The organism is Acinetobacter sp. YH12208 (assembly GCF_013418055.1).
Lineage (GTDB): Bacteria > Pseudomonadota > Gammaproteobacteria > Pseudomonadales > Moraxellaceae > Acinetobacter > Acinetobacter pseudolwoffii.
The window spans coordinates 1-57,671 of sequence record NZ_VPCT01000013.1 but is presented as its reverse complement, the minus strand read 5'-3'; the positions used below and the strand labels follow the sequence as shown (position 1 = coordinate 57,671).

Sequence of the window (57,671 nt, the reverse complement as noted above, 5' to 3'; positions counted from 1 at the left end):
GAGTCATAAAAAGGCTTGGGAGAAAATTATATTATCTCAACAGCCTGCTCTGATTTTAGAAGATGATGCCGTAGTTGCTCAAACGATGGCATCAGTATTAGGCGAAATTGATGCTGCAAATTTTTTAGATATTGATCTAATTAATTTTGAAGTAAGAAGCCGTAAAAAAATTATTTCTAAGCAGCCAATGCAAGTGTTGAAGGATTGTCAAATAAAGCTGTTTGATTTATATCAAGACCGAACTGGGGCAGCAGGATATTTACTTTATCCATCGGGTGCTAAAAAGTTATTAAAAAGGCTTGAAAAAACTGCACCTGCAATTGCAGATGGATTTATTTTTAGTGCATATGAATTAAATGTATTACAAGCTGAGCCAGCACTGATTATTCAAGAAGATCAATTACAAGCATATGGTCTAATAGCAGAAAATCAGTTTGACTCTACAATTGGGCGTTCTGAACATTATAACCCCATTTACCGATCTGTCGCTGAGAAGAAAGTATTTAAACAGCGTAGGATTTTAGGGCAATGGCACATGGCTTGTCGTTATTTGCAAGTAATGTTTAAAGCACAAAAGCGGTTTATATTTTTAGACAAAAATCGATTTAAATAGGGTTGTGTAATGAAAAGATTGATTATGGACTTGGATGATACTATTTGCCAAACAGAAAATGGCGATTATATGAATTCGAAACCGATTTATGAAGTAGTAAAAAAAATGAAGGAATATAAAAATAAAGGTTTTGAAATCGTCATTAATACAAGTCGAAATATGAGAACATATCAGGGAAATACAGGAAAAATCACAGCTAATACATTACCTATAATTATAGAATGGCTAAATCAAAATGATGTGCCATATGACGAAATCTATATAGGAAAACCGTGGTGTGGTTTTGAAGGATTTTATGTGGATGATAAAGCTATCCGACCTGATGAGTTTGTAAATTTAGATTATGATGAAATTGAGAAATTAATAGGTTCGTTTAAATAACAAAGGATTGATATGTTTATAATTCCAATGGCAGGCTTAAGTTCTAGATTTTTTAAAGCAGGTTATGTAAAGCCAAAGTATCAGTTAGTGTTGCCTAATAATTTGAGTATGTTTGAGTGGTCTATGAGGTCATTTGAATATTATTTTAAGACAGATACCTTTTTATTTATAGTACGAGATTTATACGAAACACAAGAATTTGTTAAAGAGAAGTGTACTAAGCTTGGGATCTTAAACTTTATTATTGTAGTCTTAAGTGATGAAACAAGAGGTCAAGCCGAGACTGTATATTTAGGTTTAAAAAATATTATAGATAAAGTTGATGTTTTAACTGAAGAAGTATATGTATTTAATATTGATTCATATAGACATCATTTTAAAAAACCAAATATTTCAAAAAAATGTGACGGATATATTGAAGTTTTTCAAGGCGAAGGAGATCATTGGTCTTTTATAGAAATTAATGATAGCGGAAAAGTGATTAGAACGACTGAGAAAGAACGTATATCAAATTTATGTAGTGATGGACTCTATTTTTTCAAAAATGTAAAAAAATATTTGAATTTAGTTGAAAAGGGAATTGAGCATAACAAGTTTGTAAAAGGAGAGCTTTATATAGCACCACTGTATAACTTAATAATTCAGGAAGGTGGTGATATAAGATATGACTTAATTGATATAACTGACATAGAGTTTTGTGGAACTCCTACAGAATTTATGGATATCTCTAATAAAATGTTGGGTACTTAAGTAGTATGATTTTAATAAGTTCATCAGCATATGTTGTAAATGAATTCCAAACTGAGTTGGGCGAAATCCCCCCGTGCTTTTTACCTTTAGGTAATAAAAAATTAATTGAACACCAAGTTTTTCAATTAAGAGATTATTATCCTAACGAGAAAATAATTCTTTCCTTACCTGAATCTTATATTCTATCGTGTAGTGAATCGAAATTATTGGGAGAATTGGATTTAAATTATTTTAGTGTTCCAGATGAATTTACGCTATCAGAATCAATAAGTTATATTCTAAATGTTGTAGATTTTGAATTGGAAACCTTGAAGTTGATTTATGGAGATACATTAATAAGGGAGTTTCCAAGTTTAGAAAATAAAGATTTAATAGGTACGGCATTTACACAAGATGGTTACAAGTGGTTCATAGAAGATCATATTAATGAATTACCATTAGTTTGGTGTGGTTATTTTATATTTTCATCAAAACAAAAATTATTACAGTGTCTTGCTTTAAACAGGGCTGATTTTATTCAGGCTGTACAAATGTATCGTTCTATAGTTCCAATGAATATTTATATATGTGAACAGTGGTTGGATTTGGGACATATTAATACATATTTTCGATCAAGAGCACTCATAACGACTCAGAGATCTTTTAATGATCTAAGTATAAAGAATGGAATTCTTTTTAAATCAGGAGAGCCTAGTCAAAAAATTTTAGCAGAAAGTAATTGGTTTAAAAGTATTCCTACAGAGTTAAAGATTTTTGTACCACATTTAATTCATGAAGCGACCGAACAAAGTGGTAGAGTAACTTATGCACTTGAATATTTGCCTAATCTTCCCCTAAATGAATTATTTGTTCATGGTAAGAATGCCCCTATAGAGTGGAATACTATTTTTTTGCGTATTAGAGAATTCTTAAATATTTCTAGTTTAAGTAATGTGGATAATAATTTATCTGATGTTGTTGGGAAAGATTTTATACAATTAGTAAGAGATAAGACATTCTCAAGACTTTCAAGTATTAAAGAATATAATAGTGTTAATTTAGATACACACAATTTTTATGATGGTTTGGAATTACCCTCATTAAAATATATTTGTAATTATTGTATACAAAAAGTCTTAGAATTAAAGAGTTATCCTTCCATAATGCATGGGGATTTTTGCTTTAGTAATATTCTTTTTGATTCACGTTCTAATAGAATAAAATTAATTGATCCAAGAGGAATTAATGCTAATGGGGAAATTTCTATTTACGGTGATCAAAAATATGATTTGGCTAAATTAACGCATTCAATAATTGGTCTTTATGATCATATTATGGCTGGTCGGTATTTTATCCTTGGCTCTAAAACGAAAAATGTCAGAATTGATTTTGATATAGATCAAAGAATATATGAAATACAAAAAATATATTTAGATTTAATTTTAATTGAAGATTTGGAGACGGAGAAGATTTTACCTCTAGTTATCTTATTATTTGTCTCGATGGTACCTTTACATAGTGATCGTAAAGATAGACAAGAAGCTATGTTATTGAATGCTTTAAGGCTATACAAAGAATATTGCATTTAATTATGTATTTTGTGCTTGTTACTTCAATAAAGTAACAAGCATATTTTATTTAAAAAGAAGAAATAACTTTTGGATTTTTCGATAAGTTCTCTTTAAATTTAATATTCTTTTAAGTAAATATGGAGACCATTTATAAATTTTAGCTAAATTTTGACGAAATTTAATAGAATCTGGAAAGGAATATTTTGGATTCAAATTAATAATAATATTCCTTTTTTTTCTATACATTTCTAAAATATCATTTGTAGAATAACAGAAAAGATTGCAAAATTCAGAATCATAAGATTTTTGAAATTTAGGCATACTTAGGTCAATATCTTTAGGGTGACATATGAAAAAAGTATCAACTAGAATATTTTCAAAATTGCTAATTATTTCTTTATTATGATCATTGTGGAATGCTATTGGAAATTTTTCTTCTTTGAAAAGAAAGTTTAAACAGAGCCATTGTTCTACTGCATATCTAGACCTAAATTTTTTTTCTATCGTATTTGAAAAAATAGCATGAGGGTACCTTTCATACCAACTTGCATATTCTTCAGTATAATAAGGGCAGGAAAAATATCGTATTAAATCCTCTTTTAAGCCCAGTAAAAGAATGTCACTTATATGGTAAGGAAGTCTTTCATTAAAATTAGGATTAAGAGAGTATAATGAAATAGTGATAATTCTTTCAGAGGATTTTTTAATATCTCTTGTATCACTATAATTTAAAATTTGATTCCATATTTCTAAAATTTTATCTGATTTTAACGTTTGATCTGTTCTTAATTTTAATATTAACTCTCTATCTGATGCTTCAATCCCAGCATAAGTTGACTTTATTTGTCTATTGATATTGTTAACTCTAGAATCAAATTTGAGTGGTGAAAGTACACCTATATCTTCATTAATAATAACTTTATCGAAAATATTTTCTATATCTTCAAAAAACTCATTTGTTGATAAGATGATTTGACAATTTTTAAATTTCTCTCTTAAAATTTTGACATTTTTATTTATTGAGTATTCCTGATAAATAGGACCTTGAATTACTATAGAAAGTTGATCTGATTTCATGATTTATTACTTAATTTACAAGGAGGTTGGTAATTATTAGAACAAGAATTAATATGATAGCTAGACTAAATTTAAAGTATTTTTTATATTTTTCATTGTTATGACCCTTTATTTTATAGTAAAGATTCTTATTAGTAGGACGTACAATAATATTATTTTTCGAATCAAATCTCACTACATCATAGTTATATAAATAAAATTGATGGCTCATATTACGTCTAACAATACTTTCATGAAAAGACATTTCAGGATGAAAACTAAAAGTAGGAAATTGATTTGGATAATCTATATAAAATTTTTCAAAGAAGTTAAAGTCTTTAAAGTAGTTTTTAATAGAAGTCTCTGAAAATAATAAAAATATATCAGACGCTTTATATACTGATTGCATTTTTTGTTCGGTAATTAGCATTGAAGGATAATTACTAAAACTGATTACAGTATTTGCACTTATAATAAATTCTTTGATAAAATTATTTAAATTGAATTCAGTATTCAATTTTACATCAGGTCTAATAACTATTACATAATCATATTCTATGTTATGTATTTTTTGATAATTAGATTTTAGTAAGTATGCTTCATGCATACTATGTAGCATATACTTTAAACCATGTAAAGGAACACTATTTTTTTTTAATTTTGAGTCTTTATCTTTTGAGTACTCTCCTATATCTTCTATAAAGTTTTGATGTTCTACCTTAATGGATTTAGGTTTATAAATTCCCTCTACTTTATGTAGGTTTAGATTATCATTTTTATTTTTAAATCGACTGGTATCTGTTATATCCCATGTATGGATAAAAACATCGCAGTCATATTTTTCTAGTAGATTAGCTTTTAAAGATTGAGAACACTCTTGAAAAGTTCTCATATGTCCAAATAATAATACAGCTAATTTCATATATGATTCAGATAAAAACTATTTCATGAATTATAACGTTTTTCTGAATTAATAAGAAGATAGTTTTCTACAAACTAATTTTACTTGTAGAAGTCAAAAATATTTTTTAACCTCCTAAACCTTTTATATCCCCACAAATACTGTTCTGGAGCGACATTAATCATGCGCTCCATTTCTTTATTTAAGGTATCAACAGAAAGCTGTAAATCCTTCGATAAAATATCATTTGATAATTCAGTCACGTAAATATCATAACCCGATAAATCTTCACGTCTTAAACAACTGAGTCCAACCACAGAGCATTGTGTTTTAGCCGCAAGTTTGGAAAGAAGCGTAGAAGATAGCGCATTTTGACCATAAAAATAAGAATAGATTCCACCAGATTCTTTCGGGACATGATCCGGTAAAATCGCAGAAAAACCACCCTGTTTGAGATGCTTAAATAAAGCACGCACACCAGAATCATCGGTCGGAACCAGTGTCGCATTCAGACGTTGCCGAGCTTCCAGCATAAAGCGATCGACATCTTCATTTTTGCTGGGCTTATACATAATCACAGGAGAGGTATGTTGATTGACCCAGACATTCAACAGCTCCCACGTGCCAAAATGAGGCACTACCGCCAAGCAGCCATGCGGGTTTTTTAAAGCCTGAATAAATAAATCTGCACCATGCACATCTCGAATTAAAGACAGCGCATAATCTGGTGATGAACCCCAAATCTTGACCGATTCCGCATAGGTCATACACTGACTTTTCAGGCTGCGTTTGCTTAAATCAGCACGTTCAGATTTCGAAAGTTCTGGATAAGCAGAGGCCAGATTAATCTCAGTTACTCGGCGTGCAGAAGAATGGCTGAGATACAAAAGAGATCCAGCCAGTTGCGCAAGATTTTGAATAAATCTTAATGGAAATTTGGAGAAATTTTTCAGTAAGGTGTACATGCTATCCAGAGCGTCAGATTATAGGTCTTTATCTGGATTGCCCTTCAGCACCATATAAATCAAACCGACGAAAATCAGTAAGGCACCTAAAATACTGCTCAGGCAAAAATACACAATACGTTCATTGGTATCGAGGTTGAACAGGTTGTTGGCAAGGATATAACGCATGAACAGCCATTGAACCACTGAAAATACAATAAGCATAATGCTGCGATTACGAACTGCAGGACGCATAGCCATTGCGAATTACCTTAGATTAAAAACTATCGCTATTATGCCACTGTTCCAGAGTCGACTCAATCACACAAAAAAAGCCCCGCGCAAGGCAGGGCTTTTCACTTAAATCTTCAAGAATTATTCTTGAGATTCAGCTTTTGGTTTTTCACGTAAGCGAATACCAAGGTCACGCAGTTGGTTTGATTCAACTGGTGCCGGTGCTTGCGTCAATGGACATTCCGCAGTTTTGGTTTTCGGGAATGCGATCACGTCACGGATTGAAGATGCACCAGTCATCAACATTACCAGACGGTCAAGACCGAATGCCAAACCACCATGTGGAGGTGCGCCATAACGTAAAGCATTGAGCAAGAAGCTGAATTTCTCTTCCGCTTCTTCTTCATCAATGCCTAAAGCTTCAAAAATCGCTTTTTGCATTTCAAGGTTATGAATACGCAGCGAACCACCACCCACTTCAGTACCGTTCAATACCATATCGTAAGCAACAGAAAGTGCAGCACCCGGGTTGTTTTTCACCTCTTCAACGCTTGATTTCGGTAGCGTGAATGGGTGATGCACAGAGGTCCATTTGCCATCGTCAGTTTCTTCGAACATCGGGAAGTCAACGACCCAAAGCGGTGCCCACTCACATGTTGCCAATTTCATGTCATGGCCGACTTTAATACGTAAAGCACCCATCGCATCGTTTACGATTTTGGCTTTGTCCGCACCGAAGAATACGATGTCGCCATTTTCAGCGCCCACACGTTTCAACAGGTCCAGCACGATTGGCTCGATGAATTTCACGATTGGAGACTGAAGACCTTCGATGCCTTTTTCAAGTTCGTTGACTTTGATATAAGCCAAACCTTTTGCACCGTAGATACCGACAAATTTGGTGTATTCATCAATCTGGCTACGTGGCAATGAACCTGCGCCCGGTACGCGAAGCGCAACGATACGGCCTTTCGGGTCTTTAGCAGGACCTGCGAATACTTTGAATTCAACGTCTTGCATCATATCTGCAACGTCAACCAGTTTCAAAGGAATACGCATATCCGGTTTGTCAGATGCATAGTCACGCATTGCATCGGCATAAGTCATACGTGGGAATTTGTCGAATTCAACATTTAAAAGTTCTTTGAACATTTTAACTGTCAAGGTTTCCATCAAATCCATAATGTCATCGTCACTCATGAACGATGTTTCAACGTCAATCTGGGTAAATTCTGGCTGACGATCTGCACGCAGGTCTTCGTCACGGAAACATTTTGCGATTTGGTAGTAACGATCGATACCGCCGACCATCAACAACTGTTTGAATAGCTGTGGAGATTGTGGCAGTGCATAGAAGCTACCGTTTGATACACGGCTTGGTACCAGATAGTCACGCGCGCCTTCTGGGGTTGCACGGGTCAAAATCGGAGTTTCAACGTCTAGGAAACCATTGTCTTCGAAGTAGTTACGAATCAGGTTGGTCAATTTAGAACGGAAACGTAGGCGATCTAACATTTCTGGACGACGGATGTCCAAGAAACGGTATTTCAAACGAACTTCTTCAGAAATATTGGTGTTTTCGTCATTCAAAGGGAATGGCGGAGTGTCTGACTGAGCAAGAACTTCAATTTCTTTACCCAAGACTTCGATCTGACCGCTCACCATATTGGCATTTTCTGTGCCTTCATAACGGCGACGTACACGGCCTGTAATTTTTAATACGAATTCTGAACGTACTTTGTCCGCAGTTGCGAATGCTTCAGGGGTATCCGGGTCAATAACCACTTGAACAAGACCGTCACGGTCACGCATATCAAGGAAAATCACACCACCGTGGTCACGGCGACGGTGAACCCAACCGCATAATGTTACAGTCTGGTCAATTTGAGTTTCGGTTAAAGAACCGCAGTAATGAGTTCGCATCATAGCGTTAGAAATCCAACTATATGGGTTAAGGTCAGCGAATACGTAAACAGCGTACCGCTTTGAGTAGAGGTAGGATTATGCCTCTTTGGGCATGTTGTCACAAGAACTTGGGTCAAAAACAATATCATTTTAAAGTGAATGAGATAAAAGCCAGCACTTTGCTTAGCCCATCCGGCGATCGCGATCTAAAAATAAAAACAGCAAACAGCCCAGACTAAAGGTGATCAGAAAACCCTGACTGAATTGATTGATGGAACGGCCGGTAAAATAGTACAGATCGGATTGCCAGACTTCTGTAGAGATATAACGTGCATAATCCCAGACTGAAAATAGGCCAGTGAATATCGAAAACAGCAATAATCCGCAGGCATAAGCTTTGATTTTCAGGTTCACTGCCAGATATTGCTGATGTTTTTTATAGTAATGCACGCTCATCCACAGCATAAACGGTAAGGCCAGAAAGGAAGTGCCGATTTGTAAAATTCGATGCAGCGGATAACTGTGTCCAAAAAGCTGAAATGGTCGTGCTAGAAAATCATGAAAAGCAAAAGTACGAAAGTCTACATGAGTCAAACCATCCCAGATTAAATGCGTGGCAGTACCGATGATCACCGCCAGACAAACTGCCAGAAAAAACTTGAATGCTGAAATGAGAGTGTGAATATTTAGATCATGCTGAATTCCGACAAAGCGGTAAATGGCTGGCCGATATAGAGCATACCAGATTGCACAAAAGCCCAACCCGATCCACAGGTCTGGATGAATCAGCGAGGACCATAAATGCGTAACATTCGAATTGCTGGAACTAAACAGACGATGTAAATCGGGCACCATACAGCCAATCGCCAATGCAGCAATCGGAAGCCGGTTTCCGCTTAAACGTGAAAGAGGTGGCGCAAGTACAGCATGAGACAGGGTAAAGGGCATAAAAGTTTTTTTAAAGATGAAAATAACCAGAAAACACATTCTAATAAAATATGCGATGGATTATCGTAAAGGATTGCAAAAACAATGAAATGTTATATTATAACATTCATCCAAAATGGTGAATTTGAGCTTCAGTCATGTCCTTCCCTAAGAATCTAATAACACTTTCAATTTTTGCTGTAGCTGCCCCTACAGTTTTTGCAGAACAGACCTCATCTTCCATTCCCGTGCAGACCATGGACACCATTCAGGTGCAAGCTCATCCACTGGTGCAGACTGCAGCGGACTTTGCGGTAGCGGATCATGTTGTAGATCAGAAAGCCTTGTCTGAACGTGCAACCACCATTGGAGATGCATTGGCAGATGAACTGGGCGTATATTCTAACCAGTTTGGTACGGGGGCCAGCCGTCCGGTGATTCGTGGGCAAGATGGGCCACGTGTCAAAGTCTTGCAGCATGCTTCAGAGACAGCCGATGTTTCCACGTTATCTCCAGATCACGCCGTCACCGTCGATCCGATTTTGGCAAAACAGGTCGAAGTGATTCGTGGGCCATCGACGTTGCTCTATGCAGCAGGAACAGTGGGTGGTCTGGTCAATGTCACCGATCAAAAAATTCCAACGCAAATGCCTGAAGATGGTCTGGAAGGTACAGTCGGTCTGCGCTATAACACGGGCAGTGATGAGAAACTGGCGAGTGCAGGAATTACGGCTGGAATTGGTGAAAATTTTGCTTTGCGTGTAGAAGGCTCAAAACGTAAGGCCAATGATTATATTGCCCCTGGTTATTTTGATACGCATACCCACAAAGAAGAGCATGTTGAAGATAATGGTGAGATTCATATACATGAGCATGAACATAGTGTAAAAAAACGCCGTGTAGACAATACCTTTGCCGAAGGGCAAACGGTGAATATTGGTGGATCATGGATCCATGACCGTGGTTTTGTCGGCTTATCTTATAGCAACCGTCAGGATCAGTATGGTCTGCCAGGACACAGCCATGAATATCATGAGTGTCATCCGCATGGCAATGAGCTGCACTGTGGTGGACATGGTGCAAGTGCAGGACAAAATGTTGTTGATCAGCATGGACATGGTGGTCCTTGGGTTGACTTAAACTCTGAACGCTATGAGCTTCGTACTGAGCTTCTTGACCCAATTGCAGGTTTTGAAAAGCTTCGTGCGCATGCCAGTGTAACGGATTATGAACATGACGAGCTTGAAGAAGGACAAGTGGTCAGCAACTTTAAAAGTAAAGCGTATGATACACGTCTAGAGCTTGTACATACTCCTGTTGCAGGTTGGGAAGGGGTGATTGGTGCGCAATATAGCCAGCAAGATATTGATTTGTCAGGTATGGTAGAAAAGCACGGCAATCATTCGCATGAAACAGTAATGATGCCAGATACCAAAACCCAAAAGTACAGTCTTTTTGGTCTGGAACATAAACAATTGGGTGATGTGCATGTAGAGCTTGGCGCACGTATAGAACATCAGAAAATTGATGTGGACTCACATCAATTTTCTGATTATTCAGACACAGGCGTTTCAGCATCTGCTGCGGCAAATTGGGAATTTGCACCACAGTATAAATTATCGATTGTTGGTTCACATCAACAGCGTTTACCACTTGCACAAGAGTTATATGCGGATGGTGTTCACTTTGCGACTAGTACCTATGAACGTGGGAATGCTGCGCTTGATGTAGAAAAGTCAAATAACCTTGAGCTTGGTTTCCACTTTGAAGGTGAAAAGTTAGATTATCATGTGCATGTTTATCACAATTGGTTTGATAACTATATTTATGGCGCGATCACAGATGATGAAGATGACGGCGCATTTCGTTTAATTGATTACACGCAAGACCAAGCCAGATTCTATGGCACTGAGGCTCAAGCCGGTTATCAAATCAATGATATGTACAAGCTGAGTGTATTTGGCGATTATGTGCGTGGCAAAATTGAAGCTGAGAATGCACCACGTATTCCTGCCGGTCGCTTAGGCAGCAAAGTGGAAGCAGATTTTGCCGATGGCTGGTCAGGTCTGGCTGAATATTATCATGTCTTCAATCAGGACAAAATTGCCAGTTATGAAGAGGAAACCCAAGGCTACAACATGGTCAATCTGGGCTTAAGCTATACCAATACCCTTGCAGATAACAAGGCTTATCGGGTGTATTTCAAGGCCAATAACCTGCTCGATGATCAGGTCTATTCCCATACTTCATTCCTGTCGAATATTCCGCAAGTCGGTCGTAACTTTAGCGTCGGTGTGCAGTATGATTTCTAAAGCAGTGATGAAATAACTGACCAAATCAAAGAGATGTCACTGAAATTGACTTGAAAAATCATCTGATAAAACCTAGCCTGAGCATATTGGGTTAGGTTTTTTCTTATGCGTATCTTTCAACGAATTCACAATAAACTGAACTGGTCAAATCGCCGTTATGCGGCATTGATTATCAGTCTACTGGCGGTCAGTTATCTGGCATCTGCTGTTTATCATACTTATAAGCCTTTACCAGAAGGTCTGAATTACACCGGCAAGCTGCGCCATGCCGAAGTCAAGTTTCTGGCCGACCGGACTTATCTGGATGCCGAAGGAAAACAGCACTTAGATCATCGTATTTTTAATGAAATGCTGAAAATGATTGAAGAAGCCAAATCGCTGATTGTGCTGGACATGTTTTTATTTAATCAGCAAACCGGTGCATCTACGCAGCAACATCAGGCACTGAGTCAACAGTTGAGCGATGCCTTAATCAGTAAACGTCTGCTGCAACCGCAAGTTGAAATCAAGTTCATTACCGATCCGATCAATTCAGTCTATGGCGGAATTCAGTCCGAGCAGTATCGCAAGTTACGTCAGCATGGTATCGATGTAATTGAAACCAATCTGATCCCTTTGCGGGCGTCCAATCCGAGCTGGTCGGGGTTCTGGTATTTATGTTGTCAGGGCATTGGTAATAATCCGGAAAAAGGCTGGTTGCCGAATCCATTTGGCCCAGAAAAAATTACTCTGCGCAGTTATTTTGATTTATTTAACTTTAAAGCCAATCATCGTAAAACCTTGGTGGTAGACACCGATCAGGGCTGGAAAGCGCTGGTCACCTCCATGAATCCGCATGATGGGAGTTCGCGGCATTCCAATATCGGTTTATTGGTCTGGGGAACCACAGCCGTGGATATTCTGAGAACAGAACAATCGGTCGGCATCATGTCACAGGCCAATATGCCAGCCATTATCGCGGGCGATTTTCAGGCAGAAAATACCCAGCCACAAGTTCAGGTCCTGACGGAAAAAGCCATTTATAATGCGACTTTAAATCTGATTCAGACGGCGAAAGAAAATGAACAGATTGATCTGGCCATGTTTTATCTGTCCGAGCGCAAGATTATTAAAAGTCTGATCGCGGCGCATGAACGCAAGGTTAAGGTTCGGGTTTTACTCGATCCCAATAAAGATGCCTTTGGCCGTGAGAAAAACGGGATTCCAAACCGACAGGTGGCTTCGGAACTGCACAAGGCAGGCATTGATGTACGTTGGTGCAATACCCAGGGTGAGCAATGTCATAGCAAAATATTGATGAAGCGTAATGCTCAGCAGGCTGAAATGATTTTAGGCTCGGCCAATTTCACCGCACGCAATCTGAAAAACTATAATCTGGAAACCAATATGCGCGTGCTGGGTCAGCATCAGGCAGAAGTGTTTAAAGATGCCCAACAATATTTTGATGGTGCATGGTCAAATCTGAATGGCCGTGTGATGAGTGTGGACTATAGACAATATGAAGACAATTCATGGTCTAAATATTGGCTGTATCGCTTTATGGAATGGAGCGGCTGGTCGACGTTTTAGCATCTCTAATAATCTCCCTAAATCCCTCTTTTGAAAAGAGGGACTTTACCTCCCTTTTTTAAAGGGAGGGTAGGAGGGATTTTTTAAGGCCCCGGATTCGGTGGAACCAGTTCATCCAGTTCTTTATCGGACAATGCTTCAAGTTCAGCAAGATCCGTTTTAATTTTCCATTGCTCTTCATGGTCGACCGGATTGGGTAAACGTGCTTCTAGCCAGTCACATACGACATCTGGCGGGAAGTCGGCATGATTACATTGAATCACCCAAGACAAGAAATCTTTGGCGACACCATTCATATACGGTGGTGGCGATACTGGCAGGAACTGAGTCGGAAGACGTTCATTTTTAGAAATATAATTCAGGACATGACCTAGTTCCTGTACGGTCTGCCAAGCCAACGGATGATCTACATTGATCTGAAATTTAAACCACCATGCCTGTTTGCCATCTGAACCATAGCTATCAATCCGTTCTTTTTGAACACTCGGCACTTTAGAAAAATATTCATGTAAACGATCGAAATTTAAATCAGACACAGTATTCAACTCGAAACATTAAAAAAGTGATTTTAGCATAAAGCAGTCGCCTGCCGATGGGCCTGCTAGATTGAAAATACGCAGGCACATTACAAAAAATTGCAGGGTCAGTAAGCGTATTCATATTTTCTGCATTTATTTTGTTTAAAATATAGACGAGTGATTGAGAGGAAGCTCAAATGAAAATAGTGTTATTGAGTGCAATATTTGCTGCATTGCTATTGGGGGCTTCTGCACAGACGATGGCCGGAAACGCTTGGGGCGGATATACAGGGGTTGAACGTTCTAAGCCGAATTACCGCGCTGCACCATCACGCTCTTATGATCCACCACGGCACTCTTATCCGCAGCGTCCGATGCCACCTAGACCACATTACCCGCAACGACCGACCCATTGGGGTTATCCGCCTGCTCAAAGTCAAAGTGGTCTCAATATCCAGTATCAGGCACCGACCACGATTTATCAAAATTCCAATAGCTATAGCTGGGTGAATGGCGATCCGAATGTGGCTCGAATTGAAAGTTCAAGATATAGCGTTATCAGTGACTGGCAGCGTCTGGGCTTACCTGCACCACCGCGTGGCAGTTACTGGATTTATGAAAATGGACGTTATGTGCTGGTGCCGAATCGTTAAGTTAAAAATCCCCCTTTATTCAAGGGGGATTTTTTATATCAAGCCAACTCATCATCTTCCGGACGAGGCGTTTTGCCTTGTGGCACTGGTTTCTCGCTGTGTTTGTCACGAATCACCGATGGGTAGGTCCATGACGCATAGCGCACCACTAAAATGGCAAATGCCATAATCAGGATCGAACCGGTAATAATCACCAGATCCATACTGGCTTTATGCGTGTGCTGAATGTCCGCAATGAGCAAGCGGGTCAGTGCGGTAATGGCAATATAAATCAGGAAGCGTACCGGCATATGATTGGTTTTAAAATAGATCCCAACCATGGCACCGAGTTCGAGATAGATGAACAGTAAAAGAATATCGTCAATGGTGGCGAACTGTTTAACGGTTAGAATGTCGACGACGGTATGACCGGCAGACCAGATCACCATACAGCCAATAATAAACAGCGCAATATAATGAAAACTTTCTACAGCAAGATTACCAAAACGGTCGAGGAGGGCTTCAAGTTTTTCAACTTTGGGATGGGGTTTCGGCATAAGATCCTCCTGATTTTTATTTGATATAAACGATACTTAGAGAATAACCTGCAAAAATTATGCACAGAATGATTGGATGAAAAATAAAGATTAAATTATTTGAACTTTTGCGCTTTTTTTAGACTAAATTGCTATATTGTATGGGTGGTACATTGAATAAATAGGAGAAAAAAGTGTTAGATAAAATTCAAACAAAAATTGACCAATTAGAAGCCGGAAAAAAATTAATCCTCGGCGTAGGCATTAAGGCTGAAGATATGCAAAAGGTGGTGGAACTCTGCGAGTCTTTAGAGTCAGAGGGGAATATCAAAATTGTGAATAAACATCTGAATCCGAAAAGCAATAATCAACCGGATTCTTTAATGATTCAGAAAGTTTAAGTTTCGAATTGTAATAAAAACGCCTGCATCAAGCAGGCGTTTTTGATTATGGCTGTTTCAGCTTAAGCTTGAGTCGTGAAGTAATCTTCAGAGAAGTTCATGATCAGGTCAGAACCTGATTTTACTTTGGTGATGCGTAGAGCCAGCTCAGGCAGAATGCGTTGCACAAAATAATTCGCCAAAGCCAGTTTGTTTTGATAGAACTCGCCCTCTTTATTTTTCGCAGCATTGGCAATACGCGCGAACATATACGAGAAGCTGAGCAGACCGACAGCGTGCAGATAGTCGACCGCGGTCGAGTTCGGGAAATCATGACTTTCTCTTGCTGCTTCCAGAATAAACTGAGTCACCGATTCGACTTCAGTCGCTGCATCCAAAGTGGCGTCTTTAATGAAGTTTAGGTCTGCATCCAGACTGTTGGCAAAGTCACGGATTTCAGAGATATATTCAGAGATATATTCACCGCCACATTTAATGGTTTTACGACCGATTAAATCTTGTGACTGTACGCCGTTGGTGCCTTCATAGATCTGGGAAATACGCAGGTCACGGATACATTGTTCCACGCCCCATTCACGGATATAGCCATGACCACCAAACACCATTTGCGCATCTAATGTTGCCTGGAAGGCAGTATCGGTTAAATAGGCTTTTGCGATTGGCGTGAGTAGTGCCACGCGGTCATTGGCTTTTTTCACGGCTTCTGGATCGGTAGAGAACTTGGTAATGTCCAGTTGCTGACCGACATAGACTGCAAAGGCACGAGACGCTTCATTGTTGGCACGTACATTCAGCAGCATACGGCGTACATCACCATGCACCAGAATACTGTCCGCCGGTTTGCTTGGTGATTGAACACCAGCCGCACTGCGACCCTGTAAACGATCGGTCGCGTATTGTGCAGCATTTTGATAAGCAAATTCAGAAGCACCTAAGCCCTGAATCCCCATGGACAGGCGTTCGTAGTTCATCATCACGAACATCGCAGCCAGACCTTCGTTTTCTTTACCCACCAGATAACCTTTAGCGCCATCAAAATTCATGACACAGGTCGCAGAAGCTTTAATGCCCATTTTGTGTTCGATAGAACCTGGCCCTACAGGATTGCGTTCGCCAACAGAACCATCTTCATTGACCAGGAATTTCGGTACGATGAACAGGGAAATACCACGTGAACCCGCAGGTGCATCTGGTGTTTTGGCCAGAACTAAATGAATGATGTTTTCCGCCAGGTCGTGGTCACCACCAGTGATGAAAATCTTGGTGCCGGTGATGCTATAGCTACCATCCTCATTGCGTTCAGCTTTAGTCTTGATAATCCCCAGATCAGTACCGGCATGTGGTTCAGTTAAGCACATGGTGCCCGACCATTCACCCGAATAAATTTTAGGTAAATAGGTTTCTTTTTGCGCTTGTGAAGCATAGCTGTTTAAGGCCATACCTGCACCGACAGACAGCAGCGGATACAGCATGAAAGACGGGTTGGTGGCAAACAGCATTTCATCAGAAAGTACCGTTAGCATTTTCGGCATTTCCTGGCCGCCCCATTCGGTATCTGCGCCCAACCCGATCCAGCCGCCTTCGGCATATTGTTTAAAGGCTTCTTTAAAGCCAGCAGGGGTAGTCACATTGCCATTTTCATATTTTGCGCCTTCTTCATCACCGCTACGGTTGAGTGGCAGGGTCACGTTTTGCGCAAATTTCGCCATTTCTTCCAGAATAGCTTCTGCTGTTGCAGCATCGAGGTGCGCTAAATTTTCATTGGCTTGCCAGAATTGTTCTGCATTAAAGACATCGTTGAGGATGAATTTCATATCGGCAAGTGGCGCGTTATAAATTGGCATGGTGTGTCACCTGTTTATTGTTTGATTAAATAAGTTTTAATCAGTCTAAAACACTCAAAATCTGAATGTTAGACGACTAAAGGTTAATTCTGTAACTCGTTATAAAGAAAAAGGACTGTCTGTTCATTGACCGTCCTTTTTCTGTGATGCGATTAGTCTGATTCTAACTTAGAATGCGAAATGTTCTGCATCCAGGTTCATCAATGGCTCTACACCTGTTGCGATCACGTCAACATGTGAACGAACGCGTGGCAGGATTTTCTTGAAGTAGAAGCGTGCAGTGGTCACTTTGGCATTGTAGAAGTCAACTTCAGTGGTGCCAGCAGCCAGTTGCTCTTGAGCAACCAGTGCCATACGTGCCCATAGGTAAGCCAGGGTGACATAACCAGAGAAGTACAGGTAATCGACCGCAGCTGCACCGACTTCTTCAGGGTTTTGCATCGCACGCATACCAATTTGCATGGTCAGGTCGCCCCATTCCTTGTTCAAGGCAGCCAATGGCTCAACGAATTCTTTCATTGCAGCATTGTCTTTGTGCGCTTCAGCAAATTTGTGGATCATCTTGGTGAAGTCTTTCAACATCGCACCTTGAGTACCCAACACTTTACGACCTAACAAGTCCAGCGCCTGAATTTCAGTGGTACCTTCGTACAAACAGGCAATACGTGTATCACGTACGATTTGCTCCATGCCATGCTCAGAAATGAAGCCATGACCACCGAAGACCTGCACACCGTGTTTCGCAGCTTCAGAACCGGTTTCAGTCAGGAATGCTTTTGCGATTGGGGTAAGTAGAGACAGGATATTGTCTGCAAATTTACGATCGGCTTCTTCTACAGCATGTTCAACCACGTCCGCATATTGCGCCAACAGGTAAACCAGTGCACGACCTGCTTCTGCATATGCTTTTTGGGTTAGCAGCATGTTACGTACAGCTGGATGCACAATGATTGGATCTGCTTCTTTTTCCGGGTTTTTAGGGCCAGACAGTGAACGCATCGCCAGACGGTCTTTTGCGTAGGCAAGTGCACCCTGGAAAGAACCTTCAGACGCTGCCAGACCTTGTACTGCCGTACCGATACGTGCGGTGTTCATGAAGGTGAACATGCAGTTCAGACCACGGTTTTCAGGGCCAATCAGGAAGCCTTTCGCGTTATCGAAGTTGATCACACAGGTTGCGTTACCGTGGATCCCCATTTTATGTTCGATTGAACCACAACGTACGCCATTGCGATCGGCAATAGAGCCATCGGCATTCAGGTTGAACTTCGGTACGATGAATAATGAAATACCTTTGGTGCCTTTCGGTGCGCCCGGTAAACGTGCCAGTACGATATGGATGATGTTTTCAGCCATGTCGTGTTCACCCGCAGAGATGAAGATTTTCTCGCCAGAAATGGCGTAGCTGCCATCTGCTTGTGGCTCGGCTTTGGTACGGATAATACCCAGGTCAGAACCTGCATGCGATTCGGTCAGGCACATGGTACCCGTCCACTCACCTGAAACCAGTTTAGGCAGGTAAGCATCTTTTTGTTCAGCTGAACCGTGGTGTTCTAAAGTACGAACCGCACCGTGAGACAGGCCAGGGTACATGCCCCATGCCCAGTTCGCAGTACCGACCATTTCAGAGATGGTAATCCCTAAAGAGTTCGGTAAGCCTTGACCGCCATACTGTTCTTCAGCAGAAAGTGAAGGGAAGCCCAGCTCGATGTATTTTTGATACGCTTCTTTAAAGCCTGTTGGTGTAGTCACCACGCCGTCATTCCAGGTACAACCTTCACGGTCGCCCGCCTGGTTAATCGGAGAGAGTTCATTTTCACAGAAATCAGCCGCAGCTTCTAAATACTGATCTACCAGTTCACGGCTTACGTTTTCTTGGAATGCAGGGAGATTTGCATAGTGTTGTTCAGCATTTAATAATTCATGCAACACAAATTGCATATCACGTAAAGGCGCTTTGTATTGTGGCATATCGGTTTCCTCAATACTGGTTTAACCAGCGTTATAATCTTAGATGAACTAAAAACGTATCTTCACTGACACGGTTTGGAATGATTCTAATCCTGCAACATCTTCCCCTGCGGTACAAGCTTTTCAGGGGGATTTCTTGGTGACTGTAAAGTCAAAGATTAATATGCATGACGTATTAAACATATTGAGTATAAAGGCTTTAGTCATATTTTGTATGATACGAATAGTCAACTATCCAGTGTAAATAGCACGCAATAAAAAAGCACCCGAAGGTGCTTGTCGTGAATCATTGATTCCTATGCATTAATAGGCAGATGTTTTGGGCTGGAAACGAACATGACATTGACCATTCACTGTTTGTTCACCTGCTTTGATCTGTGCAGCAGTACCATCTTTCTTGCCTTGACAGGCTTGCAGCATCGCTTGTTGTTGTGCCTGACGCTGAGCCAGACGTTGATCAAACTGTTTGGTCAATTCTGCACGTTTTGCATCAGTTAATGCTTCACCGCGCATCATGCCGCCACGGACATCGGCACGCATTGGACGATGTTCACCTTTCATGCCGCGGTGTTCACCGCGTTGGCCTTGCATGTTTTTACGATCGGCTTTAAAAACGATAGTGCAGCTGCCATCAATGGTTTTATCACCGGCCTTGATTTGAACCGCTGAACCTACGGCTTTATTGTCACAGGCCTGTTGCAGCTGTTTGGCAAATTGCAGACGTTCCGCACGCTTTTCCTTAAACTGCTCGCGCTGTTCAGGCGAAAGATGATGCTGTTTTTTACCCTCATGATGATGTTTCATCATTTGGCGATGCTCATTGTTCGGTACATTACTGGTAGATTGACAGGCAGTCAAAGCACCCATAGAAAGAACACTGGCACTGATTAAGGCTATTTTTGTCATGGCTTGCATTGTATTTATTCCCGTCAAGAACCTGATTTTATGTCAGGTAAAGATTAAACAATAAAGATGAAGAAACAATGAAGAGTTTTTTGATGCCATGTTCGCTACAATAATGAATATAGAAGAAAAATTGAGATTTCTGTTTTGAACATTCGCCGTATTCCGATTGCATTACGTCTATTTTTGACCGTACTGTTGACCACGCTGGTTATTACCACAGTGAGTCTGGGTGTACTGCATCTGAATATGCAGCGTAATTTCGCCCGCTATGTGGCTGATGTCGAAATGCAGAAACTGGATTATGTGATTAAAAATCTGGCGGATGTCTATGCGGTGTATCAGGACTGGGGCAATGCGATTCAGGCCCAGATTCTACAAATGGAAGGGGAAGCCGCCCCAGATGATTATGACCGTTTATCACGCTGGTGGCTGCGCCGTCAGTATGATATTGCCTTGCAGCAGCGCTATTTTCAGGAACAGACCCTGGTTCAAGTCGCACCCAGTATGGTCGATCCGGCTTTGCCACCGCGTCAGGTCAATGAAGAAGAGTTACGCCTCCTGGCTTCCAATCTACCCTCGCAGTTTCAGCCCTTTGAAGGCCTAAAATTTCCGCTGAGTTCCAATCAGAATCTGTTTAGAACTGACCGTAAGAATGGCGAACAAGCAGCACAGCAGCCGACCGGCAAGAAGCAGTTTATCCAGATGCCGGATCGTCTTGGTCTCAGTTCACGTCTTTCGCTGTATGATGCAAAACGGCGCTTTGTGGTCGGTGAGGCTTCAGATGAGCAGATTTCCTATCGCCCGATTATGGTGAATAATCAGATTGTCGGCTATTTGGGCTTAAAGCCGGTTCTGGATCAGGATGATGCCTTAAGTATTAATTTTTTTAGTAATCAAAAGCGTTATTTGTTCTTGGTCTATGCGCTCAGTATTTTGGCCAGTCTGATTGCCTCCTTGTTATTGGCGACTTATTTCAAGAAACCAATTCAACGTTTGCTGAATGGTACGCGTGCTCTGACCCAAGGCAATTATCAGTATCAGGTCAAAGTCAACCGCAATGATGAATTGGGTGATTTGTCCAATGAATTAAATGCCTTGGCTGTGATTCTGGATCAGCATGAAACCTCACGCCGTCAATGGGTGGCAGATACCTCACATGAATTGAAAACGCCACTGGCGGTATTGCAGGCACAGATTGAAGCGATGCAGGATGGGATTCGTAAACCCACCCCTGAACATTTTGCTTCCATGCTGGCGCAGGTCACCAGCCTGAAAAAACTGACACAGGATCTGGCCGCATTGGCACAGGCCGATGCGCAGCAATTGCAATTTTACTTCTCGACGGTGAATCCGTGGGAGGTGGTACAGCAGGAACTGATCAACTTCCAGCCAAACTTTGAACAGGCCAAATTGACGGTCACCGCAAATGGCGAAGATACTGAGTTAAATCTGGATCTGGACCGCTTTAAACAGATTGTGGCCAACTTGCTCAGTAATAGTATTCGCTATACTGAAGCGGGTGGGCAGGTGCATATTCATAGCACGCAGGATGAGAAAGAATGGACCTTATATGTCGATGACAGTCCATTTGGTTTGAGCGATGAGCAACTGGCGCGGATTGGCGAGCGTTTCTACCGTGTCGATGATTCGCGTACCCGGGCGACTGGCGGAACTGGGCTTGGTTTGGCATTATCATGTAAAATTACGCAGGCGCTGGGTGGCAGCTTAAGCTTTGCGCATTCACCACTCGGTGGTTTACGCTGCAAACTGAGTTTTCCTAAACAAATGAAACCCTAAAGGAAATATATTGATGAAACATGTCATGCTGGTTGAAGATGAAATCGAACTTGCACAATTGGTGCGAGACTATCTGGAAGCTGCTGGTTTTGAGGTCAGTATGTTTCATGATGGGCAGGAAGCATATAACAGTTTTACCCAGCGTAAACCGAGTCTGATGATTTTGGACTTGATGGTGCCGCGTATGGATGGTCTGACCATTTGCCGTAAAGTGCGTGAACAGTCAGATTTGCCGATTATTATGGTGACCGCGCGTACCGAAGAAATTGACCGTGTGCTGGGTCTGAATATGGGCGCAGATGATTATCTGTGTAAACCATTTAGTCCAAAAGAGTTGGTTGCACGGGTACAGGCAGTCTTACGTCGTCTGGACCGTAAATCAGAACCGGAAAGTAATGATCTGTTTCGTATGGATAAATCCCAGCAGCGCATCTGGTATCAGCAAAAGGCCTTGAATTTGACCCCGACTGAATTCCGTTTGCTGGAATTATTCCTGGAGCATGTTGGTCAGGTTTATTCACGTGCGCAATTGCTGGATCATATCAATCCGGACAGTTTTGATGTGGCAGACCGTGTCATTGACAGTCATATCAAAAACCTGCGCCGCAAGATTTCTGATGCTGCTGAAACTGGTAACCGTCATGAATGGATTCAGGCGGTGTATGGTGTAGGTTATCGTTTTGAATATCCTGAAGATTGATTTTTAGTACGGTTTAAAAAAAAGCGAACCGAGTGGTTCGCTTTTTTAATTCTCAGATTCTTATTGAATAATACTTTAGATCCACTCATCAGTATTGCTGTTAAGAAAAAATATTTTTAAAGCAAAAGCGTTGAATCTCTTTAATTTTGCTAAAACTTTTCCCTTTTACGGGTTTGAATATCTCAGTATTTTTGAATAACTCATCTGCCTGAGTATAGTTCAGTTGATTTTTCCGTAGTTGATCAATGTTCGGATTGGCTAATACTTCAAACAACGAATCAGTCCAGCTTCCATCCTCAGACAGATAAAAAAGCCGATCTGCATATGTCCAAAAACGACCTTTGAATTGTGTCCCTGGGTATTCATGGTGTGGAATCCAGAGTTCTTCTGCTTTATGCCAGCCATCAATTGGCACATTTTTTAAGACGCGTATTTCTGACGTTGTTGCACAGAGTTCAGAAAATTTCATGAAAAGCGTGCTTGAAAAGGTTTTGTATTTCCTAAAATAATAAATGTCCTGTCCATTACTGAATACGCTTGGCGATAATCTATGTAACTCTTTCATAAAGGGGTTTTTATTCAGTAATTCCAGTTGCATTTTTTGAGTATTAAAATACGCAAGCCGAGCATCAGAAGTAAATATTGGAACGAAGCTATGCTGGTCATCCTTTTGGATCATTTTTAAGTTTGGATGGTCAATTTTATGTGACTGATAAAAATAGCGATCATTGAGTGGATCATATAAATAAACTTTGAAATTAAATGGAATACTTTCTAAATCTGGATGAAATTTTAAATTCAACATTTCATTTTTATAAAAAACATGTTTTTGATCTGTTATGTAACTGTCTACTTGCCAGATCTTTTCATCAGGTTGAAATGTGCTTAAGTATCTGAGTTGATTAGGCGCAGTTGATTCTAATACTTTACCTTCAACATAGCTTGACTCACCATTTGTCACAATGTTTTCAAGGATGAGTGTGTAGGGATGTTTGCCATTTTTTAATGCATACAACGGGTAATAGTATCCCGATTTAGTAATCTTTTTCCCAAACAGCATCGCACTGAGTTTTTCATGTGGAGTCGGGGGAACCGAATCTGAACGGGCTTGATACTGCCAATCACAATAGTAAGTGTTGTGACCATCGCTCAGATAGCCATCGCCTAAATAAATTAAGCCTGATGGATTGAGATTTGGAATTTTTTGAAATCCGCAATACACATGGTTTTGATCGAGGGCGATATTTTTTCTGCGCAGATGGTCTTTTTCAGAAGAGTTTTGCCAACCGAAGTGTTGAGCCAGTGTTTTAAATGATTTTGCATCTGCGTCTTGAAGAGGAACACCATATTGAGCGAGCGGAATAGGAAAGAAATAATAAATTTGCTGGTTTAGCTTTCGGAAGTGTCTCAACTCATTGTGAACAATAGCCTCTCCAGTGGGTGCAAAATAATCAGTGATGAGTCCAACAGGTGAGAACAGTGCTAAGCGTTCCTCCTTGCTTAAAGAGGCTTGAGTAAAATGAGAATAAAGGGGGCTAAATCCCAAGATAATGATAGCAATACCCAATATTATTATTTTAGACATGCATCCTCACATGGGAAATATGATTTTATTTTTAAACTATGGGTTTAACTGATTAAGAGCAACGATTAAAAAAGTGATTTTCTCTGTTGGAGATGATTCTAAATCAAACTGTGGATAATGATCAATTTATCCACAGTTTTTGCAGCAGATGTGAATAAGTTAAGAAGAACAACTCACCATCACTTCCGGCACATCACTTGGCAATGGTGCTAAATCTTCAGCATGTTCAAGATCTGGCTGTTTCAGATAAGGCTGGCTGAGCAATTTAAACAAACGATCGACTTCGGAAAAATCATCACGCTCTGCCCGTTCAATGGCTTTCTGTGCCATGTGATTGCGCAGAATGTAATGCGGATTGGCTTGCTTCATGGCGGCATCCAGTTCTTCAATATCCTGATGTGCACGAATAGTTTCATATTGTGTCAGGAAAGCTTCAAACTGACGGCGATCCAGACAATCATCTTTAATAGCGTCATAGTCTTTATTTTGCAGGCGGATAAAACTCTGGGTGTAATCCAGTTGCTCACTTTGCAAGATTCGCAAAAATGCCATCGCACAGTCAAAACTGTCTTTATGGAAACCTGGCAAGCCCATTTTCTGGTTTAAACCGTGTTTGTAATGTTCCAAGAATGTCGGCTCATAATGTTCCAGACAGCCGGCCAGATCCTGTTTCCATTGTTCTTTGTCATAATCCGCAGGGCAGAGGGGAACCAGATTGTTTAACCATTGCCACAAGTTCCAGTGCCCGATACTTGGTTGTTGCTGATAGGTATAACGCCCTTGATAATCCGAGTGGTTATTGATCCAGTTCGGACGGAAGCGCTCCATAAAGCCATAAGGACCAAAGTCCAAAGTTGAACCGGTAATATTCAGGTTGTCAGTATTCATCACGCCATGTGCAAAACCAACCAATTGCCATTTGGCAATCATGACGGCAGTGCGCTGAATAACTTTTGTGGCAAAGCTCAGAATCGGCTGTTCGGCTTGCAGGCATTCTGGATAATGCCATTCAATACATTTCTGGGTAAATTCAGCCAGCAGATCCGGCTGATATTGATTGATCCATTCAAAATGCCCGAAACGAATATGACAGTCTGAGGTACGTAACATCATTGCACCGGGTTCGAGCTTTTCGCGTTGAATGCCTTGCGTTGAGGAAGTAAAGCCAACCGCATTGCTCGACGCTACACCCAAAGAATTTAAAGCATGACCCGCCAGATATTCACGAATCACCGAACGCAGTACTGCACGCCCATCACCCATACGCGAATAGGGCGTTGCACCCGCACCTTTTAAATGCAGGTCAATAGTCTGACCTTCCTGATCAAGGATCTGTGCAATTAACAGGCCGCGACCATCTCCCAATTGTCCAGCCCATTGACCAAACTGATGACCTGCGTAGACCATGGCCAAGGGTTGAAACTCAGCAAAGACTTTCTGACCACTACACATCTCGACCCATTGCGCTTTGTCTTCATCTGACCATTGCAGTTGTTCTGCCAAAGCTACGTTAAAATGCCCGGCTTTTGCGCCTTTCAACGGTAGCGGAACTTGATGGTGGTAAAGGGCAGCAGGAAGGGTTTGATAACGAGAGTTAAAATACATGGCACTCAGTACAGGCTTGGAATACCTTGACTATAACAAAGTTGCCTGTAGAAAACTGTTGTATAAACGAGAGTTCAAGTTATCTTTCAGACATAAAAAAAGCCCCGATTGGGGCTTTTTTGTGAGCAGTTTTTATTAAGATACTGCTGATTTTTTCAAATTACGAACCAGTAGATTTAAGGTTGCCCGGTGATGGGATAAACGCTGTTCAACCAGCTGGAATTCAACTTTCAGTTTGTCATCCATCTGGTGAATTTTTTCTGCCATAGAAGCCTTTTTCACCTGAATTTCTTGCTCTTTCAGTTTGGCCCAGTCATTTAAAGTTTGGGTAAAGGCATCATATTCCTGTGCAATCTTGGTTTTCACAGTAATGATGTCTTCAGAAACATCATGGCCATACACCGCAAGATCCTGTTCAGCATATTTAAACTTCATTGCCAGTTCTGCTTTTTTGATATTAAAGCTAGGAATACGACGTAAGTTTTTGGCTAAACCCAGTTTAGAACAGGTCCAGATCAACCATTTGGTTGGATCGTATTGCCACCATTTCACGCCATTACGGTAATCGTACTGGAAAATGTGGTGGTAATTATGATAACCCTCACCCCAGGTGGCAATCGCAAGTACGAAGTTGTCACGTGCAGTGTTTTCGTCGGTATAAGGACGATTACCCCACATGTGACACAGCGAGTTGATGAAGAAAGTCACATGATGGCTCAGGATTAAACGCACTAATCCACCCAGCAGCAAGACTCCCCAGACATCGCCGACTGCCCAGCCAATTGGAAGCAAAATAGCAGCATGAACGGCAATCACTAATGGAATATAGTATTTGTCCTGAAACATGACGACTTTGTCTTTTAACAGATCTGGCGCATTTTTATAATTGGCCACACCTGATGGATAATCACGTAACATCCAGCCGATATGTGCATACCAGAAACCTTTGTTGATCGAGTACGGATCTTGATCCACATCATCGACATGACGATGATGAGTACGGTGACCAGATGCCCAGAACAAGATACTATTCTGTACAGCAAATGTACCCATAATCATTAAGATGATTTTTAATGGTAGAGTGGCTTCATAAGCACGATGTGCCCACAGGCGATGGTATCCTGCTGTAATGCCAAGGCTGCTTACGCCCAGTAAAACAAACATGCTGATCCAAGCGGCGGCGCTAAAATCATGGTGATACGCATATAACGGAATTGCAATCAGGGCGACAATGGGTAATAACACCAATGCAAACACCGCAATCCAGTTAATGGGGGCTTTGGGTAAGGGAGCATTCATCTCCAACAGCACTCCTAGAACCTTGGAAGGTTTAACAAAAAGCAGAAACCACTGTTGATTTTAACAGCAGCCTATCTTGTTTATATTAGCATGTGGCCTATAGCATCACTAGCATTATTGTACGGTTGTATTGTACTTGTCAGTAACAGGATAAGTAGGGCAAAAACGACCATTTTGCCAGTCTAGACGGGGCTTGATTTCCGACTAAGTGACTGAGGATTATCGGTCTTTTAGACTATTTAATTGGGCTAATATTAAGCGATTTAACTGTTCATCATTTCTACAATATTGCCAGAAAATTTGCAGAATATATCTCATAGAAAATTAATTTAACATTCAAGTCGAATCAATCTAAAAGTCAGACACGCTTTAATAGCTTGACATGAAATCGAGCTGTCTTAAATAAAACGATTTGAACTGATCAATAATCAGGCTGTTTTTTAGAGTTGCTGCAGCATCAGTTTTGGGTAATCGGTAATCAGCCCTTGAATTCCCCAATCACGCAGCTCTTTGGCTCGGCTCACATCATTGACCGTCCAGACACTGATATTCAATTCAGCAGCCTGGGTGGCCTGAATCAGGTCTTTGCTGGCCAGCTCATTCATCCAGCCAATATGACAGCAATCCAGTTCTAGTGCCTGATCAATCGCTTGATATTTTAGGTCGGTTTCGATGAGTAAACCGCGTTTTAGCCGGGAGTTTTGCTGTTTGAAGGCTTGCAGGACTTTGGCATCAAAACTGGTAATGATGGCCGCCTGCTCATAGCCTTGCAGTTGCTGTGCAACGCCCAGTGCAATTTTCTCAGCCGCAGCTTCGGAATCGACACTTTTGATTTCGACTTCAATATGCTCAAAGTCTCGAATGACATTTAAGGTCTGATTTAAAAGGGGAGTGGCTTCGACTTTATTCCAGTCTGACCAGGTCACAGCATGATTATAGTGTGCAAGATCTTGACGATTGCATTCATATAAATGCTTTTGCAAACCTGTGGTTCGCACAAAATCATCATCATGCATGATGATTAAGGCATTGTCTTTGAGCTGACGCACATCAAACTCAACGGCGCGAATACCGATGTCTTGAATATATTGAAAACCGCCTAGGGTATTTTCAGGGGCTTCGCCACGTGCACCACGATGACCAATTATGCGCATAGACTGCCCATAAATTGAGAAGTTGATTTCATTGTATGCGTGCTATGTGACAAAAAGATGATAAGGCTTATTGTCGTCAGATGCACTGTAAAATCAAGATACATCTGACGCGTATTTTTAGATTTAGAATCAAGAAATAATTCTAGTTTTCGATGCTGTCATTGATATTTTTTTGCCACAGCACTTCTGAACCGCCCTCGCTGCGTTGCAAGGTGCGCGATGCTACAAATAGCCAGTCTGATAAACGGTTCAGCAGTTGTAGCGACGCTGCCTGAATATTCTGGTCGCGAGAGTGGACTGACATCACGCTACGTTCTGCCCGGCGGCAGACTGCGCGCGCCTGATGGGCAAAGCTGCAGACTAAAGTGCCAGCAGGCAGAATAAAGTCTTTGAGCATTGGCAAGGCTTCATTCATACGGTCGATATCATTTTCTAAAAAATCAATCGACACAGGTTGTACCAGATTAAAACCCGGAATACACACTTCACCACCGAGATCAAATAACCAGTGTTGAATCAGGCTTAAAGATTTGTCCCAAGTGGCTTTATCTTCAATCGTGCTTGCTGAAATCTGTGCACGTAATACACCAATCACGGCATTGAGTTCATCCACATCACCGAGCGCATCAATACGTAAATCATCTTTGGCGACGCGTGAACCATCACCCAGACCTGTGGTGCCTGAATCGCCTGTGCGGGTGTAAATTTTACTTAAACGGTGACCCATGTGAGTTCCTTCATTTTTAATATGCTAAATATAAAAAGAATCATGCCATAGGCATGACATGATTCTCAAAGATATTTCGAAAAAGCCTGAACTTAGTATTTAAACGTTACACCTACAGAAGCTAAGCGACCACCGTTGATGTAATAGCTACTATTCCCATAACCTGTGCGGTATTTACTATCGCTGACATTTTGAATGTTGCTAAATACTTTGATTATGTCATTGATATTATAATAACCACTCATATCAATATTGAAATGACCTGGTATTACAACTGTGTCATAAGCGCTATTATCTGAAGATGAGACTGCCGTTAATGTTGTTGAGAAGCCATATTGAGCCTCATCCCATCCCATTGTAAATGCTGCTTTTTGGCGAGGGCGACGGCTTAAATCTTCATGTGTAGTGTTGTCTTTTGCACGAACATAATTATAGCTTGTACTGAGATAAAGATTTTCACCAGTCCATTTGAGATAAAGTTCACTTCCCTCAAAGCTCGCTTTATCTAAATTCTGAAATTTATAAGCTGTCGCATCTGTTGCATCGATCAGATTTTTAACTTCATTTCGATATAACGTAATGCCTGTTGTAATGCCGTAATTTAATTTTTGATCTAAACCAATTTCATAAGATGTACTTTCTTCTGGTTTTAAATCGGGATTACCTGCAGAACTATAAAGCTCATTTAAATTGGGTGAACGGAATGCAGTACCAATATTCGTGTAAATACTTGTAGTTGGGAATAATTGATAACGAATAGCCGCTTGCCCAATGGTATGTTTTCCATATTTTTCATGATCTTCTAGGCGTAAACCTAGCTGAGTATGGATGGCATTCGTATCATATTGGTGTTGAAGGTAGTAGCCTTTAGAATCAAGACTTGAGTCAATTTTTTTACCATAAGAGAGCGCATCCGCTTTTATCTTCTGATAAGTACTTCCTAAAGCAATATTCTGTTCAGGTGTCAACTGCCATTTTGCATATACATCGGCTTCTTGAGTTTTACTGAATACATAGTCATATTGACCAATATAATTTTTTTGGTTTTGTAGTAGATCATCTTTAAATTGGGACATCCGTGCATTGACTTCAACTTGAGAGCCAATATTGATACGGCCTTTGAGGTTCAGAAGTTCATTTTTAAAATCTTGATCAACCAAGACACCAAAATTATCGTATTGGGTGTTACCTTTATTTTCACTGTAATCTAAAGATGCTGCATATTGTTCTTTGTCTACACCAACTTTGGCGCTATAGCCTTTTTGGTCAAAAGCAGCGCGTTTTCCGTTTTGAATTTCTTTTAGTTGAGTACCATCAGTTTCTAAACGTTGTCCACGAATTTGTGCGTAAAAATCATCTTCACTGAGATCAGCACCAATCAGCGATTTATAAGTTTTATTTTCACCAATTTCACCTGTAATAAAAGCACCTGTTTTTTCAGGTGTTTTTGTAATCATTTGCACGACACCACCAATTGCATCTGTGCCATACAAAACAGATGCAGGACCTTCTAACACTTCAATTTGTTTGATATCAGTTGTATCTAAAAATGGAAGAGATGCAGCACCTGTCGTTGCCGAATTTAGGCGAACGCCATCTTTTAAAATAAGCGCTTGAGTTGAGTTCGTCCCACGTAAGAAAATTGACGTTTGTTGACCATAACCGCCTAATTGTACAATGTTGGCGGATGCTTGGCTTTTTAATAACTCTGGGAGTGATGCAATTGGTGAGCGATCAATAATTTGTGGTTCAATAATTGAAATACGTGCAGGCACATTTTCAATTTTTTCTTCGGAACGCGTTGCCGTTACAACAATCGTATCTAAAGAAGCTTTGGCAATTTTTTGTTCAGTAGCGTGAACAGATGAAGTAAAACCCAACGCAAGTGCGATTGCACCTACTAAGGCAGTAGGTTGAAATTGAATAGACATGAAATGCTCCATACATTCACTTCCCCGTGAATGATTGGGTGATAGAACACAACAAGCAGGTATCCGGACTGAAATGTGCACGAGTGAAATTGTGCTGAATATCCACCTTCCCATAGTTAGCTACAGTGGTGTAAATCATTTGATTTATAAAGATAAACGTTTCATTTTACCGTTGCGGGGGCAGTGTTGGATTTTCACCAACTTCCCTAAAGCATCTGCTTAAACTTGTTGCAAGTTGGCGCAAGTATAAAGAGCGACTGAGGTTTAAACAATGTCGATCAATAAATATCAGTTCGAACTTTACGCAAGTTGAAAAAATTGCTTTACAATGATTTGCCCCCAATCTTATAGATTGTTCAAGACATTGGTAGATCTAGAGCCAGAATAATATGCGAACCCGTGCCAAAATTTGTGGAATCACCCGAGTCGAAGATGTTCATGCTGTGGTGAATGCAGGTGCAGATGCGATAGGATTCGTATTTTATCCACCGAGTCCCCGAGCTGTTACAGCCGCTCAAGCTGCTCAACTGGTTCAAGCCATTGCACCTTATGTGCAAGTGGTTGGACTATTTGTGAATCATTCAGCTAATGAGATTCAGGATATCTTGCAAACGGTTCATCTTGATATTGTGCAATTCCATGGTGATGAAACGCCGGAACAATGTCAGACAATCGCTCAACAGGTCGGATGCCGCTGGTACAAGGCCATTCAGGTCAAACCTGATCTGGATGTAGTTGTAGAAATTCAACGTTATCAAGATGCTGGCGCGAGTGCAGTTCTGTTAGACGCATGGCATCCTGATCTGAAAGGTGGTACGGGCCACAGCTTCGATTGGGAGACATTTCCCAAACTTGATATTCCCTTGATCTTGGCAGGCGGTTTAAATCCTGACAATATCGAACAGGCAATTCTCACCACACAGGCCTATGCCGTAGATGTGAGTGGCGGTGTCGAGTCCGCAAAAGGTATTAAAGACCAACAACTCATAGAACGCTTTATGCAAGGAGTCCATCGTGGATCAGCAAAATACTAGCCAGAACAGTCAGGCAGTTGACTATACCCAATTCCCGGATGAACGCGGGCATTTCGGTATTCATGGCGGACGTTTTGTGTCAGAAACACTCATGGCGGCTTTAGAAGACTTGGAAAAGCTCTATTTCCGTATGAAAGATGATGCACAGTTTTTGGCAGAATTTGACCGTGACCTGGCGTTTTACGTCGGTCGTCCGAGTCCTTTATATCATGCTGAACGATGGTCGAAAGAGTTGGGTGGTGCGCAAATTTATCTGAAACGTGAAGACCTGAACCATACCGGTTCGCATAAGGTCAACAACACTATTGGTCAGGCCTTGCTTGCGAAATTGTCAGGCAAAAAACGTATTATTGCCGAAACAGGTGCCGGTCAGCATGGTGTAGCAACCGCCACAATTGCAGCACGTTTAGGTCTTGAGTGCGTGGTATTTATGGGCGCTGAAGATGTCAAACGTCAGGCCATGAACGTGTACCGTATGCGTTTGCTTGGTGCGACAGTTGTGCCTGTACAAAGTGGCTCTAAAACATTGAAAGATGCCATGAATGAAGCCATGCGTGACTGGGTCACCAATGTCGATTCAACTTATTATGTGATTGGTACCGTGGCAGGCCCACATCCATATCCGCAGCTGGTACGTGATTTCCAGTCGATTATTGGCCGTGAAGCACGCCGTCAGATTCAGGAGCAAGCTGGTCGTCTGCCTGATGCCTTGGTAGCCTGTGTTGGTGGTGGTTCCAATGCAATGGGCTTGTTCTATCCATTCCTGAACGATCAAGATGTGCAAATGTACGGTGTAGAAGCCGCGGGTTTGGGTATTGAAAGCGGTAAACATTCAGCGCCATTGAATGCCGGTCATGTCGGTGTACTGCATGGAAACCGAACTTACCTGATGTCGGATAAAGAAGGTCAGATCATTGAAACGCATTCAATTTCTGCCGGTCTGGATTATCCGGGTGTGGGGCCAGAACATAGCTTCCTGAAAGATATGGAACGTGTGAACTATGTACCGATCACGGACAATGAAGCCCTACAGGGTTTCCGTGATTTAACCAAGATTGAAGGCATTATTCCGGCGCTGGAAAGCGCACATGCTATGGCTTATGTGTCTAAACTTGCACCGACCATGGATAAGGATCAAATCATCATTGCGACGGTTTCAGGTCGTGGTGATAAAGACTTGATGACTGTGGCACGTATTGATGGCGTGGAAATGGTTGAGATGTAACTGTTCTGATCAGCCTCTTCCTATGGGATAGGTTTGGAGAGGGTAAGTTAAAAAAAATCGTGCTAAGAAAACTTGGCACGATTTTTTATTGAGTAGATTTTGAAAAAACACACTGGTATGGAATTAAGAAAACTCACCTTCAGCGCGTTCTTTGGCCCATTCGCGTAAAACAAATTTCTGCAATTTTCCGGTCGAGGTTTTTGGAATTTCGGTAATCACAACATCTTTAGGCACTTTAAAACGTGCCAGATGCTGTTTGCAGAATTCCATAATCTCTTCCGCTGTTGCAGTTTGTCCTGCTTTGAGTTCTACAAAGGCACATGGTACTTCCTGCCAGCGTGGATCCGGCTTGGCCACAACAGCTGCCGTTAAAATGGCAGGATGCTGATACAGCACTTCTTCGACTTCTAGCGAGGAAATATTTTCCCCTCCGGAAATAATCACGTCTTTAGATCGGTCAGTGATTTTGGCATAGCCATCAGGCTGACACACGGCCAGATCGCCGGTATGGAACCAGCCACCGGCAAAGGCTTCTGCGGTCGCTTCCGGATTTTTCAGATAACCTTTCATTACGATATTGCCACGGAACATGATCTCGCCCATGGTCTGACCATCATGCGGAACTTCCTGCATGGTGTCAGGATCAAGCACTTTCATACCATCTTGTAGCGGATATGGCACACCCTGACGTGAATGCAATTGCGCCTGTTCCTGAATAGACAAATCACTCCAGCCGGCCTGTGATGCACAGAGCGCAGAAGGGCCGTAGGTTTCAGTCAAGCCATAGACATGTGTCACGTTAATTCCGATATTACGCATGCCTTCAATAATTGCAGCCGGCGGGGCAGCACCCGCCACCATGACTTCGACACGATGGTCAATTTTGGTCTTTTTCTCTTCAGGCGTATTGATCAGCATCGACAGGACAATCGGTGCGCCACAGAAGTAATCGACTTTATGTTCAGCAATTAGTTTGAAAATCAGTTCGGCATCGACTTTACGCAGGCAGACGTTGGTTCCGCCGTTGGCCGCCATAGTCCATGCAAAGCACCAGCCATTACAGTGGAACAGTGGCAGTGTCCATAAATAGGTCGCGCGAGGCATCATGCCACAAGCAATGATATTACTGGCTGCATTAATGTAGGCACCGCGGTGATGATAGACCACACCTTTCGGATTACCCGTGGTTCCAGAGGTGTAACTTAAGCTGATGGCATCCCATTCATCTTGAGGCAAATGCCAGTCAAAATTTGCATCGCCTTGGGCAATCCAGTCTTCATATTCGATTTGACCAATACGGCTGTCTTCACCTTCAAACTCTGCATCGGCCACATCAATCACATAAATTTCTTGTGAAACCAGCGCCAGTGCTTCGGTCGCAAGTGCAGTAAATTCAGGGTCGACCAATAAGACTTTGCTTTCAGCATGTTCCAGCATAAAGGCGAGCGTCTTGGCATCCAGACGGGTATTTAAGGTATTGAGTACCGCACCTGCCATTGGCACAGCAAAGTGCGCTTCAATCATGGCAGGGACGTTAGGCAGCAGGACAGACACGGTATCATTTTTACCGATGCCTAATTTTTGGAGTTGGTTGGCAAACTGACGGCAGCGATTGTATTTCTCACGCCAGGTAATGCGGCGCTGACCATGAATAATCGCATTTTGATTCGGATAGATATAAGCTGCACGATCTAGATAGCGTAAAGGTGACAAGGCTACAAAATTTGCGGGGGTACGCGGTAATTCATCGTATGCGCTAACCATGGTAAAACTCCGTTGTATCGTTATTTTCATATCCTTTTGAAAAGATATGCACTTCTTCGAAATCTTGCATTTATGCTTTAGTCGAGTAAATTAATATAAATTTTAAGTCATTGAATATTAATTAAAATATTTAGCCCTATTTGATTTTTTTGAACCCGTGGGTTCCCATATTTGATTTTTTAGGTATTTTACTCTAATTGAGTCAGTAAAATAATATGAGCCAGAGAATAATAATGAAAATACAACAGGCGAATGCAGTCTGGCGAAACTGGTCAGGGAGTCAGCACAGCGCTCCTCAAGTTTTTCAGCCCAGAGAAATAAGCGAATTACAAGGTTTGGTGAAGTCACAGGCAAAGATTCGTGCAGTAGGTGCGGGGCATTCATTTAGTGCTTTGGCTAAAACCAATGATGTGCTGCTTCATCTCGATCATTTAAAAGGTGTGGTGGCTTTGGATGAGGCAAAAGTTCAATGTACCGTGCACGCTGGTACGCGTTTATATGATTTAGGTGAATATATTGCCCCGATCAATCAAGCTTTACCCAATCAGGGTGACATTGATCAGCAAAGTCTGGCGGGAGCGATTTCCACGGGAACGCATGGCACCGGCATCGATTTACCCTGTTTATCTGCTTTTGTGGACGGTTTTGAATTGCTGACTGCAGATGGAGAGCTGTTGCAATGTGATCATCAGCAGAATACCGAGATATTTCAAGCGGGGCGTGTGGCGTTAGGTAGTCTGGGGATATTGACCAAAATTACCCTGCAAAATCGTCCGCGCTATAAATTAAAAGAACAGATTCGGCTGTGTCCATTAAAAGAAGTATTTGCGCATATCGATCAATGGAAACATCAGCACCGGCATATTGAATTTTGGGTTTTTCTTCATTCTGATCAGGTCATGCTAAAAACCCTGGATGAAACGAATGATGAAATTCAGCCAAGGCAGGAGAACTGGCCATCTGAAGATGCGTTATTGACTTTGTGTTCTGAATTGACCCGATTTATTCCTGCATCTAATCCTTATCTGCAAAAATTATTGGGTGTTTTTGTTAAACCGAGTTGTTATGTGGATTGGTCATCCCGGATTTTTCCGACTCCGCGTCAGACCAGATTTAATGAAATGGAATATCAGGTTCCGGTCGATTCCGGCTTGCAATGTCTGGAGGAGGTTTTAGCCACCTTAAGGAAGCAGAATGTGCCGATGTTTTTCCCGATCGAATTCCGTTATGTCAAAGCCGATGAGATCTGGCTGAGTCCTTTTTATCAGCGTGATTCGGTTTCGATTTCGATTCATCAATTTTATAAACAGGATTGCCAAGCTATTTTCGATCTGGTCGAGCCGATTTTTCAGAAATATCAGGGACGGCCACATTGGGGAAAGTTGCACAGCATGACAGCCGCTTCGCTGTGTGATCTTTACCCAAAATGGGAGGATTTTATGAGATTGCGCCAGCAACTGGATCCGCAGCAAAAATGGCTGAATCCCTATTTAAAACAATTATTTTTGTCTGAATAGCAGGAGCGAATTATGCAATCAAAGTATTTTCAGCAACTGACCCAAGATTTGCAGCAGCAGGGAACTGGTACACCGCAACTGATTCTGGATCTGGCTCAATATCAGCAGAATCTGGAGATTGTACAGGCAAAAATCCCTGCGCAGCTCAAGCCGCGTCTGGTGGTGAAGTCTCTAGCCAGTATCCAGCTACTTAAACTGGCCAGTGAAAAGCTGAATATCCGACGATTTATGGTATTTCATTTACCCCATCTTTTAGAAATGATGAGAGCATTTGAACAGGCTGATATCTTGCTGGGTAAACCGATGCCGATTCATGCGGTACAAGGTTTTTATCAAAACGTTCCTGAACAAAATAAAGCAAATGATCAAAGCAATATTCAATGGTTGGTCGATGACATAAAGCGCTTGAAGCAATATCTGCAATTCGCTCAAGAATCTAATCTTCAGTTAAATATCAATATTGAAATTGATGTCGGCTTACATCGTGGTGGGGTGAGTAGCCAGCAACAGTTAATAGCCTTACTCAAACTCATTCAGCAACATCCCGACGCCCTTAGGCTTTCGGGGTTGATGGGCTATGATGCACATGTCGCCAAATTGCCGAATATTTTGAAAAGCCCCGAAAAAAGTTATCAGCAATCGCAGCAGATTTATCAACAATATAAAAATACTATTCAGCAGCAATTCCCAGATTTATGGCGGGCAGATTTGTGTTTTAACGGTGGTGGCAGTCCGACCTTTATGCAGCATTGCCAGCAGAGTGTCTGTAATGATCTGGCTTTTGGCTCGATGCTGCTCAAACCCAGTGACTTCGATCTGGACAATTTATCCGCTTTAAAATGTGCGCTCTGGATTGCCGCACCGATTTTAAAGGTATTGTCTTATAGCCAGATTCCGGGTCTGGAAATGCTGAATCATTTGCCGCATCGGCATAAAGCACTGTTTATCTATGGTGGCTATTGGCAGGCAGATTATATTTATCCTGAAAAAAGCCAGCCGCATCTGTTGTATGGTCGCAGTAGTAATCAGGAAATGCTTCAGGTACCTAGGCAATGCAATATTCATGTCGATGATTATGTGTTTTTAAGGCCGACACAAAGTGAAGCCATCATTCCACAATTTGCCCAGCTCTATGTTTATCGTGAGAGAACATTTATTGAGTGGCAGACTTTCCGGGAATAACCACATTTTGAATTAAAAGATGAGCCTAAGTCTTCAAAGATCAGGGAAAGATTTGGGAGTAAATCTGATTTTTATTGGGGAAAAGGTTTAATCATGCGGCCAAGCCGTGTAAAATTCTAATCGATTTTATTTATCCACCGTTTTTATCTTTTGAGGTTTTCCTCGATCATAATCTCGCGGTGACATGCTCCATGGTACGGGGCATCACTCCTTAAGGATTTCTTATGCCAATTATCACTTTGCCAAATGGCGATCAAAAACAGTTTGATCAAGCCGTATCTGTGATGGACGTTGCACTCAGCATTGGTCCTGGTCTTGCAAAAAATACCGTTGCTGGTCGTGTAAACGACCGTTTAGTGGATGCGTCTGATCTCATCACTGAAGATGCAACCTTACAAATTATTACGCCTAAAGACGAAGCCGGTGTCGAAATTATTCGTCACTCTTGCGCGCATTTGGTGGGTCATGCGGTTAAGCAACTGTTCCCAGAAGCAAAGATGGTCATTGGTCCGGTCATTGAAGAAGGTTTCTACTATGACATTTGGATGCCACGTCCATTCACATTAGACGACATGGCAGCCATCGAAGAGCGTATGAAAAAGCTCATCGATCAAGACTATGATGTTGTGAAAAAAATGACCCCGCGTGACGAAGTGATTGCAGAATTCACAGCGCGTGGCGAAGAATACAAATTACGCTTGATCAACGACATGCCTGAAGAAACACAAATGGGCTTGTACTACCATCAAGATTACTTGGATATGTGCCGTGGTCCGCACGTACCAAATACCAAATTCTTAAAATCGTTCAAGCTGACTAAAATCTCGGGCGCTTACTGGCGCGGTGATGCGAAAAACGAACAATTACAACGTATTTATGGTACAGCGTGGGCAGACAAGAAACAGCTTGCAGCTTATGTAAAACGTATTGAAGAAGCAGAAAAACGCGATCACCGTAAAATTGGTAAAGCGCTAGACTTGTTCCATATGCAAGAAGAAGCACCGGGTATGGTGTTCTGGCATCCGAACGGCTGGACCATTTACCAGGTACTTGAACAATACATGCGTAAAGTTCAGCAAGACAACGGCTATGAAGAAATCCGTACCCCGCAAGTGGTTGATTTCACGCTGTGGGAAAAATCAGGACATGCTGCCAACTATGCAGACAACATGTTCACCACGCATTCTGAAAACCGTAACTACGCGGTTAAACCAATGAACTGTCCTTGTCACGTACAAGTGTTCAACCAGGGTTTAAAATCATACCGTGATCTTCCGGTACGTCTGGCAGAATTTGGTTCATGTCACCGTAACGAGCCATCAGGTTCTTTACACGGCATTATGCGTGTACGTGGCTTTACCCAAGATGATGCGCATATCTTCTGTACCAAAGAACAGATCGGGCCTGAAGTTGCAGACTTTATCAAATTGACACTCGACGTATACAAAGATTTTGGCTTCGAAGAAGTACAAATGAAATTATCAACGCGTCCTGAAAAACGTGTCGGTGATGACAAACTTTGGGATATGGCTGAAAAATCTTTGGCGGATGCTTTAGATGCTGCGGGTCTTGAATGGGAGCTTCAGCCGGGCGAGGGTGCATTCTATGGTCCGAAGATTGAATTCTCTCTGAAAGACTGTCTGGGTCGTGTCTGGCAGTGTGGTACCATTCAGTGTGACTTTAACTTGCCAGAACGTTTAGATGCGTCTTATGTCACAGAAGATAACGACCGCGATCAGCCAGTAATGTTACATCGTGCAATTCTTGGCAGTTTTGAACGTTTTATTGGTATACTGATTGAACACTACGCAGGTTTCATGCCACCTTGGTTGGCGCCGATGCAAGCGTGTGTGATGAATATTACCGATTCTCAGGCAGAAGCATGTGAGTCAGTTGTCGCAAAACTTAAAGAAAACGGTATTCGTGCAATTTCTGACTTGAGAAATGAGAAAATCGGCTTTAAGATTCGTGAACGTACATTAGAGCGTATTCCTTACTTACTGGTACTTGGGGACCGGGAAGTTGAAGAAGGTACAGTAAACGTCCGTACCCGCTCAGGAAAAAATTTGGGTACTATGTCAATCGATGCTTTCGTTGACCTAGTAAAAGCAGCCGTTGCCGAACGCGGCCGGTACATTGTGGAGTAACAGCGATTAAACAGCCTGACCGTAATCAACAGGGCGGTAACAAATCAAACCGTCCTGCCTTGAATGATGAAATTCGTGCGAAAGAAGTCCGTCTTGTAGACGAAAATGGTGAGCAAAAAGGGATTGTAAGCTTAGCTGAAGCCCTGCGCGCAGCAGAAAGTGTGGAACTTGATCTTGTCGAGATCGTAGCCAATGCTGAGCCACCAGTATGTAAGATCATGGACTTCAACAAGCATTTGTTTGATCTTAAGCAAAAGCAGAAAGAAGCGAAGAAAAAACAACATCAAGTCCAGGTGAAAGAAATCAAGCTACGCCCGGGTACTGATGTTGGTGATTACAACGTAAAACTACGTGCAATCATCAAGTTCCTTGAAGAAGGTAACAAGGTGAAAATCACCCTTCGTTTCCGTGGCCGTGAAATGGCGCACCAACAGTTGGGTCTGGCTCAATTGCAAAAAATTGAAGCTGACGTGGCTGAATTCGGTACTGTTGAACAGATGCCGAAAATGGAAGGCCGTCAAATGGGTATGCTGCTTGGTCCTAAAAAGAAAAAGTAAGCACTCATGAAGCGAACAAAGCCCTGCAGATGCAGGGCTTTTTTTATGCCCTAAAATTCCAAGCAGTTTGTATGGCCTGCATAATCTGTTGAGCCTGTTGCCGGGAAAACATTGACAATTGAATCCGGAAAAACCCGAGACAGATTTGGTTGATCAGACCAGGCTGGCATAATCTAAAATCTAGCGTGCCATCGCGTTGACTGATGACATGCGCTGGAGTTCTACTCAGCCAGCGCTTGAGATGGGCTTTGAGAGAATCGTATCGAGGATTCAGAAAGCTATAGTGTACCGAGTGTCGTTTTAAGCAGAGGCTGATCCGGAAACCGGCCAAAGTATAATAAATTGCCTGAGACGTTATTTTTAGTTTGGTTCCCAGCATGAGCAGCGAAAGACCAAGAAAGCCGACGATATAAACATAAAAGCCAGGCGACTCCTGCCATAAAAATAACAATCCTTGCAGAAAGCTGGAATTGCTACGCAGACTGCTTAAATAAAAAATGCTGAATATGCCAACCGGATAACAGAGTAGTAAATATCCGATAGCGCGCATGATCGGACTACTCTGATGAAACAAGATTTTTTCTGACGCGTTCATAGCTTATTTTTATGATCATAAAGCGTATTATTTTAATGAGCTTAGAGAATCTGGAGTCAAAAAGAAAGGCCCTTTTGGGCCCTTCTTTTAAGTCAAATCCAGCTTATTCAACTGATTTTTCATCATTTTCGATCAGCAGTTTATTGCCAATCGGAATTTGGCGCGGCAATTTCTCTTCTGGAATGATACGTTGCAAGTCAATGATCAATAGACCATTTTCATAATCTGCCTGTTGTACTTCAATATATTCATCCAGACGCAAAGACAATTTAAATGTACGTCGTGCAATGCCTTTGTGCAAGAATTCGGTATGGTCATTGCTCTGGTTTTCAGGCTTACCTAAAATGGTCAGTAACTTATTTTCCAGACGAATGTCGAGTTCTTCCTGACGGAAACCCGCAGTTGCGACCACAATCCGATAATTATTTTCGCCATGCTTTTCGATATTATACGGGGGATAATTCGGCGCATCACTTTGCATGGCATAGTCAATAAAGTCATTCAAGCGATCAAAACCGATACTACGACGAAACAGAGGATGAAGATTTAAGTTGCTCATGATTAGAACCTTCTCGATTAAGCAAAGTTATAAAAACAAGAAAATAAGATCTGTCATGTCAGACATCGACAGTACATAAGATTGACGCAATCCTTATGCACAAATAAATATGTGTCTGCTGTAAAAATTTTCAAGATAAAAAATAAAAAAATACATGAATTTTTATTAAGATAATGATATTTATATAAAAATATTTTTGAAATACAGGCTTGTTGTTTCTGGCTGAATCCTCTATGTTGAATGCATCATGGCATAGATAAAGTGCAGGGAGTATTAAAAAAATGATCGATTTATATTATTGGGGCACCCCCAACGGCCATAAAATTAGCATTGCTTTGGAAGAAATGGGGCTGAAGTATCAAATTTTTCCGATTAATATTCTGGAAAATGACCAGTTCCAGTCTGACTTTCTGGCTATTTCTCCTAACAATAAAATTCCGGCGATTGTCGATCAGGAAGGGCCAGATGGCCAGCCGATTTCAATCTTTGAATCGGGTGCGATTTTGCAGTATTTAGGTCGTAAAACCGGCATGTTCTATCCGACAGATGAAATCAAACGTATTCAGGTAGAACAATGGCTGATGTGGCAAATGGGTGGACTAGGCCCGATGCTTGGGCAAAATCATCACTTTAGCCGTTTTGCGCCTGAACGTATCGCCTATGCCACCGAGCGTTATGTCAATGAAAGCAAACGTCTGTATGGCGTGTTAAACAAGCAGCTGGTCGGGCAGGATTATGTGGCTGGTGAATATTCGATTGCCGATATGGCGATATTCCCGTGGTTGTTGCGACACGACTGGCAGCAGATTAATCTGGCAGATTATCCTGAAGTGGCTAAATATATCGATCGCTTGAATGCACGTCCTGCGGTTCAGAAAGCGCTTGCTATACAGGTCAGTTAAGCTGCAGCCTTTATGCTAAAATAGCCTTAAATAAATAAAGCCACCCTTAAGGTGGTTTTTTATTGGATGGATATATGAACGATTTTCTTCTGAATTTTACCAAGATTGTTGAAAGCAATACCCGAATTTACTGGAGTATTCTCTTCGGTATTGCTGCATGTTTAGTGCTTTATATTGCTGAAATTGTACATATTGATCAGGTAATTGCTGCTCTCAATACCAAAGATCAGCAGATTTTGCGTGCAGCGATTGAACCCATTACCCAGCAGTATAAATGGGGACGGATCATGGCAATGGTGGCAGCAGTACTGTGGTCCAGCTGGGAATATAGCAAAGCCAAGAAAAAACTGCGTTTAAGCCATTAATACTGGCATGAGCCTGTTTCTGCTCTTTCTATCAGCCTTCGGTGCAGCGACATTACTGCCTTTACAGTCTGAAGCTGTGCTGCTTGGTCTTTTGGTACAGGCAAGCCATAGTGTGGCACTGTTAATTGCGGTGGCCAGTCTAGGGAATATTCTGGGTTCCTGTGTCAACTGGTATCTGGGGCTAAAAATTGAGCATTATAAAAATAGAAAATGGTTTCCGGTGTCAGAAGACAAGATGCTCAAGGCACAAATGATATATCAGAAATATGGCTATTGGTCTTTGCTGCTGAGCTGGGTGCCTATTATTGGAGATCCCATTACTTTAATTGCAGGACTACTGAAAGAAAACTTTGCCCGATTTTTGCTTATTGTTAGCCTGGCGAAAATTGGACGTTATTTGTTTATTTATACGGCTTTTGCCCTGTTCTAAACCTGAAGCGATTTTCCTGATTCCGTTTTGCGCACTATTTTTAAAGTGAAATTATAAAACCATCCTGTTTAAATTCGCTTATTGGATGAAGATGCTTTTGTTTTAAACAAAGATGCTTTAGAATACTCGCTCCCTTACCTGCAGGTCGTTTTGTAATGGTGCAAACGAGCCGAACAGGTGTTCAAAAGAGGTTGTTATGCCTAAGATGAAAACTCGCCGTGGTGCAGCTAAACGCTTTAAAGCGACTGCTAACGGTTTTAAGCGTAAACAAGCGTTCAAACGCCACATTTTGACCAAAAAATCTGCTAAGCGTATTCGTCAATTGCGCGGCTGTGTAATGGTTCACGTAAGTGACGTTGCTTCAGTTCGTCGTATGTGCCCGTACATCTAAGGAGATTATAAATGGCTCGTGTAAAACGTGGTGTACAGGCTCATCGCCGTCACAAAAAAATTCTTGCTCGCGCTAAAGGTTACTATGGTGCTCGTTCACGCGTTTACCGCGTAGCGTTCCAGGCGGTAATCAAAGCTGGTCAATATGCATACCGTGACCGTCGTCAGAAGAAACGTCAATTCCGCGCTTTGTGGATTGCACGTATCAATGCTGGTGCACGTCAAAACGGTTTGTCATACAGCCGCATGATTTCTGGCTTGAAAAAAGCTCAAGTAATCATCGACCGTCGCGTTCTTGCTGACATCGCTATGCATGACGCAGTTGCGTTTGCTGCGATTGCTCAAAAAGCAAAAGATGCGTTGGCTGCATAAGTCTTTATGACTTGAAAAAAGACCGCCATTTGGCGGTCTTTTTTTGCCTGAAAAATGGGAAATAGCTAATGCGCGATTTTCGTGAAATATGGTCGCCCATCGATCAGACTAAAAAAAGTTAAGTTTGCGAATAACGACACCGATACTATTTCAGAAAAATGGGCTGAAACTAATACTGTAATCTGCTTGAATTTAACCTTTTATTCCCATCTTTACTGATCAATAAAAAGAGCATTATCTCGAGCGCTGAGTAAAAAATAATTGCGATTAAATTCAAATAATCGAAAAAATATCAAACCCTGGTTGAGTCGAGATTCAATTGTTTGATGGATGATCAAAACTCATCGCGAAAACCGACAGCATTATTTCAAGCTCATCTCTGCTGTCGAATATCAATATATCCACTGGATTCGGCTAAGTTTTATCCAAGAAGTTAATATTTTCTTGCTGAAATCTTAAAGACCAAAATAGTAGCCAATCAGACAGATAATCACGGTAATCACAATCAAGGTCAGTACATTTGCAGAATTAGATTTGCCCGGATCTTGAGGTTTTTCCGCTTTAGATATTTTGGGTGAACGGTGTTCGGTACTCATACCCACAAATGGGTCAGGCGCAACTTTTGGGGTGAGCTGTGCAGTTTTATAGTGGTTGGCAACTTTGCTGATGAATTTGGCACTTAAATCATCAATTTTTTGTGAAAAGTGGCGTAAATTGAGCTGCTGATCTGGGCTCAGGACTTCACCATCTGACGTATAGGGGTGTTGAATTTTAGTTTGAATAAACTCATTTAAGGCATCTAGCCGGTATAAAGTCTGATGCGCATAATCAGTTGAATAGTCGGTTGGAATCAGGGCCAAATGACTTTCTGTATCTGCCTGAATTGCCGGTATCGTGCCGTAGTATGGAAGATTGGTATACGCCGGTTCTATAAAATCTTGAGCTAGGCTGCTTTCAAATAACTCATAATTGGTATAAGCCTGGATATCGTCCCAGTTCGGTGCTTCCAGATCTGTGTCAATACGCTTGGCCAGTTTGGGATTCAGCTCATAACACCAGAATGTTTCATGACGTAAAGGGGATTGCTGCGATTTAGGCGCTTCGTAATCATTGTCTGCGCTATACCATTCCGGCAATTCTTTGCCAATAATCCAGGCAGTTTTGGCTTTGGCACCATGGCTGACGATAAAATGCGCCAGAGGTAGCAGCTCGACATTGGCATTCGGATTTTTTTCATCAACCAGTAAATCCGAGCGATGCAAGCTCAGTCGGCGAACCCCTTGTTTTTTCAGTCCTTCCAGCCAAATCTGAAAATGCTGGGCCAATAGGTGCTGTGACATCAGATCCCGGAAGGCAAACTGATGCTGATTAAAAATGGAATGTTGAATCCAACGATTGAAACTCAGGTCCTGAGTCAGATACTCATTGCCATAAGTGACCAAGGTCAGCTGCTGTTTCCAAATTTGATCGAGTGCCATAGTGATTTGATCTGATTGATATTGTGTTTATCTTATACTTTTTATATTTAATCATGCCAATCTAATTTTCCTTAAAACGTATCTTCATCAAAGTGTCTAAAAACTGTTAGAATGTGGGGTTTTAAAATATTTTTTAACCTGTTGCTTTGAGAGTTACTATGTCACTGGAAGCCCTGACCACTGAAGCGCTCGCTGCGATTGCAGCAGCAGAAGACCTTGCTGCACTTGATCAAGTACGAGTGCAATTTACGGGGAAAAAAAGCCAGCTCGCGGAACAATCTAAGTCGCTTGGTAAAATGGATCCTGAACAACGTAAAGTCTTCGGTGCACAAATCCATGCTGTGCGTGAAGCCATTACCGCTGCATTAACATCACGTCAAGCTGAACTGCATAAAGCGGCGTTAGAACAAAAATTGGCAAGCGAAACCATTGATATTACCTTGCCCGGTCGTGGTCAACAGGTGGGCAGTATCCACCCTGTGACCCAGGTACAAGAGCGTATTTGTCAGTTCTTTACCAAAGCCGGTTTTACGGTAGCGACTGGTCCTGAAGTTGAAGATGACTATCATAACTTTGAAGCGCTGAATATTCCGGGGCATCACCCGGCGCGTGCCATGCATGACACCTTTTACTTCGATGTAAATCATTTGCTACGTACGCATACGTCTGGTGTACAGATCCGCACGATGGAAACACAACAGCCACCGATCCAGATCGTGTGTCCGGGTCGTGTCTATCGTTGTGACTCGGATCAAACCCATTCGCCAATGTTCCATCAGATCGAAGGTTTGTATGTGGCTGAAAATACCAGCTTCGCAGAACTGAAAGGTTTGTTGATTAACCTGCTGAATGAATTCTTCGAAAAAGATTTGAAAGTACGCTTCCGTCCATCTTATTTCCCGTTCACTGAGCCGAGTGCTGAAGTGGATATCATGGATGAACGCGGTCGCTGGTTAGAAGTTTTGGGCTGCGGTATGGTGCATCCAAATGTGCTACAAGCTGCCGGCATTGACCCTGAGAAATACAAAGGCTTTGCTTTCGGACTGGGCGTAGAACGTTTTGCGATGTTGCGCTACGGTGTGAACGACTTACGTATGTTCTTCCAGAATGATGTGCGTTTCTTACGCCAGTTTGCTTAAAACTTTTTATTTAATCCTCTCCTAACCTCTCCTTTAAGAAAGGAGAGGGACTCCACGAAATAAATGGGGTTCTCCCCCTTAGAAAAGGGGGAGTCAGAGGGGGATTCTAGAGATTTGAATTACAGGTTTTATATCAATGAAAATTAGCGAAAATTGGCTACGCACATGGGTCAACCCAGCCATCGATAGCGACAAACTTTCTGATCAATTGACCATGTTGGGTCTTGAAGTCGATGAACTTGCACCTGCAGCAAAAGCATTTACAGGCGTAGTGGTTGGTGAAGTTCTGACAGTAGAACAACATCCAGATGCAGACCGTTTACGTGTGACCACTGTGAATATCGGTACAGCTGAGCCATTACAAATCGTCTGTGGCGCGCCAAACGTACGTGTAGGCATGAAAGCGCCTGTAGCAACCATTGGTGCGGTATTGCCGGGTGATTTCAAAATCAAGAAAGGCAAGCTACGTGGTATTGAGTCTCAAGGGATGCTGTGCGGCGCTTCTGAGATTGATCTCGAAGATAAAATTGACGGTCTGTTAGAGCTACCAGACGACGCAGCTGTGGGTGTCAACATTCGTGAATATCTGGATCTTGATGACAATGTGATTGACATCAGTATCACGCCGAACCGTGGTGACTGTTTCAGCATTCGCGGGATCGCACGTGAAATTGGTGTGATTAACCAATTGCCAGTGACTGCGCCTGAAATTAAAGAAGTGACTGCAACCATTGCTGATGAAAAGCAGGTTGTAGTCAGCACTGAAGGCTGTCCACGTTACTTAGGTCGTGTGATCAAAAACGTCAATACCAAGGCAGCGACTCCTGTATGGATGGAACGCGCATTAGCACGTTCAGGTATTCGTCAGCACAGTATTCTGGTCGATATTACCAACTATGTCTTGATGGAGCTGGGTCAACCGCTACATGCATTTGATGCTGCTAAGGTGCAAGGCGCAGTCCATGTACGTCAAGCCACTGCGGACGAAAAACTTGTGCTTTTAAACGAGCAAGAAGTTGAGCTTTCTGACAACGTGATGGTGATTGCGGATGACGAAAAAGCATTGGCGATTGCCGGTATCATGGGTGGCCTGTCTTCAGCAGTCAGCGATGCAACCACTGAAATTTTCCTGGAATCTGCTTTCTTCGCGCCATTACATATTGCCGGTCGTGCCCGTAGCTTTGGTTTACATACGGATGCCTCACAACGTTATGAACGTGGTGTGGACTTTGAATTGCCATTAATTGCAATGCACCGTGCATCTCAGCTTATTTCTGAGCTGGCTGGCGGTGAATTCGGACCAATCACCGTGGCGGAAAAAGCTGAACTTTTGCCAAAACGTGATGCGATTGAATTAAACCAAGCTCAAGTCGATCAGTTATTAGGTTATAAAGTTGAAAGCGACTTTATTACTGATGCATTGACACGCCTTGGTTGCACGGTGACGGTAAAAGCAGAAGGCGAATGGTCTGTAGTTCCGCCATCACATCGTTATGATATGGCGATTTATCAGGATTTGATTGAAGAAGTTGCACGTATTCATGGCTATGACAACATTCAAATCAGTCTGCCTGTGATTGATGTGAAGTTGGCAAAATACCAGGATCAGTTTGAACTGGGTCAATTACGTCAAACGGCGGTGACTTTAGGCTATCAAGAGGCGATCAGTTTTAGCTTCGCTGACTTGAAGCTTGAAAAGCAACTTAATTCCGGTGTGAATCCATTAGCATTAGCAAATCCAATTTCAAGTGATTTGGCTGTCATGCGTTCTACCTTGTTGTCTAGTCTGATCCCTTGTGTTCAGTACAATGTTAACCGTCAGCAAAGCCGTGTACGCTTCTTTGAACTGGGTTTACGTTTTGACTATCAGGAAGCCAGCAGCATTCATGATTTAAAACAGATTCCAACCTTTGCGCTGATTGCAACCGGTTCACGTCATGTTGAATCTTGGCATGCTAAACCTGCTGCAATGGACTTCTTTGACTTTAAAGGTGATGTAGAAGAAATTCTGGCTGCCGGCCGTGTCAAAGTAGAATATGTACGTTCAGAGCGTAGCTGGTTACACCCAGGTCAATCCGCAGAAATTCTCGTGAATGGTCAATCAATTGGTTACCTAGGGCGTCTACATCCTTCTCTGGAAGACGAGCTTGATCTGGCAACGACTTGGGTGGCAGAATTGGATCAAACGGCTGTTTTGCAAACTTATGTATCTAATTTTACAGAATTATCACGTTTTCCATCGGTTCGACGTGATATTGCGCTTTTAATTAGTGATAAGATTAATGTTAGCGAAATTCAGGGACTTATCGAAAAAACAGGTGGGGAGCTTTTAGACTCGACGTGGTTATTCGATGTGTACACTGGACAAGGAGTAGAAGAAGGGAAACGCTCACTGGCATTTGCACTTCTCTGGCAGCATCCAAGCCGTACACTGGAAGATGCTGAAATTAAATCAGGTATGGATAATATCCTTCAAGTGTTAGAAAACACTTACCAAGCGACATTGAGGGCTTCATGACAGCACTAACTAAAGCAGAAATGGCTGATCATTTAAGTGAGCTCACGAGTTTAAACCGTCGTGAAGCAAAACAAATGGTTGAGTTGTTTTTCGATGAGATCAGCCAAGCGCTGATCTCAGGCGAACAAGTAAAACTTTCGGGTTTTGGTAACTTCGAGTTGCGTGATAAGCGTCAACGTCCAGGCCGTAATCCTAAAACGGGTGAAGAAATTCCGATTTCTGCACGCCGTGTGGTGACCTTCCGTGCGGGACAGAAGTTCCGTCAACGTGTGGGAAATGAGCAGATCAACTGATCTGCTTTTTTTAAATTCTGTTATTTTTCTAAATTTCAGTTTTTAAAATAAAAAAAAAGAGAGCTCAAGGCTCTCTTTTTTTGTACTGAATAATCTAAAAGATTATTGAGCAGCAGCTTCAGAAGCAGCAGTAGCGTCAGCAGCAGCGTCAACAGCAACAGCAGCAGCAGCGTCAGCTTCAGCAACAGCAGCAGTTTCAGAAGCAGCAACTTCAGAAGTAGCTTCTACAGCAGCAGCGTCAGCAGCAGCTTCAGCTTCAGAAGCAGCTTCTACAGCTTCAGATGCAGCTTGGTTAGCGTCAGCAGCAGCGTCGTCAGCTTTTTTAGCACAACCAACGAAAGCTAGAGTAGTAGCAACTGCAGCAGCAATAGCGATTTTTTTGAATAACATGGCATCACTCTCTAAAAATTGAGATTAAAAAAAACCTAAGTTAGTCTGTTAAGTGCTTTTATTGTTCCTAATTGTGTTAGGGACTAACAACGCAGGAGCAGTCTAACTGGTCTGCAAATATGCTATCACTGCGCCTTTTTAATTGCTACTAGCAAGACTCAAAAAAGTACTGAAAAATGCTAAAAAATCATAAGTTTTTAACAGAAAATAACAATGGAATGAAACATTTAGATTGGAGAAAGGCTTGTTAAGTTTTTAAAAGTTATACAATTTTTAATTTGATTATTTTATTAATCAAAAACTTAAAAATAAGTTTACATAAATGAGGCTCGATTGTTTCATTGTGTAATTTATGTCAACCTAAAAAAAGGCCACCGCTTAGGTGACCTTTCATTTGAAATTTTAATTCGAGGCTTTGCGTTTCATCTGATCAAAGAAGTCATCATTGGTCTTGGTTTCTTTCATACGATCCAGTAAGAACTCCATCGCTGCCAATTCATCTTGAGTATGCAGCAGCTTACGCAGAATCCAGACTTTGCGCAGATTGTCTTCTGACATCAGGCGTTCTTCACGGCGAGTACCAGATTTCTTGATATTCATCGCAGGGAAGACACGTTTTTCAGCAATACGGCGATCCAGAGTAATTTCCTGGTTGCCTGTACCTTTGAATTCTTCGTAGATCACTTCATCCATCTTGCTGCCTGTTTCAATCAGGGCAGTAGAGATAATGGTGAGTGAACCACCTTCTTCAATATTACGTGCAGCACCGAAGAAACGTTTAGGACGTTCTAATGCATGCGCATCTACACCACCAGTCAAAACCTTGCCTGATGAAGGAATCACCGTGTTATACGCACGTGCCAGACGGGTAATCGAATCCAGTAGAATCACCACATCTTTTTTGTGCTCAACCAGACGTTTGGCTTTTTCAATCACCATTTCAGCGACTTGAACATGACGTGCAGGTGATTCATCAAAGGTCGACGCAACCACTTCACCGCGAACGGTACGTTCCATTTCGGTGACTTCTTCTGGACGTTCATCAATGAGAAGCACAATCAGAATAGCTTCTGGGTTATTACGAACAATCGATTGCGCAATACTTTGCAGCAACATGGTTTTACCGGCTTTTGGCGGTGCCACAATGATTGAACGTTGACCTTTACCAATCGGTGCCACCAAGTCGATCACACGTGTGGTTAAATCTTCAGTGGTACCATTACCGAGTTCCATCACCAGCTGTTCAGTCGGGAACAATGGGGTCAAGTTTTCGAATAAGATTTTATTACGTGAATTTTCAGGGGTGTCGTAGTTAATCTGATTAACTTTAAGTAAGGCAAAATAACGTTCGCCTTCTTTTGGTGGACGAATAGTGCCAGTAATGGTGTCGCCAGTACGTAGGTTAAAACGACGAATTTGAGAAGGACTGACATAGATATCGTCAGGGCCTGCTAAATAAGAACCTGCGGCTGAGCGTAAAAAGCCAAAACCATCTGACAAAATTTCTAGAACGCCATCACCAAAAATCTCTTCGCCATTCATTGCATGACGTTTTAAGATGGCAAAAATAATGTCTTGCTTACGGTTACGAGCCATACCTTCAAGGCCCATAAACTCGGCAATCTTGATGAGTTCGCCAATCGGTTTTTTCTTGAGTTCGGTTAAATTCATAGGTGGTCAGATAGAATCAAAGTTCTGAGGTACAGGTTAGAAAGGGAGTAACATTCGGCCGCATACAAGCATTCAAACGAAAGCAATTGAATTTGCAAAAGAACAATTCAGAGATCTGTTTGAGTGTTTCAAAGAAAAATGTGAAAAACAATTTCTATTGCCGAGCGGCATCTTATGTAATGTGTCTTGTAAGAAATTGGCAGGATTTAAGATCCTTTATCTCTTGAGTAGCAAATATAAGAGAAAATGTCGGCTTTGTCAATTTATAGCCGAAAAAAATACGCGATTGTCAGTCGCGTATTTTTTACTGAAAATGCTGGGCTTAGATATTGTCATCAATAAACGCAGTCAGTTTAGATTTTGGCGCAGCACCCACTTGAGTTGCAACAACTTCACCATTTTTGAACATCAACAAAGCCGGGATATTACGGATGTTGAAATTTACGGCAGTTTGTTCGCAAGAAGTTACGTCAACTTTCACGATTTTAACTTTGCCCTGGTATTCATCAGCAAGCACTTCTAGTACGGGTGCAATTGCTTTACATGGTGCACACCAGCCCGCCCAGAAGTCGACCAGTACAGGTACGTCTGATTGAAGAACGTCTGCTTCGAAGTTTGCGTCAGTAGTGTTTACGATGTTGCCAGACATGGAATGTGCTCCAGATTAATATTTTAAAGATAACTAATTATTAGTATTACATAGCCATCTTTAACAATGTAGGGGAATCTGTAAATTTTCAATGCTTAATGTTATTTTGTCTAATGGATGATCACGATAGTGATGATCGTGTCCTACTATTGTTCCCGATATAAAAAGAATCATGCATCAAATTGTCGCTACAAATGGCTTTTAAATTGCATGCATGTGAATTACTCTAAGCACAATTCGTTAAAGGTTTATTTCCGGAATGTCTGACTTTTTGATTGATGAAGAATTACTTGCCGCCATCGATATGGGATCAAATAGCTTTCATTTGGCCATCGCACGTGTAGATCATGGCGAAGTTAAAAAAGTGGCATCAATGTCAGAAAAAGTTCAGCTTGCCGCCGGACTCGATGAAAATAAAAATTTAACCGAAGCTGCACAGCAACGGGGTTTGGCCTGTCTGGCACGTTTTGTCGGACGTTTAGGTGCAGTTCAGCCAAATCGTTTACGGATTGTGGCGACCAATGCCTTGCGTCAAGCCAAAAATGGGCATGAATTTATTCAAAAAGCTGCAGAAATTCTACCCAAGCCAATCGAAATTATTGCCGGCCGTGAAGAAGCCCGTCTGATTTATCTCGGGGTTTCGCATACCATGGCCAACAGTGGTCGTCGTCTGGTGGTTGACATCGGTGGCGGTTCGACTGAGCTGATTATTGGTGAAGAGTTCGAGCCGATTCATACTGAATCGGTGCAGATGGGCTGTGTCGCCTTTACCAAGGCTTATTTTCAGGATGGTGAGATCAGTGCCAAAGCTTTTGATAAAGCGGTTACTGCGGCGCGTAAAGAAATCTCCGGAATTGCCAATACCTATAAAGAAGCCGGCTGGGATGCGGTGGTCGGTTCCAGTGGCACGATCAAGGCCTGTCGTCAGATTTGTATCAATATGGGCTGGAGCAATGACAAAGAACAGCTCACCCGTGAAGGCCTGGAAAAACTCAAAGACAAACTGCTCAAATATAAATATGTCTCGGATATGGAATTCGAAGGTCTCAAAGAAGACCGCCGCGCGGTATTGCCGGCTGGGATTGCCATTCTCTATGCTGTGTTTGATGTGCTCGGAATTAATCATCTGGTTTATTCGGATGGTGCGCTGCGTGAAGGCGTGATGTATGACTTGCTTGGCCGTTTCAAGCATGAAGATATCCGTGATCGTTCCGTACATGCCCTGATTGGTCGTTATAATGCCGATGCCAAACAGGCCGAGCGTGTGGTCCAGACTGCACAAAAACTGTTTAATGACGTGGAACATGAACTGGGCCTGACGATAGAGGATAGCGATCTGTTACGTCGTGCTGCCTATCTGCATGAGATTGGTTTGGCGATCAGCCATAGTGGTTATCATCGTCATGGTGCCTATTTATTACAACACTCCGATATTGCCGGTTTCTCACAAGTCGACCAAAATCATTTGTCACATTTGGTCGCACACCATCGCCGCAAATTGCGCGTTGATGCCAAGCATGATGTGATGAAAGTCGGTGGATCGAAACTTTTATGGTTATGTTTGCTGCTTCGTCTGTCGGTTTTGGTCAATCACAGTCGTAGTGATGAGATGCTTCCTGCCATTGAACTCAAGGTTGAAAATGCGCAACAATGGCAGCTCAGCGTGTCTGGTGATGCCCGACAATGGCCATTGCTGGTGGCTGAACTGCATGATGAACAGCAGCAATTTAAAAATTGGGAGATTGAACTCTCGATTCAATCCGAACAGTTTGTTAATTAATACCTTTATAGGGATGAAAACGGTTAACCTATGAAAAATAAAGCGACTCCATCAAAAGCATGGGCGACAGTGCAGATTGCACGTCATCCGGAACGTCCACAATTTCTGGACTATGTGGGTGAAATATTCACTGAATTTGATGCTTTACATGGTGACCGCCTATATGGTGATGATGGTGCGATGATCGGTGGTCTGGCTCGTTTTGATGGTCAACCGGTGATGATCGTCGGTCAGCATCGTGGTCGTAGTACCCGTGAAAAATTACAGCATAATTTTGGCATGAGTAACCCTGAGGGTTATCGTAAGGCGCAGCGTCTGTTAGATATGGCTGAACGTTTTAATCTGCCAGTCTTCACCTTTATTGATACCATGGGTGCTTATCCGGGAGTTGGTGCAGAAGAACGTGGTCAGGCTGAAGCCATTGCCACCAGTCTGGCGCAGCTTTCCAATTTGAAAGTACCGGTGATTGCAACTGTACTCGGTGAAGGCGGTTCAGGTGGCGCACTGGGTATTGGTGTGGCAGACCGTGTGGTGATGCTGTCTCACAGTATCTATTCAGTGATTTCACCTGAAGGCTGTGCATCGATTCTTTGGAAAACTGCCGAAAAAGCCGAACAGGCCAGTGAAGCCTTGGCGCTGACTGCAGAAAAATTGCAGAAAATGGGCATTGTAGAATATGTGGTGGATGAAGGTGAGGGCGCTCATTTAAATCCGGATCATGTCATGAACAGCTTGAAAGCAGTGTTGAAAGAAGCTTTGAATGAACTGCAACCAATGGAAGCGCAAGCACGATGCGAAGCACGTTACCAACGTTTAATGAAGTTTGGCAGCGACAATTTAGGTCTGGTTTCTTAAAACAGCTGCAGGGCTTTCCTGCAGAGACAAAATTTCTCATCGGGTGCAGTGGCGGCGTAGATTCTATGCTGCTACTGCATCTGATGTTTTTTTTATGCCCGGAAAAAGTTCGGGCGATTTATGTCGATCATCAATTACAAGTTTTCAGTGCAGATTGGGGTAAGTTCGTGGCTGATCGATGCCAGCAACTGAGTATTCCCTGCATCATCCAGCCGGTTCGGGTCGAAAATGGCAATCTGGAACAGCAAGCGCGTCATTGCCGTTATCAGGCTTATTTACAACATTTGCAAACGGATGAAATTCTGGTGTTGGCGCATCATCAACAGGATCAGGCAGAAACCTTAATGCTACGTTTATTGTCTGGTGCTGGCGTGGATGGTTTGGCGGCCATGAAACAGGTTGATGTACGTGAAAATCTCACCATTTGGCGGCCACTGCTGGATATTTCCCGTGAGCAGATTTGCCAATGGGCAAAACACTTAAATATTCAAAATATTGAAGATCCGAGCAATGCTGATACCCATTATGACCGGGCCTGGGCACGCCAGACCTTGTGGCCAGTTTTGAGTGAACGTTATCCGAAAATGCAGTCTGCGCTGGTACGCACCAGTGAACTGATGCAAGATGCCCAGGAAATTTTGCAAGAAGTATTACAACAAGATTTACAGGCGTGTGGAACCGATACGCAACTTGATTTGTCTAAACTTCTACAACTGTCAAGATCACGGCAACGCCAGTTACTCTCCGCCTGGATGAAAGGCGAAGCGCAGTATCGCCCCTCTTTAGATATGGTCGAGCGTCTGCAACGCGAGGTAATTCATGCCAAACCCGATGCGCAGGCGGCCTTACACTGGAAAGATTATTACTATGTACGCTATCAGCAGCAACTATATCGTTTGACAGAAGAGGTTTATTTGGCCGAGCAGCAACAGCTTCAAACTGGCCTAAAAACCTTGAAAATTGCGTTAAAAGATCATGTGCAGGTCTTGTCCGGAAAATATGTCATTGAATCTGCAAAGGTGGGTTTATCCACAGCTTTATTGCAGCAGCCCTTATACTTGCAGCAGCGTCAGGGGGGTGAAAAGATCCATCTCTATGGTCGTGTTGGCGCCTGGCCGCTGAAAAAAGCCATTCAGGAAGCGCAAATATTTCCTTGGGTTCGGCATACTATTCAAATATTAAGCACAGATAATGTTATGCTAGGCGTGTTTACCCCTAAAGGATTTTGGTTGGCCCAATCTGCATATTGTGAAGCAGGGGGATGGCTGCCGATTTCGGTTTCTTCAACTTTAGAACTCAACAACGAGCATTAAACATGAGTGCAGCTTTAAATTGTAATATTAGTTTTATTGGTGGCGGTAATATGGCCCAAGCCTTAATTGGCGGCCTGATTTCGCGTGGTTTGCCAACAACACGTATTACAGTTTCTGATCCGGTCGAACAAGTCCGTGCCTTACTGGCGGAAAAAGAAATCAACGTGACCGATGATAATAGCGCTGCAATTCAGGATGCAGATATTGTGGTGTTTGCGGTAAAGCCTCAAGTTTTGGCACAAGTGTTACAGCCTTTAAAAGGTCTGGTCAATGATAAGCTGATTATTTCCATTGTTGCCGGTGCGGAAATAGCGACATTGGCAAGCTTATTGGGGACAGCGCGTATTGTACGGGTCATGCCGAATACGCCAGCCTTGGTACAAACCGGGGCGCATGGTCTATACGCCCATGAAGATGTAGAAAATAGTGACCGTGATTTGGCCAGTCAGGTTTTAGCCTCTACGGGCTTGACCATTTGGGTGAATTCAGAAGCGCAAATTGATGCGGTGACTGCTGTATCGGGTTCGGGGCCGGCTTACTTTTTCTATATGATGGAAAGTATGATTCGTGCGGGCAAAAATTTAGGGCTGGATGAAAAAGTGGCTACGGCGCTGACCTTGCAAACGGCTTTAGGTGCGGCACAAATGGCGATCACCAGTTCGAACACCCCAGCCGAGCTGCGTAAAAATGTGACCTCTCCAAATGGAACGACACAGGCAGCCCTTGAAGTCTTCGATCGCGCCCAGATTTCTCAAAATATTCAGGCCGCACTTGCCGCTGCACAAAAACGCAGTCAAGAACTGGCACAAGAGCTCAGTGAAAGCAGCAAATCTTCAGTTTAATTTTTAGGAACGTTCAAGTATGGGTGCAAATTCTGCGCTAATTTTTGGCATTATCATTAACGTCGCGATTTTGCTCGTATTCTTCCGATTTTTAATGCAATTGGCTGCTGTCAGCCCCTACAATCCCGTGGTTCTTTCGACTGTAAAAGCCACTAAAATTGTAGATGTGTTTGGTCGAATTTTCCCAACTTTGGCCAAAGGCCGTGTCAATACTGCCGCTTTGGCATTATTGGTGGTACTGTATTTGCTGAAAATTTTCGGCATGATGTATCTCTCTGGTGGCATGCCGAATGGTCCTGTGCATTTACTGATTTTGACCTTTGTCACCATGATGCAGGACTTGATCCGTTTCTGTCGTTATTTGATTTTCGCTACGATTATCTTAAGTTGGGTGGTGATGTTTACCCAGTCTCGTTCACCGTATATTGAAGTGGTTCAGGAGTTGGCTGAACCATTGCTGGCACCTTTCCGTAAGATTATGCCAAATATGGGGATGATCGATCTCTCTCCAATTTTTGCTATTTTAACCTTGATCATCATTGAAATGATCATGAATCAGGTGGCAATTGTATTGTTGACCGGACTTTAATCGGATTCAAATAAAAAGGACGCTGAGGCGTCCTTTTTATTTGCGCCTCCCTTTTCTAAAGGGAGGTTGGGAGGGGTTTAAATTTCCCCAAACCCCTCTTTTTCAAAGAGGGGCTTTACCTTACATCTTCCAACTCAAAATTATGGACTTCAAGAAAGGCATAGGAATAAGTAAATGAAATTTTCTCTTCCTTTGGGATGAGGACTGTAGTGGTTTAATGAAGTTGGACACCAACTTAGGTGAACCGTACCGGGTTTGTCGGAGACTTTTTTATTTAAGTTAGGCCACCTGACCTAACGGATTAATCTTATCATAGTACATTGCTTCAAACTCAAAAGGCGATACATAACCCAGTGCACCGTGTACA

The 57,671-nt window shown here is 42.1% G+C and carries 53 protein-coding genes and 1 riboswitch (1 of these 54 running past the window's edge); of the genes, 29 read left to right on the top strand and 24 right to left on the bottom strand.

What is annotated here, in order from left to right; all coding sequences use genetic code 11:
* The 4 genes in view from FTU95_RS11895 to FTU95_RS11880 are tightly spaced (at most 12 nt apart) and all read left to right on the top strand, a layout consistent with a single transcriptional unit that may run on beyond the window.
* Window positions 1–613 carry the 3' portion of a glycosyltransferase family 25 protein gene (locus FTU95_RS11895; protein WP_180072068.1) on the top strand. It extends 194 nt beyond the left edge of the window, so the window shows 613 of its 807 coding nt (coding positions 195–807); its start codon lies beyond the left edge, outside the window; its stop codon occupies window positions 611–613.
* Between the two features lie 9 nt (window positions 614–622).
* Complete coding sequence (locus tag FTU95_RS11890) at window positions 623–994, top strand: capsular biosynthesis protein (RefSeq protein WP_180072067.1); 372 nt, start codon at window positions 623–625, stop codon at window positions 992–994.
* Window positions 995–1,006: 12 nt separating this feature from the next.
* A complete protein-coding gene (locus FTU95_RS11885) occupies window positions 1,007–1,744 on the top strand; it encodes a glycosyltransferase family 2 protein (RefSeq protein WP_180072066.1) in 738 nt (245 codons plus the stop codon).
* 5 nt (window positions 1,745–1,749) lie between these two features.
* Complete coding sequence (locus FTU95_RS11880) at window positions 1,750–3,312, top strand: hypothetical protein (protein ID WP_180072065.1); 1,563 nt, start codon at window positions 1,750–1,752, stop codon at window positions 3,310–3,312.
* Window positions 3,313–3,357: 45 nt separating this feature from the next.
* On the opposite strand, the gene FTU95_RS11875 is transcribed toward FTU95_RS11880, so the two are convergent.
* The 6 genes from FTU95_RS11875 to FTU95_RS11850 all read right to left on the bottom strand — a co-directional run bounded on the left by FTU95_RS11875 (window position 3,358) and on the right by FTU95_RS11850 (window position 9,282).
* Window positions 3,358–4,371: a WavE lipopolysaccharide synthesis family protein gene (locus tag FTU95_RS11875; RefSeq protein WP_180072064.1), complete on the bottom strand. Its 1,014-nt coding sequence runs from the start codon at window positions 4,369–4,371 to the stop codon at window positions 3,358–3,360.
* Between the two features lie 10 nt (window positions 4,372–4,381).
* Window positions 4,382–5,272 (bottom strand): hypothetical protein, encoded by an 891-nt coding sequence (locus FTU95_RS11870; RefSeq protein ID WP_180078608.1) that lies wholly within the window; start codon window positions 5,270–5,272, stop codon window positions 4,382–4,384.
* An 80-nt stretch (window positions 5,273–5,352) separates the two neighbouring features.
* Window positions 5,353–6,216 carry a lysophospholipid acyltransferase family protein gene (locus tag FTU95_RS11865; RefSeq protein ID WP_180078606.1) on the bottom strand — a complete coding sequence of 288 codons (864 nt, stop codon included), beginning with the start codon at window positions 6,214–6,216 and terminating at the stop codon, window positions 5,353–5,355.
* An 18-nt stretch (window positions 6,217–6,234) separates the two neighbouring features.
* Window positions 6,235–6,456, bottom strand: a complete 222-nt coding sequence (locus FTU95_RS11860) for a hypothetical protein (RefSeq protein WP_004733007.1) — start codon at window positions 6,454–6,456, stop codon at window positions 6,235–6,237.
* A gap of 114 nt (window positions 6,457–6,570) precedes the next feature.
* Window positions 6,571–8,355 carry an aspartate--tRNA ligase gene (aspS, locus tag FTU95_RS11855; protein ID WP_180078604.1) on the bottom strand — a complete coding sequence of 595 codons (1,785 nt, stop codon included), beginning with the start codon at window positions 8,353–8,355 and terminating at the stop codon, window positions 6,571–6,573.
* A gap of 162 nt (window positions 8,356–8,517) precedes the next feature.
* On the bottom strand, window positions 8,518–9,282 hold the full coding sequence (locus FTU95_RS11850; RefSeq protein WP_034609136.1) for a DUF4184 family protein: 765 nt from the start codon (window positions 9,280–9,282) through the stop codon (window positions 8,518–8,520).
* A 137-nt stretch (window positions 9,283–9,419) separates the two neighbouring features.
* Between FTU95_RS11850 and znuD the strand changes: the two genes are divergently transcribed.
* The gene (znuD, locus tag FTU95_RS11845) at window positions 9,420–11,573 is read left to right on the top strand and encodes a zinc piracy TonB-dependent receptor ZnuD (RefSeq protein WP_180078602.1); all 2,154 of its coding nucleotides are present in this window, start codon (window positions 9,420–9,422) and stop codon (window positions 11,571–11,573) included.
* 105 nt (window positions 11,574–11,678) lie between these two features.
* Window positions 11,679–13,142, top strand: coding sequence for a phospholipase D family protein (locus FTU95_RS11840; RefSeq protein WP_180078600.1), 1,464 nt, complete (start codon window positions 11,679–11,681; stop codon window positions 13,140–13,142).
* An 83-nt stretch (window positions 13,143–13,225) separates the two neighbouring features.
* Here the strand turns inward: FTU95_RS11840 and FTU95_RS11835 are convergent, their stop codons facing one another.
* Window positions 13,226–13,678, bottom strand: coding sequence for a hypothetical protein (locus tag FTU95_RS11835; RefSeq protein WP_005172612.1), 453 nt, complete (start codon window positions 13,676–13,678; stop codon window positions 13,226–13,228).
* 179 nt (window positions 13,679–13,857) lie between these two features.
* On the opposite strand from FTU95_RS11835, the gene FTU95_RS11830 reads away from it, so the two are divergent.
* On the top strand, window positions 13,858–14,313 hold the full coding sequence (locus FTU95_RS11830; protein ID WP_005095740.1) for an RcnB family protein: 456 nt from the start codon (window positions 13,858–13,860) through the stop codon (window positions 14,311–14,313).
* Between the two features lie 38 nt (window positions 14,314–14,351).
* On the opposite strand, the gene FTU95_RS11825 is transcribed toward FTU95_RS11830, so the two are convergent.
* On the bottom strand, window positions 14,352–14,849 hold the full coding sequence (locus FTU95_RS11825; protein WP_180078598.1) for a phosphate-starvation-inducible protein PsiE: 498 nt from the start codon (window positions 14,847–14,849) through the stop codon (window positions 14,352–14,354).
* Between the two features lie 173 nt (window positions 14,850–15,022).
* Between FTU95_RS11825 and FTU95_RS11820 the strand changes: the two genes are divergently transcribed.
* Complete coding sequence (locus tag FTU95_RS11820; RefSeq protein WP_005095746.1) at window positions 15,023–15,229, top strand: hypothetical protein; 207 nt, start codon at window positions 15,023–15,025, stop codon at window positions 15,227–15,229.
* Between the two features lie 62 nt (window positions 15,230–15,291).
* On the opposite strand, the gene FTU95_RS11815 is transcribed toward FTU95_RS11820, so the two are convergent.
* From FTU95_RS11815 to FTU95_RS11805, 3 genes are all read right to left on the bottom strand, one after another.
* A complete protein-coding gene (locus tag FTU95_RS11815) occupies window positions 15,292–17,073 on the bottom strand; it encodes an acyl-CoA dehydrogenase C-terminal domain-containing protein (protein ID WP_100534592.1) in 1,782 nt (593 codons plus the stop codon).
* 168 nt (window positions 17,074–17,241) lie between these two features.
* Window positions 17,242–19,044 carry an acyl-CoA dehydrogenase C-terminal domain-containing protein gene (locus FTU95_RS11810; RefSeq protein WP_005095752.1) on the bottom strand — a complete coding sequence of 601 codons (1,803 nt, stop codon included), beginning with the start codon at window positions 19,042–19,044 and terminating at the stop codon, window positions 17,242–17,244.
* Between the two features lie 303 nt (window positions 19,045–19,347).
* Window positions 19,348–19,959 carry a hypothetical protein gene (locus FTU95_RS11805; RefSeq protein WP_180040512.1) on the bottom strand — a complete coding sequence of 204 codons (612 nt, stop codon included), beginning with the start codon at window positions 19,957–19,959 and terminating at the stop codon, window positions 19,348–19,350.
* A gap of 135 nt (window positions 19,960–20,094) precedes the next feature.
* On the opposite strand from FTU95_RS11805, the gene baeS reads away from it, so the two are divergent.
* Complete coding sequence (gene baeS, locus FTU95_RS11800) at window positions 20,095–21,747, top strand: sensor histidine kinase efflux regulator BaeS (protein ID WP_159138715.1); 1,653 nt, start codon at window positions 20,095–20,097, stop codon at window positions 21,745–21,747.
* A 13-nt stretch (window positions 21,748–21,760) separates the two neighbouring features.
* Window positions 21,761–22,447: a response regulator gene (locus tag FTU95_RS11795; protein ID WP_004278304.1), complete on the top strand. Its 687-nt coding sequence runs from the start codon at window positions 21,761–21,763 to the stop codon at window positions 22,445–22,447.
* 100 nt (window positions 22,448–22,547) lie between these two features.
* Here FTU95_RS11795 and FTU95_RS11790 read toward each other — a convergent pair whose 3' ends face one another.
* From FTU95_RS11790 to FTU95_RS11765, 6 genes are all read right to left on the bottom strand, one after another.
* Window positions 22,548–24,032, bottom strand: a complete 1,485-nt coding sequence (locus FTU95_RS11790; RefSeq protein ID WP_180078596.1) for a DKNYY domain-containing protein — start codon at window positions 24,030–24,032, stop codon at window positions 22,548–22,550.
* 159 nt (window positions 24,033–24,191) lie between these two features.
* Entirely contained in the window at window positions 24,192–25,637 is a 1,446-nt protein-coding gene (locus FTU95_RS11785; protein ID WP_180078594.1) for a YdiU family protein, read from the bottom strand.
* Window positions 25,638–25,772: 135 nt separating this feature from the next.
* A complete protein-coding gene (locus FTU95_RS11780; RefSeq protein ID WP_005095770.1) occupies window positions 25,773–26,936 on the bottom strand; it encodes an acyl-CoA desaturase in 1,164 nt (387 codons plus the stop codon).
* 440 nt (window positions 26,937–27,376) lie between these two features.
* Complete coding sequence (locus tag FTU95_RS11775) at window positions 27,377–28,090, bottom strand: glycerophosphodiester phosphodiesterase (RefSeq protein WP_005095772.1); 714 nt, start codon at window positions 28,088–28,090, stop codon at window positions 27,377–27,379.
* Window positions 28,091–28,232: 142 nt separating this feature from the next.
* The gene (locus tag FTU95_RS11770; protein ID WP_005172582.1) at window positions 28,233–28,817 is read right to left on the bottom strand and encodes a cob(I)yrinic acid a,c-diamide adenosyltransferase; all 585 of its coding nucleotides are present in this window, start codon (window positions 28,815–28,817) and stop codon (window positions 28,233–28,235) included.
* A gap of 92 nt (window positions 28,818–28,909) precedes the next feature.
* On the bottom strand, window positions 28,910–30,748 hold the full coding sequence (locus FTU95_RS11765) for a TonB-dependent siderophore receptor (RefSeq protein ID WP_180078592.1): 1,839 nt from the start codon (window positions 30,746–30,748) through the stop codon (window positions 28,910–28,912).
* 36 nt (window positions 30,749–30,784) lie between these two features.
* A riboswitch (cobalamin riboswitch) is annotated at window positions 30,785–30,992 on the bottom strand.
* 145 nt (window positions 30,993–31,137) lie between these two features.
* On the opposite strand from FTU95_RS11765, the gene FTU95_RS11760 reads away from it, so the two are divergent.
* Complete coding sequence (locus FTU95_RS11760; protein ID WP_180078590.1) at window positions 31,138–31,782, top strand: phosphoribosylanthranilate isomerase; 645 nt, start codon at window positions 31,138–31,140, stop codon at window positions 31,780–31,782.
* Entirely contained in the window at window positions 31,763–33,007 is a 1,245-nt protein-coding gene (trpB, locus tag FTU95_RS11755; protein WP_180040504.1) for a tryptophan synthase subunit beta, read from the top strand. The genes FTU95_RS11760 and trpB overlap by 20 nt, the downstream gene beginning before the upstream one ends.
* 123 nt (window positions 33,008–33,130) lie before the next feature.
* Here the strand turns inward: trpB and FTU95_RS11750 are convergent, their stop codons facing one another.
* Window positions 33,131–34,771 carry an acyl-CoA synthetase gene (locus tag FTU95_RS11750; protein ID WP_005095781.1) on the bottom strand — a complete coding sequence of 547 codons (1,641 nt, stop codon included), beginning with the start codon at window positions 34,769–34,771 and terminating at the stop codon, window positions 33,131–33,133.
* A gap of 233 nt (window positions 34,772–35,004) precedes the next feature.
* Between FTU95_RS11750 and FTU95_RS11745 the strand changes: the two genes are divergently transcribed.
* From FTU95_RS11745 to infC, 4 genes are all read left to right on the top strand, one after another.
* A complete protein-coding gene (locus FTU95_RS11745; protein ID WP_180078588.1) occupies window positions 35,005–36,288 on the top strand; it encodes a D-arabinono-1,4-lactone oxidase in 1,284 nt (427 codons plus the stop codon).
* Window positions 36,289–36,300: 12 nt separating this feature from the next.
* Window positions 36,301–37,470, top strand: coding sequence for an alanine racemase (locus FTU95_RS11740; RefSeq protein WP_180078586.1), 1,170 nt, complete (start codon window positions 36,301–36,303; stop codon window positions 37,468–37,470).
* Between the two features lie 224 nt (window positions 37,471–37,694).
* Window positions 37,695–39,617 carry a threonine--tRNA ligase gene (gene thrS, locus FTU95_RS11735; protein ID WP_005095787.1) on the top strand — a complete coding sequence of 641 codons (1,923 nt, stop codon included), beginning with the start codon at window positions 37,695–37,697 and terminating at the stop codon, window positions 39,615–39,617.
* Window positions 39,618–39,676: 59 nt separating this feature from the next.
* A complete protein-coding gene (gene infC / locus FTU95_RS11730) occupies window positions 39,677–40,174 on the top strand; it encodes a translation initiation factor IF-3 (RefSeq protein ID WP_004647518.1) in 498 nt (165 codons plus the stop codon).
* Window positions 40,175–40,217: 43 nt separating this feature from the next.
* On the opposite strand, the gene FTU95_RS11725 is transcribed toward infC, so the two are convergent.
* Together FTU95_RS11725 and FTU95_RS11720 are read right to left on the bottom strand one after the other, a co-directional pair.
* The gene (locus FTU95_RS11725; protein WP_159516258.1) at window positions 40,218–40,769 is read right to left on the bottom strand and encodes a hypothetical protein; all 552 of its coding nucleotides are present in this window, start codon (window positions 40,767–40,769) and stop codon (window positions 40,218–40,220) included.
* Window positions 40,770–40,872: 103 nt separating this feature from the next.
* Window positions 40,873–41,328 (bottom strand): Hsp20 family protein, encoded by a 456-nt coding sequence (locus tag FTU95_RS11720; RefSeq protein ID WP_005095791.1) that lies wholly within the window; start codon window positions 41,326–41,328, stop codon window positions 40,873–40,875.
* 281 nt (window positions 41,329–41,609) lie between these two features.
* Here FTU95_RS11720 and FTU95_RS11715 point away from each other — a divergent pair, with 281 nt between their 5' ends.
* From FTU95_RS11715 to rplT, 5 genes are all read left to right on the top strand, one after another.
* Window positions 41,610–42,230 carry a glutathione binding-like protein gene (locus FTU95_RS11715; protein WP_005095793.1) on the top strand — a complete coding sequence of 207 codons (621 nt, stop codon included), beginning with the start codon at window positions 41,610–41,612 and terminating at the stop codon, window positions 42,228–42,230.
* 74 nt (window positions 42,231–42,304) lie between these two features.
* Entirely contained in the window at window positions 42,305–42,595 is a 291-nt protein-coding gene (locus FTU95_RS11710; protein ID WP_005095794.1) for a hypothetical protein, read from the top strand.
* 7 nt (window positions 42,596–42,602) lie between these two features.
* Window positions 42,603–43,025 carry a YqaA family protein gene (locus tag FTU95_RS11705; protein WP_180078584.1) on the top strand — a complete coding sequence of 141 codons (423 nt, stop codon included), beginning with the start codon at window positions 42,603–42,605 and terminating at the stop codon, window positions 43,023–43,025.
* Between the two features lie 196 nt (window positions 43,026–43,221).
* On the top strand, window positions 43,222–43,416 hold the full coding sequence (gene rpmI, locus FTU95_RS11700; RefSeq protein WP_004278281.1) for a 50S ribosomal protein L35: 195 nt from the start codon (window positions 43,222–43,224) through the stop codon (window positions 43,414–43,416).
* Window positions 43,417–43,427: 11 nt separating this feature from the next.
* Window positions 43,428–43,787 carry a 50S ribosomal protein L20 gene (gene rplT / locus FTU95_RS11695; RefSeq protein ID WP_005095799.1) on the top strand — a complete coding sequence of 120 codons (360 nt, stop codon included), beginning with the start codon at window positions 43,428–43,430 and terminating at the stop codon, window positions 43,785–43,787.
* A gap of 455 nt (window positions 43,788–44,242) precedes the next feature.
* Here rplT and FTU95_RS11690 read toward each other — a convergent pair whose 3' ends face one another.
* Window positions 44,243–45,265: a hypothetical protein gene (locus FTU95_RS11690; protein WP_180078582.1), complete on the bottom strand. Its 1,023-nt coding sequence runs from the start codon at window positions 45,263–45,265 to the stop codon at window positions 44,243–44,245.
* Window positions 45,266–45,423: 158 nt separating this feature from the next.
* On the opposite strand from FTU95_RS11690, the gene pheS reads away from it, so the two are divergent.
* The 3 genes from pheS to FTU95_RS11675 all read left to right on the top strand — a co-directional run bounded on the left by pheS (window position 45,424) and on the right by FTU95_RS11675 (window position 49,215).
* On the top strand, window positions 45,424–46,404 hold the full coding sequence (pheS, locus tag FTU95_RS11685) for a phenylalanine--tRNA ligase subunit alpha (protein WP_005095803.1): 981 nt from the start codon (window positions 45,424–45,426) through the stop codon (window positions 46,402–46,404).
* A 136-nt stretch (window positions 46,405–46,540) separates the two neighbouring features.
* Window positions 46,541–48,922 (top strand): phenylalanine--tRNA ligase subunit beta, encoded by a 2,382-nt coding sequence (gene pheT, locus FTU95_RS11680; RefSeq protein WP_100357483.1) that lies wholly within the window; start codon window positions 46,541–46,543, stop codon window positions 48,920–48,922.
* The gene (locus tag FTU95_RS11675; RefSeq protein ID WP_004783565.1) at window positions 48,919–49,215 is read left to right on the top strand and encodes an integration host factor subunit alpha; all 297 of its coding nucleotides are present in this window, start codon (window positions 48,919–48,921) and stop codon (window positions 49,213–49,215) included. Before pheT ends, FTU95_RS11675 begins: the two co-directional genes overlap by 4 nt.
* Window positions 49,216–49,317: 102 nt before the next feature.
* Here FTU95_RS11675 and FTU95_RS11670 read toward each other — a convergent pair whose 3' ends face one another.
* From FTU95_RS11670 to trxA, 3 genes are all read right to left on the bottom strand, one after another.
* Entirely contained in the window at window positions 49,318–49,605 is a 288-nt protein-coding gene (locus FTU95_RS11670; protein WP_004647530.1) for a hypothetical protein, read from the bottom strand.
* Between the two features lie 402 nt (window positions 49,606–50,007).
* Window positions 50,008–51,276: a transcription termination factor Rho gene (gene rho / locus FTU95_RS11665; protein WP_005095808.1), complete on the bottom strand. Its 1,269-nt coding sequence runs from the start codon at window positions 51,274–51,276 to the stop codon at window positions 50,008–50,010.
* Between the two features lie 322 nt (window positions 51,277–51,598).
* On the bottom strand, window positions 51,599–51,925 hold the full coding sequence (gene trxA, locus FTU95_RS11660; protein ID WP_004278266.1) for a thioredoxin: 327 nt from the start codon (window positions 51,923–51,925) through the stop codon (window positions 51,599–51,601).
* 259 nt (window positions 51,926–52,184) lie between these two features.
* Between trxA and ppx the strand changes: the two genes are divergently transcribed.
* Genes ppx through FTU95_RS11635 form a run of 5 tightly spaced genes read left to right on the top strand, consistent with a single transcriptional unit; the run spans window position 52,185 to window position 57,304 of the window.
* On the top strand, window positions 52,185–53,705 hold the full coding sequence (gene ppx, locus FTU95_RS11655) for an exopolyphosphatase (protein WP_074384073.1): 1,521 nt from the start codon (window positions 52,185–52,187) through the stop codon (window positions 53,703–53,705).
* Window positions 53,706–53,735: 30 nt separating this feature from the next.
* Window positions 53,736–54,560 (top strand): acetyl-CoA carboxylase carboxyltransferase subunit alpha, encoded by an 825-nt coding sequence (locus tag FTU95_RS11650; RefSeq protein WP_005095813.1) that lies wholly within the window; start codon window positions 53,736–53,738, stop codon window positions 54,558–54,560.
* Complete coding sequence (gene tilS / locus FTU95_RS11645) at window positions 54,497–55,873, top strand: tRNA lysidine(34) synthetase TilS (protein ID WP_100534577.1); 1,377 nt, start codon at window positions 54,497–54,499, stop codon at window positions 55,871–55,873. The genes FTU95_RS11650 and tilS overlap by 64 nt, the downstream gene beginning before the upstream one ends.
* Before the next feature lie 2 nt (window positions 55,874–55,875).
* Entirely contained in the window at window positions 55,876–56,715 is an 840-nt protein-coding gene (gene proC, locus FTU95_RS11640; protein ID WP_005095818.1) for a pyrroline-5-carboxylate reductase, read from the top strand.
* Between the two features lie 19 nt (window positions 56,716–56,734).
* Window positions 56,735–57,304 carry a YggT family protein gene (locus tag FTU95_RS11635; RefSeq protein WP_005095820.1) on the top strand — a complete coding sequence of 190 codons (570 nt, stop codon included), beginning with the start codon at window positions 56,735–56,737 and terminating at the stop codon, window positions 57,302–57,304.
* Window positions 57,305–57,671 lie beyond the last annotated feature (367 nt).

Excerpts from the sequence above, each read along its gene's own strand:
- FTU95_RS11650 (WP_005095813.1), top strand. The coding sequence starts at position 53,736 with ATGAAAAATAAAGCGACTCCATCAAAAGCATGGGCGACAGTGCAGATT.
- FTU95_RS11675 (WP_004783565.1), top strand. The coding sequence starts at position 48,919 with ATGACAGCACTAACTAAAGCAGAAATGGCTGATCATTTAAGTGAGCTC.
- FTU95_RS11745 (WP_180078588.1), top strand. The coding sequence starts at position 35,005 with ATGAAAATACAACAGGCGAATGCAGTCTGGCGAAACTGGTCAGGGAGT.
- FTU95_RS11740 (WP_180078586.1), top strand. The coding sequence starts at position 36,301 with ATGCAATCAAAGTATTTTCAGCAACTGACCCAAGATTTGCAGCAGCAG.
- FTU95_RS11750 (WP_005095781.1), bottom strand. The coding sequence starts at position 34,771 with ATGGTTAGCGCATACGATGAATTACCGCGTACCCCCGCAAATTTTGTA.
- FTU95_RS11760 (WP_180078590.1), top strand. The coding sequence starts at position 31,138 with ATGCGAACCCGTGCCAAAATTTGTGGAATCACCCGAGTCGAAGATGTT.
- rpmI (WP_004278281.1), top strand. The coding sequence starts at position 43,222 with ATGCCTAAGATGAAAACTCGCCGTGGTGCAGCTAAACGCTTTAAAGCG.
- FTU95_RS11715 (WP_005095793.1), top strand. The coding sequence starts at position 41,610 with ATGATCGATTTATATTATTGGGGCACCCCCAACGGCCATAAAATTAGC.
- ppx (WP_074384073.1), top strand. The coding sequence starts at position 52,185 with ATGTCTGACTTTTTGATTGATGAAGAATTACTTGCCGCCATCGATATG.
- FTU95_RS11825 (WP_180078598.1), bottom strand. The coding sequence starts at position 14,849 with ATGCCGAAACCCCATCCCAAAGTTGAAAAACTTGAAGCCCTCCTCGAC.
- pheS (WP_005095803.1), top strand. The coding sequence starts at position 45,424 with ATGTCACTGGAAGCCCTGACCACTGAAGCGCTCGCTGCGATTGCAGCA.
- FTU95_RS11850 (WP_034609136.1), bottom strand. The coding sequence starts at position 9,282 with ATGCCCTTTACCCTGTCTCATGCTGTACTTGCGCCACCTCTTTCACGT.
- FTU95_RS11840 (WP_180078600.1), top strand. The coding sequence starts at position 11,679 with ATGCGTATCTTTCAACGAATTCACAATAAACTGAACTGGTCAAATCGC.
- FTU95_RS11720 (WP_005095791.1), bottom strand. The coding sequence starts at position 41,328 with ATGAGCAACTTAAATCTTCATCCTCTGTTTCGTCGTAGTATCGGTTTT.
- trxA (WP_004278266.1), bottom strand. The coding sequence starts at position 51,925 with ATGTCTGGCAACATCGTAAACACTACTGACGCAAACTTCGAAGCAGAC.
- FTU95_RS11775 (WP_005095772.1), bottom strand. The coding sequence starts at position 28,090 with ATGCGCATAATTGGTCATCGTGGTGCACGTGGCGAAGCCCCTGAAAAT.
- FTU95_RS11860 (WP_004733007.1), bottom strand. The coding sequence starts at position 6,456 with ATGGCTATGCGTCCTGCAGTTCGTAATCGCAGCATTATGCTTATTGTA.
- FTU95_RS11710 (WP_005095794.1), top strand. The coding sequence starts at position 42,305 with ATGAACGATTTTCTTCTGAATTTTACCAAGATTGTTGAAAGCAATACC.
- rho (WP_005095808.1), bottom strand. The coding sequence starts at position 51,276 with ATGAATTTAACCGAACTCAAGAAAAAACCGATTGGCGAACTCATCAAG.
- FTU95_RS11830 (WP_005095740.1), top strand. The coding sequence starts at position 13,858 with ATGAAAATAGTGTTATTGAGTGCAATATTTGCTGCATTGCTATTGGGG.
- znuD (WP_180078602.1), top strand. The coding sequence starts at position 9,420 with ATGTCCTTCCCTAAGAATCTAATAACACTTTCAATTTTTGCTGTAGCT.
- thrS (WP_005095787.1), top strand. The coding sequence starts at position 37,695 with ATGCCAATTATCACTTTGCCAAATGGCGATCAAAAACAGTTTGATCAA.
- FTU95_RS11810 (WP_005095752.1), bottom strand. The coding sequence starts at position 19,044 with ATGCCACAATACAAAGCGCCTTTACGTGATATGCAATTTGTGTTGCAT.
- FTU95_RS11725 (WP_159516258.1), bottom strand. The coding sequence starts at position 40,769 with ATGAACGCGTCAGAAAAAATCTTGTTTCATCAGAGTAGTCCGATCATG.
- FTU95_RS11765 (WP_180078592.1), bottom strand. The coding sequence starts at position 30,748 with ATGTCTATTCAATTTCAACCTACTGCCTTAGTAGGTGCAATCGCACTT.
- FTU95_RS11815 (WP_100534592.1), bottom strand. The coding sequence starts at position 17,073 with ATGCCAATTTATAACGCGCCACTTGCCGATATGAAATTCATCCTCAAC.
- FTU95_RS11780 (WP_005095770.1), bottom strand. The coding sequence starts at position 26,936 with ATGAATGCTCCCTTACCCAAAGCCCCCATTAACTGGATTGCGGTGTTT.
- FTU95_RS11785 (WP_180078594.1), bottom strand. The coding sequence starts at position 25,637 with ATGTATTTTAACTCTCGTTATCAAACCCTTCCTGCTGCCCTTTACCAC.
- FTU95_RS11885 (WP_180072066.1), top strand. The coding sequence starts at position 1,007 with ATGTTTATAATTCCAATGGCAGGCTTAAGTTCTAGATTTTTTAAAGCA.
- FTU95_RS11790 (WP_180078596.1), bottom strand. The coding sequence starts at position 24,032 with ATGTCTAAAATAATAATATTGGGTATTGCTATCATTATCTTGGGATTT.
- FTU95_RS11865 (WP_180078606.1), bottom strand. The coding sequence starts at position 6,216 with ATGTACACCTTACTGAAAAATTTCTCCAAATTTCCATTAAGATTTATT.
- FTU95_RS11805 (WP_180040512.1), bottom strand. The coding sequence starts at position 19,959 with ATGCAAGCCATGACAAAAATAGCCTTAATCAGTGCCAGTGTTCTTTCT.
- FTU95_RS11795 (WP_004278304.1), top strand. The coding sequence starts at position 21,761 with ATGAAACATGTCATGCTGGTTGAAGATGAAATCGAACTTGCACAATTG.
- FTU95_RS11770 (WP_005172582.1), bottom strand. The coding sequence starts at position 28,817 with ATGGGTCACCGTTTAAGTAAAATTTACACCCGCACAGGCGATTCAGGC.
- proC (WP_005095818.1), top strand. The coding sequence starts at position 55,876 with ATGAGTGCAGCTTTAAATTGTAATATTAGTTTTATTGGTGGCGGTAAT.
- FTU95_RS11670 (WP_004647530.1), bottom strand. The coding sequence starts at position 49,605 with ATGTTATTCAAAAAAATCGCTATTGCTGCTGCAGTTGCTACTACTCTA.
- FTU95_RS11705 (WP_180078584.1), top strand. The coding sequence starts at position 42,603 with ATGAGCCTGTTTCTGCTCTTTCTATCAGCCTTCGGTGCAGCGACATTA.
- tilS (WP_100534577.1), top strand. The coding sequence starts at position 54,497 with ATGCGAAGCACGTTACCAACGTTTAATGAAGTTTGGCAGCGACAATTT.
- FTU95_RS11870 (WP_180078608.1), bottom strand. The coding sequence starts at position 5,272 with ATGAAATTAGCTGTATTATTATTTGGACATATGAGAACTTTTCAAGAG.
- rplT (WP_005095799.1), top strand. The coding sequence starts at position 43,428 with ATGGCTCGTGTAAAACGTGGTGTACAGGCTCATCGCCGTCACAAAAAA.
- aspS (WP_180078604.1), bottom strand. The coding sequence starts at position 8,355 with ATGATGCGAACTCATTACTGCGGTTCTTTAACCGAAACTCAAATTGAC.
- FTU95_RS11890 (WP_180072067.1), top strand. The coding sequence starts at position 623 with ATGAAAAGATTGATTATGGACTTGGATGATACTATTTGCCAAACAGAA.
- pheT (WP_100357483.1), top strand. The coding sequence starts at position 46,541 with ATGAAAATTAGCGAAAATTGGCTACGCACATGGGTCAACCCAGCCATC.
- FTU95_RS11690 (WP_180078582.1), bottom strand. The coding sequence starts at position 45,265 with ATGGCACTCGATCAAATTTGGAAACAGCAGCTGACCTTGGTCACTTAT.
- FTU95_RS11635 (WP_005095820.1), top strand. The coding sequence starts at position 56,735 with ATGGGTGCAAATTCTGCGCTAATTTTTGGCATTATCATTAACGTCGCG.
- FTU95_RS11880 (WP_180072065.1), top strand. The coding sequence starts at position 1,750 with ATGATTTTAATAAGTTCATCAGCATATGTTGTAAATGAATTCCAAACT.
- FTU95_RS11875 (WP_180072064.1), bottom strand. The coding sequence starts at position 4,371 with ATGAAATCAGATCAACTTTCTATAGTAATTCAAGGTCCTATTTATCAG.